Origin of the sequence: Kitasatospora sp. NPDC004669 (genome assembly GCF_040609455.1) — a bacterium.
Classification (GTDB): Bacteria; Actinomycetota; Actinomycetes; order Streptomycetales; family Streptomycetaceae; genus Kitasatospora.
The window spans coordinates 109,829-150,574 of record NZ_JBEXKB010000017.1 but is presented as its reverse complement, the minus strand read 5'-3'; the positions used below and the strand labels follow the sequence as shown (position 1 = coordinate 150,574).

General features: G+C 72.5%; 34 protein-coding genes, 2 tRNA genes and 2 pseudogenes (1 of these 38 running past the window's edge). 21 read left to right on the top strand and 17 right to left on the bottom strand.

Annotated elements, in window-relative coordinates:
* Window positions 1–204: 204 nt before the first annotated feature.
* On the top strand, window positions 205–1,188 hold the full coding sequence (locus ABZW30_RS17370; RefSeq protein WP_355671943.1) for a LysR family transcriptional regulator: 984 nt from the start codon (window positions 205–207) through the stop codon (window positions 1,186–1,188).
* 6 nt (window positions 1,189–1,194) lie between these two features.
* On the opposite strand, the gene ABZW30_RS17365 is transcribed toward ABZW30_RS17370, so the two are convergent.
* Together ABZW30_RS17365 and ABZW30_RS17360 are read right to left on the bottom strand one after the other, a co-directional pair.
* Entirely contained in the window at window positions 1,195–2,397 is a 1,203-nt protein-coding gene (locus tag ABZW30_RS17365; protein WP_355671942.1) for a low temperature requirement protein A, read from the bottom strand.
* A gap of 495 nt (window positions 2,398–2,892) precedes the next feature.
* Window positions 2,893–4,596, bottom strand: a complete 1,704-nt coding sequence (locus ABZW30_RS17360) for an ABC transporter family substrate-binding protein (protein WP_355671941.1) — start codon at window positions 4,594–4,596, stop codon at window positions 2,893–2,895.
* Between the two features lie 348 nt (window positions 4,597–4,944).
* Between ABZW30_RS17360 and ABZW30_RS17355 the strand changes: the two genes are divergently transcribed.
* The 4 genes from ABZW30_RS17355 (at window position 4,945) to ABZW30_RS17340 (ending at window position 9,246) form a co-directional block, all read left to right on the top strand.
* Window positions 4,945–5,925 (top strand): ABC transporter permease, encoded by a 981-nt coding sequence (locus tag ABZW30_RS17355; protein ID WP_355671940.1) that lies wholly within the window; start codon window positions 4,945–4,947, stop codon window positions 5,923–5,925.
* 16 nt (window positions 5,926–5,941) lie between these two features.
* Window positions 5,942–7,000: an ABC transporter permease gene (locus ABZW30_RS17350; protein WP_355671939.1), complete on the top strand. Its 1,059-nt coding sequence runs from the start codon at window positions 5,942–5,944 to the stop codon at window positions 6,998–7,000.
* The gene (locus ABZW30_RS17345; protein WP_355671938.1) at window positions 6,997–9,099 is read left to right on the top strand and encodes an ABC transporter ATP-binding protein; all 2,103 of its coding nucleotides are present in this window, start codon (window positions 6,997–6,999) and stop codon (window positions 9,097–9,099) included. Before ABZW30_RS17350 ends, ABZW30_RS17345 begins: the two co-directional genes overlap by 4 nt.
* Window positions 9,100–9,172: 73 nt before the next feature.
* Window positions 9,173–9,246: transfer RNA gene (locus tag ABZW30_RS17340), tRNA-Lys, on the top strand.
* A gap of 185 nt (window positions 9,247–9,431) precedes the next feature.
* Here the strand turns inward: ABZW30_RS17340 and ABZW30_RS17335 are convergent.
* Window positions 9,432–10,319 (bottom strand): alpha/beta hydrolase, encoded by an 888-nt coding sequence (locus ABZW30_RS17335; RefSeq protein ID WP_355671937.1) that lies wholly within the window; start codon window positions 10,317–10,319, stop codon window positions 9,432–9,434.
* A 135-nt stretch (window positions 10,320–10,454) separates the two neighbouring features.
* Here ABZW30_RS17335 and ABZW30_RS17330 point away from each other — a divergent pair.
* The 3 genes from ABZW30_RS17330 (at window position 10,455) to ABZW30_RS17320 (ending at window position 14,473) form a co-directional block, all read left to right on the top strand.
* Window positions 10,455–10,528, top strand: a tRNA-Lys gene (locus ABZW30_RS17330).
* 221 nt (window positions 10,529–10,749) lie between these two features.
* Window positions 10,750–13,197 (top strand): transglycosylase domain-containing protein, encoded by a 2,448-nt coding sequence (locus ABZW30_RS17325; protein ID WP_355671936.1) that lies wholly within the window; start codon window positions 10,750–10,752, stop codon window positions 13,195–13,197.
* A 106-nt stretch (window positions 13,198–13,303) separates the two neighbouring features.
* Complete coding sequence (locus tag ABZW30_RS17320; protein WP_355671935.1) at window positions 13,304–14,473, top strand: EamA family transporter; 1,170 nt, start codon at window positions 13,304–13,306, stop codon at window positions 14,471–14,473.
* On the opposite strand, the gene lepB is transcribed toward ABZW30_RS17320, so the two are convergent.
* Both lepB and ABZW30_RS17310 read right to left on the bottom strand, forming a co-directional pair.
* A complete protein-coding gene (lepB, locus tag ABZW30_RS17315; protein ID WP_355671934.1) occupies window positions 14,436–15,284 on the bottom strand; it encodes a signal peptidase I in 849 nt (282 codons plus the stop codon). The two genes, ABZW30_RS17320 and lepB, sit on opposite strands and share 38 nt — an antisense overlap.
* Window positions 15,285–15,492: 208 nt before the next feature.
* A complete protein-coding gene (locus ABZW30_RS17310) occupies window positions 15,493–15,828 on the bottom strand; it encodes a chorismate mutase (RefSeq protein WP_355671933.1) in 336 nt (111 codons plus the stop codon).
* Window positions 15,829–16,105: 277 nt separating this feature from the next.
* Here ABZW30_RS17310 and ABZW30_RS17305 point away from each other — a divergent pair, with 277 nt between their 5' ends.
* Window positions 16,106–16,531 carry an OsmC family protein gene (locus tag ABZW30_RS17305; RefSeq protein WP_355671932.1) on the top strand — a complete coding sequence of 142 codons (426 nt, stop codon included), beginning with the start codon at window positions 16,106–16,108 and terminating at the stop codon, window positions 16,529–16,531.
* Window positions 16,532–17,166: 635 nt separating this feature from the next.
* A complete protein-coding gene (locus ABZW30_RS17300) occupies window positions 17,167–19,068 on the top strand; it encodes an EAL domain-containing protein (protein WP_355671931.1) in 1,902 nt (633 codons plus the stop codon).
* A 92-nt stretch (window positions 19,069–19,160) separates the two neighbouring features.
* Here ABZW30_RS17300 and ABZW30_RS17295 read toward each other — a convergent pair whose 3' ends face one another.
* Window positions 19,161–20,252: an LLM class flavin-dependent oxidoreductase gene (locus tag ABZW30_RS17295; protein ID WP_355671930.1), complete on the bottom strand. Its 1,092-nt coding sequence runs from the start codon at window positions 20,250–20,252 to the stop codon at window positions 19,161–19,163.
* 729 nt (window positions 20,253–20,981) lie between these two features.
* Between ABZW30_RS17295 and ABZW30_RS17290 the strand changes: the two genes are divergently transcribed.
* Entirely contained in the window at window positions 20,982–21,569 is a 588-nt protein-coding gene (locus tag ABZW30_RS17290) for a VTT domain-containing protein (RefSeq protein ID WP_355671952.1), read from the top strand.
* Between the two features lie 377 nt (window positions 21,570–21,946).
* A complete protein-coding gene (locus ABZW30_RS17285; protein ID WP_355671929.1) occupies window positions 21,947–23,227 on the top strand; it encodes a hypothetical protein in 1,281 nt (426 codons plus the stop codon).
* 164 nt (window positions 23,228–23,391) lie between these two features.
* Here the strand turns inward: ABZW30_RS17285 and ABZW30_RS17280 are convergent.
* A pseudogene (locus ABZW30_RS17280) lies at window positions 23,392–23,544 on the bottom strand (amino acid ABC transporter substrate-binding protein); the annotation flags it as partial.
* Window positions 23,545–23,950: 406 nt separating this feature from the next.
* Between ABZW30_RS17280 and ABZW30_RS17275 the strand changes: the two are divergent.
* On the top strand, window positions 23,951–26,146 hold the full coding sequence (locus ABZW30_RS17275; RefSeq protein ID WP_355671928.1) for a cellulose synthase catalytic subunit: 2,196 nt from the start codon (window positions 23,951–23,953) through the stop codon (window positions 26,144–26,146).
* Between the two features lie 108 nt (window positions 26,147–26,254).
* A complete protein-coding gene (locus tag ABZW30_RS17270) occupies window positions 26,255–28,114 on the top strand; it encodes a galactose oxidase-like domain-containing protein (protein WP_355671951.1) in 1,860 nt (619 codons plus the stop codon).
* Between the two features lie 87 nt (window positions 28,115–28,201).
* On the opposite strand, the gene ABZW30_RS17265 is transcribed toward ABZW30_RS17270, so the two are convergent.
* The 4 genes from ABZW30_RS17265 to ABZW30_RS17250 form a co-directional block, all read right to left on the bottom strand.
* Entirely contained in the window at window positions 28,202–29,245 is a 1,044-nt protein-coding gene (locus ABZW30_RS17265; protein ID WP_355671927.1) for a glycoside hydrolase family 6 protein, read from the bottom strand.
* 226 nt (window positions 29,246–29,471) lie between these two features.
* Window positions 29,472–30,149, bottom strand: a complete 678-nt coding sequence (locus tag ABZW30_RS17260; RefSeq protein WP_355671950.1) for a uracil-DNA glycosylase — start codon at window positions 30,147–30,149, stop codon at window positions 29,472–29,474.
* Window positions 30,150–30,278: 129 nt separating this feature from the next.
* A complete protein-coding gene (locus ABZW30_RS17255; protein ID WP_355671926.1) occupies window positions 30,279–31,427 on the bottom strand; it encodes a low temperature requirement protein A in 1,149 nt (382 codons plus the stop codon).
* An 81-nt stretch (window positions 31,428–31,508) separates the two neighbouring features.
* Window positions 31,509–32,288: an HAD-IIA family hydrolase gene (locus tag ABZW30_RS17250; protein WP_355671925.1), complete on the bottom strand. Its 780-nt coding sequence runs from the start codon at window positions 32,286–32,288 to the stop codon at window positions 31,509–31,511.
* A gap of 162 nt (window positions 32,289–32,450) precedes the next feature.
* Here ABZW30_RS17250 and ABZW30_RS17245 point away from each other — a divergent pair, with 162 nt between their 5' ends.
* Window positions 32,451–33,542 (top strand): Gfo/Idh/MocA family oxidoreductase, encoded by a 1,092-nt coding sequence (locus ABZW30_RS17245; protein ID WP_355671924.1) that lies wholly within the window; start codon window positions 32,451–32,453, stop codon window positions 33,540–33,542.
* Window positions 33,543–33,670: 128 nt separating this feature from the next.
* On the opposite strand, the gene ABZW30_RS17240 is transcribed toward ABZW30_RS17245, so the two are convergent.
* Both ABZW30_RS17240 and ABZW30_RS17235 read right to left on the bottom strand, forming a co-directional pair.
* Window positions 33,671–34,093, bottom strand: coding sequence for a type II toxin-antitoxin system VapC family toxin (locus ABZW30_RS17240; RefSeq protein ID WP_355671923.1), 423 nt, complete (start codon window positions 34,091–34,093; stop codon window positions 33,671–33,673).
* Window positions 34,086–34,370, bottom strand: a complete 285-nt coding sequence (locus ABZW30_RS17235; protein WP_063349249.1) for a type II toxin-antitoxin system prevent-host-death family antitoxin — start codon at window positions 34,368–34,370, stop codon at window positions 34,086–34,088. Before ABZW30_RS17235 ends, ABZW30_RS17240 begins: the two co-directional genes overlap by 8 nt.
* Window positions 34,371–34,496: 126 nt before the next feature.
* Between ABZW30_RS17235 and ABZW30_RS17230 the strand changes: the two genes are divergently transcribed.
* On the top strand, window positions 34,497–34,790 hold the full coding sequence (locus tag ABZW30_RS17230) for a DUF6412 domain-containing protein (protein WP_355671922.1): 294 nt from the start codon (window positions 34,497–34,499) through the stop codon (window positions 34,788–34,790).
* A gap of 94 nt (window positions 34,791–34,884) precedes the next feature.
* Window positions 34,885–35,577, top strand: coding sequence for a YidC/Oxa1 family membrane protein insertase (locus tag ABZW30_RS17225; protein WP_355671921.1), 693 nt, complete (start codon window positions 34,885–34,887; stop codon window positions 35,575–35,577).
* A 108-nt stretch (window positions 35,578–35,685) separates the two neighbouring features.
* Here the strand turns inward: ABZW30_RS17225 and ABZW30_RS17220 are convergent, their stop codons facing one another.
* Together ABZW30_RS17220 and ABZW30_RS17215 are read right to left on the bottom strand one after the other, a co-directional pair.
* The gene (locus ABZW30_RS17220) at window positions 35,686–36,375 is read right to left on the bottom strand and encodes an HAD family hydrolase (RefSeq protein ID WP_355671920.1); all 690 of its coding nucleotides are present in this window, start codon (window positions 36,373–36,375) and stop codon (window positions 35,686–35,688) included.
* 43 nt (window positions 36,376–36,418) lie between these two features.
* Window positions 36,419–36,985, bottom strand: a complete 567-nt coding sequence (locus ABZW30_RS17215; RefSeq protein WP_355671919.1) for an NUDIX domain-containing protein — start codon at window positions 36,983–36,985, stop codon at window positions 36,419–36,421.
* Between the two features lie 306 nt (window positions 36,986–37,291).
* On the opposite strand from ABZW30_RS17215, the gene ABZW30_RS17210 reads away from it, so the two are divergent.
* Together ABZW30_RS17210 and ABZW30_RS17205 are read left to right on the top strand one after the other, a co-directional pair.
* Window positions 37,292–38,059, top strand: coding sequence for a CDP-alcohol phosphatidyltransferase family protein (locus ABZW30_RS17210; RefSeq protein ID WP_355671918.1), 768 nt, complete (start codon window positions 37,292–37,294; stop codon window positions 38,057–38,059).
* Between the two features lie 181 nt (window positions 38,060–38,240).
* The gene (locus ABZW30_RS17205; protein WP_355671917.1) at window positions 38,241–38,768 is read left to right on the top strand and encodes a hypothetical protein; all 528 of its coding nucleotides are present in this window, start codon (window positions 38,241–38,243) and stop codon (window positions 38,766–38,768) included.
* Here the strand turns inward: ABZW30_RS17205 and ABZW30_RS17200 are convergent.
* Entirely contained in the window at window positions 38,765–39,112 is a 348-nt protein-coding gene (locus ABZW30_RS17200; protein ID WP_355671916.1) for a helix-turn-helix domain-containing protein, read from the bottom strand. The two genes, ABZW30_RS17205 and ABZW30_RS17200, sit on opposite strands and share 4 nt — an antisense overlap.
* Before the next feature lie 109 nt (window positions 39,113–39,221).
* Here ABZW30_RS17200 and ABZW30_RS17195 point away from each other — a divergent pair.
* A pseudogene (locus ABZW30_RS17195) lies at window positions 39,222–39,431 on the top strand (alcohol dehydrogenase catalytic domain-containing protein); the annotation flags it as partial.
* Between the two features lie 103 nt (window positions 39,432–39,534).
* Window positions 39,535–40,209 carry a zinc-binding dehydrogenase gene (locus ABZW30_RS17190; RefSeq protein ID WP_355671915.1) on the top strand — a complete coding sequence of 225 codons (675 nt, stop codon included), beginning with the start codon at window positions 39,535–39,537 and terminating at the stop codon, window positions 40,207–40,209.
* A gap of 60 nt (window positions 40,210–40,269) precedes the next feature.
* Here the strand turns inward: ABZW30_RS17190 and ABZW30_RS17185 are convergent, their stop codons facing one another.
* A protein-coding gene (locus ABZW30_RS17185) for an MBL fold metallo-hydrolase (RefSeq protein ID WP_355671914.1) crosses the window boundary here: on the bottom strand, window positions 40,270–40,746 show its 3' portion. It continues 273 nt past the right edge of the window; 477 of the gene's 750 nt are visible here — the last part of the coding sequence; the start codon falls outside the window, past its right edge — the gene reads right to left on this strand; its stop codon occupies window positions 40,270–40,272.

Here is a 40,746-nt window from a genome sequence, read left to right as displayed (position 1 = left end):
GCATGGCCTGTAGGTCCATGGACTGACCATCACCCCAACGGCCATGGTCAGTCAGCTACTTGGCCGAATAGGTCGAGAATCATGACCGAGCCCTGGATAGCCCGGCCGCATACCGGCGGGGGTCGGTCATGCGTTCGCCCGGCGCGCCTTTGATTCCATGTCATGTCCTTGGCGAGTCGGTGCGGCGACGTCTATGCTCCCGTCGTGGAGCTCGACGTGAGACACCTCCGGGTGCTGTGCGCGATTGCCGACACCGGCAGCCTCCGCAAGGCCGCGCTCCAACTCGGCATGACCCAGCCCTCCCTCACCACCCAGCTGCACCGCATCGAACGAGCCATCGGCGGAACCCTGTTCACCCGCGAACAGACCGGCAGCCGGCCCACCCCGCTCGGCCACTCGGTGCTGTCCCGGGCCCGGCCGGTGATCAGCGAGATGGCCGCGCTGGTGGCCGCCGCCCGCCAGGAGGCCCGGGACGCCGCCGGGCCCGGCCGGCAGCGGCGGCTGCGCATCGGCAGCGTCGGCAGCCGGGCGGTCGCGGCCTGGCTGCGCCGGGTGCACGAGCGGCTGCCGGACACCGACACCACCATCCACGTCGACTCCGCCAGCGCGCTGCTGCGGATGGTCGCCGCCGACCAGCTGGACGTGGCCTTCGTCCACGAGAGCGAGGGCTTCCCGCTGCGGGTGCCGCCGGACGCCGAGCACCGGGTGCTGATGGCCCGGGAGCCGCAGTTCGTCGCGCTCGCCGCCGGCCACCCGGCCGCCGCCCGTCCGGTCGTCCACCTGGCCGACCTCGCCGAGGACACCTGGATGGTGGACCCGACCGCCGACCACGAGTACGCGGCGATGCGCCGGGTGTTCAGCGAAGCCGGGGTGAATCCCCGGGTGGTGCAGGTACGGGACAACGCCACCGCCGCCGAGCTGGTCGCCTCCGGCGAGGCCGTCCGCCCCTGCCAGCCGACCTCACTGCCCGGGCCCGGCACCGTGGTCCGCCCGGTGCACGGGGATCCGCTGGCCGTCCGGCTGCTGTTCACCTGGCGCCGGCGCGCGCTCAGCCCGCCCGCCCTGGACGCGCTGTACGGCGAACTGCGCGCCGCCTACCTGGATCTGGCCAAGGTCAACCCGGCCTACCTGGCCTGGTTGGCGCGACACGAACCGGTGCTGCTGGGGCGGACCCAGGGCGTCTCCTGAGCGGGTTCAGGCCCGGCTCTCCCGGCTGTGGATCAGCACGCCCACCGTGACCATCAACGCGCAGACCAGCCCCGCCGCCAGCACCCCGGAGCCGCCGAACGCCGTGCAGGCCGACACCAGCACGGCCCCGGCCGGTGCCGGCGCCTGCGCGACCGGGCCGCGCTTGGTGTGCCGGGAGTGCAGGTACCAGACCGTGACCAGGTAGACCGCGGTCGGGACGGTGACCGTCGCGGTGGCGGCCGTGTCGGAGATCTCCGCCTTGTGCACGGCCGACTCCACCGCGACCTCCAGCCCGGCACCGATCGCCGCCGCCGCACCGAACACCAGGTAGTGCCCGTAACCCCAGGCGAAGGACTGCCGGTTGGAGCGCAGGTGCTCGTGGACGGGCCGGGCGAAGTAGATCCACCAGGCGGAGAAGCAGATCAGCAGGCCGCCGATCGCCACCGGCACCAGTCGGCTCAGCTCCTCGTACTCGTCCACCGCGGACTGCACCGCCACCGTCGCCGCGGCGACCGTCTCGCCGAGCACGATCAGGGTGAACAGCCCGTACCGCTCGGTGATGTGGTGCGGGTGCCAGGCGGTCCGCATCCGCAGTTCGGCGACCACCGGCACGGCCAGCTCGCACAGTACGCCGAGCGGGATGACCACCGGCCTGGCGGCGTCCGGCAGTAGCAGCATCACCACCCAGCCGACCTGACAGAGCGTGATCCCCAGCGCGTACCGCAGCGCGACCCGCCGCGCCGGGCCCTGCTCACCGGCCGCCGCGCGCAGCCACTGGGTGACCATCGCCAGCCGCATCACCACGTACCCGGCGATCGCCAGCGCCAGGTCCTGGGTGGCGAACAGCCGCGGCACCCCGGCGGCCAGGATCAGCACCCCGGCGATCTGCACCAGTGTGGTGATCCGGTACGGCACGTCGTCGCAGTCGTACGCGGAGGCGAACCAGGTGAAGTTCATCCAGGCCCACCAAACGGCGAAAAAAGCGATCGCGTAGCCGCGCAGGCCCTCCCCGTAGTGCCCGGCCGCCAGGGAGTGGGCGAGCTCGCGCCCGGCCTGACCGACCGCGACCACGAAGCAGAGGTCGAAGAAGAGTTCCAGCGGGGTGGCGACCCGGTGCGGCTCGTCGCGGTCGCGCGGAACCATCCGGCGCACCGGCGGCGGGTCGACATGGTGCGGGCGGGGTGCCGCGCCGGCGGGATCACTGGCCATCCGTGCTGCTCCGGGGATCGGGACGGAGTCTGGAGCGGACCGGAGGGCCCGCCGTCCCGCGCATCCTGGCAGCGGCCCGGGCCCGGTGCACGCACCGGCGCGGCGCGCACGCGGGTGCGCGCGCCGGTTCGGCGACCCCGTTCAAACCCGGGCACGATGCCCTGTATACCCCTTTTCTCCTTGCTGTCAGTCGCAGTTGACGACTCGGTGCGCGAACCGGGTGACAGCGCGCCGGGTTTCCGGGCGCGCCCCGCGCGCTGCGCCTCCACCGGTCGCGACGCCCCGCTAGATTCGTCCCCGGTTGGAAGCGATCGCGGGCCCTGCGGGGCCCCACGACACGGGCGGTCTGCGGGCAACGCGGAAGGTCAAGGCGGGTGGCAGGACAGCGGGGGCGGCACAGCCGACCCGCCCGTGTCCGCACCACCGGCCTCGTGATCACCGCGCTGCTCGCCAGCGCCCGCCGCGCGGTCGCCCTCGCCGCCCCGGCGGCCCCGGTCACTTCTCCCAGCCGACCTTGCTGTAGTCCTCCCAGCCGAGGCCGAAGGCGCCGTAGTTGGCGAGTCCCTTGCGCGCCGCCACCACGACCGGCCGCTGGTAGAGCTCGACGGTGTGGCCGAGCTCCCAGATCTTCGTGTCCGCCTGGTTGTAGAGCTTCGCGGCCTCCACCGGGTCGACCGTTCCGGCCGCCTTCTTCAGCAGGTCGTCGATCTCCTGGCTGCCCAGGCGCGACGGGTTCTGGAAGGAGTTGTCGCCCACGGGCAGGCGGAAGTTGGCCAGGCTCTTGGAGTTCGGGAAGGAGTCGGTGTTGCGCCAGACCGCGAGGTCGAACTTGCCCGGGGTCACGTACTTGGCGAAGAAGTCGTTGGCGGGCACCTTGTCCAGGTCGACCTTGACCCCGGCCGCCTGCCACATCGCCGCCGCCGCGGTGGCGAGGTCGAGCTGCGCCTGCGGAGTGCCGTCGCTGAGCACCCAGTGGAGCTCCAGCGACTGGCCGTCCTTGGTGCGCGGCCCGCTGCCGGACTCCTTCCAACCCGCCTCGTCCAGCAACTTCTTGGCGGCGGCAAGGTCGAACTTGGCCCAGTCCCCCGAGTTGTCCTGGTAGCCGGACTGGTTGGGCATGATGATGTGGTTGCCGAGCGGCTTGAACTCCACCGGCACCCCGTTGTTGGCGATCTTGATCAGCGCCGAGCGGTCGAGCGCCTTGCCGAGCGCCTGGCGGACCTTCTGATCCGCCAGCGCACCGTTGCCGCCGAAGGAGATGTGCACCTCGTCCCACGGGCTGGCGGCCCGGATCACGGTGTCCTTGGCGTTCTTGAGCTGCCCGTACGCGGTGGCGGTGCCGGCCGAGGCGAGGTCGATCTCGTTGTTGAGGTAGGCCTGGATGCTCGCCGACTTGTCCATCACCCGGAAGGTGATCTTGTCCAACTTGGCCTTGGTCCCCCACCAGGCGGGGTCCGGGACCAGGCTGAGGGTCTGGGCGGTCTTGTCCGCCACGCCGACCTTGAGCGGACCTGCGGTGATCGGGATCTTCTCCACCCAGCCCTTGTTGAAGTCGTCCGGCGTGGATATGCCCGCGGCCGGGATCAGCGGGCGGAACAGGTTCTGCCAGTCCGCGTACGGCTGCGCGAAGGTGACCTTCACCTCGGTCGGGTCGGCGCCCTGTTCGACCGCGGAGATCAGCTCGTAGCCGGACGGGTCGTTGATGTTGTACGCCGGGTCCTTGCCGTTGCTGGTCTGCCAGTCCGCCTTGAAGTCCAGGTAGCCGAGCGGCTTGCCGTCCGACCACTTGGCCTTGGGGTTCAGCCTGTACGTGATCACCTGCGGCGAGGTCGAGGTGACCTTGGCCTCCACCAGGTAGTCCGGGTTCGGCTGGAAGGTGCCGGAGGCGTCGGTCCCGAACAGCGACGGCTCCACGGCGCGGATCAGGTTCACCGTGTCGGTGTAGGTGCCGCCGTCCACCTGGAGCGGGTTCCACTGGGTGATCCACTGGTCCAACTGGAAGCGCACCTCGCCCCCGTCCTTGACCTGGTCCGAGGACTTGGCGTTGATGTCCTGGGAGTCCTGCCTCGGCGGCTCGCTCTTGGCCACGTTATCGGCCGAGCCGCTCCCGCCCGAGGTGCACGCGGTGACCGCGAGCGCCACGGCGGCGGCGAGGACGGTCACCCGGCCGAAGCGGCGGGTCGCGCTGGAAGCGTCCATGAGGGTCCCCCTGATGAGGTCTGCTGACGAGGTCTGCGAAGCGGGAGTTGGGGCGCAGTAGGCATGACTGGGCTTGAGCGTGGGCACTCAATCCGGCACCGAGCCAGAGGAACGTAACAGCGGACCGGATCCGCCACCAGGGGGAGGAACGCACACCTGATCCAAAAGTCACCGGGGGCAACGCAGTCGCAACACCCCCGCCGTCCCCGGATGTTTCACTCTGACCTGGGACTTCGCCAACTGCCGTGCCGCCCTTGCCGACTGACGCCCTGACCGGGCCCCGACCGAAGGCCACCACCCGATGCCCACCAGACGCGTCGGCCCCGCCCCCACCCCGGGCAGCCGTTGATGCTCCGCTACCTGGCGAAGCGACTGAGCTACTACGCGGCGCTGCTGATCGCCGCCGTCTTCCTGGCGTACGCGATCTCCGCGAGCGCCCTGCAGCCGCGCACCTACTTCGACGCCAAAGTCCCCCGCCCGTCCGCCGAATCGGTCGAGCGCCAGCTCACCGCGCTCAACCTGAACGACCACACCCCGGTGGTCGAGCGATTCGGGCACTGGGCCGGCGGCCTGCTCCACGGCGACCTCGGCCGGACCATCCACGACACCCCGGTCACCGACGACTTCAGCCGCCGGGTCTGGGTGTCGCTGCGGCTGCTGCTGCTCGGCAGCCTGCTCGGCGCGGTCCTCGGCGTCGCCGCCGGGGCGTGGAGCGCCGTGCGTCAGTACCGGATCTCCGACCGGCTGCTCACCGTGCTCTCCTTCGTGCTGCTCTCCACCCCGGTCTTCCTGGTCGCGCTGTTCCTCAAGAACGGCGCGATCGCCGCCAAGGACGCGGCCGGCCACGAGGTCATCCCGTTCACCGGCTACGAGACCCCCGGGCTGGCCGGCGGCCTCGGCGCCCACCTCGCCGACTGGGCGCTGCACCTGCTGCTGCCCACGGTCTCGCTCGCCCTCGGCGGCCTCGCCACCTACAGCCGCTACCAGCGCGGCACCATGCTCGACGTGCTCGGCTCCGACTACCTGCGCACCGCCGAGGCCAAGGGCCTCACCCGCCGCCGGGCCCTGCTCAAGCACGGGCTGCGCACCGCCGTGATCCCGATGTCGACGATGTTCGCCTACAGCTTCCTGGGCATCTTCACCGGCGCGATCTTCACCGAGACGATCTTCGGCTGGCACGGCATGGGCGAGTGGCTGATCCAGTCGATCAACGAACAGGACGTCAACTCGGTGGTGGCGATCAACCTGTTCACCGCCATCGTCGTGCTCGCCTCCGGCTTCCTGGCCGACACCCTGCACGCCGCCCTCGACCCGCGCGTGCGGTCATGACCGGAGGTGACGTGAAATGACCGTCGTCGCTGCTGATTCCGCCGACTCCGCGGAGTCCCCCGAGCCCGCCGAGCCCACCGGCTCCGGCCCCTCCGCTCCGCCTGCCGGGCGGCCCCGGGCCACCGGACGCGGCCGGCTCGTCCTCACCCGGGTGCTCGCCGCCCGCGGCGCCGTGGTCGGAACCGTCCTGATCCTGCTGCTGTTCGCGCTCGCCTTCGGCGGGCCCTACCTGACGCCCTGGGACTACGCCGCCCCGGACTTCACCGCGCTGCACCAACCACCCTCCGGTGAGCACTGGTTCGGCACCAACGGGGTCGGCCAGGACGTGTTCGCGCAGACCGTCCGGGGGCTGCAGAAGTCGCTGATCATCGGCCTGCTGGTGGCGCTCTTCTCCACCGTGCTGGCCTCGCTGGTCGGCGCCTGCGCGGGCTACTTCGGCGGCTGGACCGACCGGGCGCTGATGTTCCTGGTGGACCTGCTGCTGGTCTTCCCCAGCTTCCTGATCATCACCATCGTCTCGCCCCGGCTGCGCAGCAGCGGCTGGATCGCCTTCGTGCTGCTGCTCGCCCTGTTCAACTGGATGATCACCGCCCGGGTGGTCCGCTCGATGACCCTCTCCCTGCGCGAGCGCGAATTCGTCCGCGCCGCACGGTTCATGGGCGTCCGGCCACTGCGGATCATCAGCCGGCACATCCTGCCGAACGTCGCCTCCTTCCTCATCATCGACGCCACCATCGCGGTCGGCGGCGCGGTGATGAGCGAGACCGCGCTCTCCTACTTCGGCTTCGGCGTCCGGCCGCCGGACGTCTCGCTCGGCACCCTGCTCGCCGCCGGGACCACCGAGGCGCCGGTGTTCCCCTGGATGTTCTACTTCGCGGCCGGGCTGCTGGTGCTGTTCGTGCTCGCCGTCAACCTGGTCGGGGACGGGCTGCGCGACGCCCTCGACCCCACCTCCGGGGCGGCGGGCCGCCGCTCAGGTCGCTCAGGTCGCTCCGGCCGTTCACGTCGTTCACGTCGTTCAAGCCGTTTCGGCCGCTCCGGTCAGCCCGATCGTTCGCAGAGGAAGAGCTCGTGACCACTGTTGTCGAGACCCCGCTGCTCGCCGTCCGGGACCTGCGGGTGGACTTCGCCGGGCCGCACGGCCCGGTGCCCGCCGTACGCGGGGTGGACCTCACCCTGCGGCGCGGCGAGACGCTCGGCATCGTCGGCGAGTCCGGCTCCGGAAAGTCCGTCACCGCGCTGTCCGTGCTGGGACTGCTGCCGGGTACGGCGCGGGTCAGCGGCTCGGTGCGCCTCGACGGCCGGGAGCTGGTCGGGCTGCCCGGGAAGGAGCTCGCCGCGATCCGCGGCCGACGGGTCGCCATGGTGTTCCAGGACCCGCTGTCCGCCTTCACCCCGGTCTACCGGATCGGCGACCAGATCGCCGAGGCGGTCCGCGTCCACCAGAAGGTCGACAAGGCCACTGCCCGCCGCCGGGCCGCCGAACTCCTCGACCTGGTCGGCATTCCGGCGCCCGACCGGGCCCTGGACAGCTTCCCGCACGAGTTCTCCGGCGGCATGCGCCAGCGCGCGATGATCGCCATGGCGGTCGCCAACCAGCCCGACATCCTGCTCGCCGACGAGCCCACCACCGCGCTGGACGTCACCATCCAGGCCCAGGTGCTGGACGTGCTGCGCACCGCGCAGCGGGAGACCGGCGCGTCGCTGGTCCTGGTCAGCCACGACCTCGGGGTGATCGCCGGGACGGCCGACCGGATCGCGGTGATGTACGCGGGCCGGGTGGTCGAAACCGCCGGGGTGGACGCGCTGTTCGCCGCACCTCGACACCCGTACACGCTCGGCCTGATCGGCGCGCTGCCCCGGCTGGACGGGCGCGGCGGCGCGCTGGTGCCGATCCCGGGCACCCCGGCGCCGATGGCCGAACTGCCGCCCGGCTGCCCGTTCGCCGCGCGCTGCCCGCTGGCCGAGGAGCGCTGCTCGACGGCGGAGCCTCCGCTGGAAGGAACTCCGGACAGGGGCCTGGACGGGGGCCTGGGCGGGGACGGCGGGCATGCGGCCGCCTGTGTGCGGTCGGCGGAACTGGCCGAGCGGCGGCCCGCGCCCGACGAGGTCTACCCGGTGCCCGAGCTGCCGGCCACGACCGTCGCCGGGGACCGCTCCTCGCGGACGCCGGTGCTGTCGGTGAGCGGGCTCGGCAAGACGTTCCCGCTCCTCAAGGGCACGGTGTTCAAGCGCAAGGTCGGCGAGGTCTACGCGGTGGACGGCGTCGACCTGGACCTGCGGGAGGGCGAGACCCTCGGCCTGGTCGGGGAGTCCGGCTCCGGCAAGTCCACCACCCTGTTCGAACTGCTGAAGCTCGGCGCCCCCGAGACCGGCCGGATCGAACTGCTCGGCCGCGACACCGCCCGGCTCACCCGGTCCGAGGCCCACCGGCTCCGGGCCGAGCTGCAGATCGTCTTCCAGGACCCGATGGCCAGCCTCGACCCCCGGATGCCGATCGGCGACATCGTCGCCGAGCCGCTGCGCGCCCAGCACACCCCGCGCGAGGAGATCGCCCGCCGGGTGCCCGAACTGCTGCGCCAGGTCGGCCTCGACCCGGACCACGCGGTCCGCTACCCGCACGAGTTCTCCGGCGGGCAGCGCCAGCGCGTCTCGATCGCCCGGGCGCTCGCCGTCCGACCGAAGCTGCTGGTGCTGGACGAACCGGTCTCCGCCCTGGACGTCTCCATCCAGGCCGGGGTGCTCAACCTGCTGCAGTCGCTCAAGGCCGAGCTGGGACTCTCCTACCTGTTCGTCTCGCACGACCTCTCGGTGATCCGGCACCTCGCCGACCGGGTCAGCGTGATGTACCTCGGACGGACGGTCGAGCAGGGCGAGGTCTCCGCCGTCTTCGACCGACCCCGCCACCCGTACACCCGGGCGCTGCTCTCGGCCGTCCCGCTGCCCGACCCCGCCGCCGAGCGCGCCCGCGACCGCATCCTGCTCGCCGGGGACCCGCCCTCCCCCACCGAGCGCCGCACCGGCTGCCCCTTCCGCACCCGCTGCCCGCTCTACGCCCGGCTCCCGGAGACGGCCCGGGCCCGGTGCGAGCGGGACCGGCCGACACTGGACGGCGACCGGGCGGGCGCGGACCACCGGGCGGCCTGCCACTTCCCGGAGGACCCCCAGCGCTGATCACGGTGAGTGTTCGGCCCAATACGATTCGTCGGATCGGGTCGGCGGCGTGTACTGTCTTCCACGTCAGCAAGCGCCGCTAGCTCAGTTGGTTAGAGCAGCTGACTCTTAATCAGCGGGTCCGGGGTTCGAGTCCCTGGCGGCGCACATGGCAAGGTCTCAGGCCGTCCACTCCGGTGGGCGGCCTGAGGCGTTTCCGGGATGGGTGGACCTTCGCCGCCGCGACTTCCTCCGACACCCGCCTGCCGGCCGGGGAACCGCTGCCGCTCTGCGCCGATGCGGAGGGCGGCGATGAGCGGTCGACGGCTACCGCCCGGGCCCGCTCCGGGGCCTCAGCTCGTTTCGAGGACGGCGGAGGCCACCGCGTCCGGGCGGTCGAACATCACCAGGTGACCGGCCGGGGCGGTGGTGCGGTAGTCGGCCCCGAGCAGGGCCGCGAGCTCCCGCTGCTCGGCCAGCCGGTTCCCGGTGCGACGGCTGCGACAGCCGTCGTCGGCGGCCAGCACGGTGATCGGCAGATCCTCGGGCAACGGCCGGGAGCGCCGCAGTTCGTCCAGCTCGGCGGCCATGTCGAGGTAGCGCCCGCTCTCCCGGAGCAGCGCGCGCAGGGCTCGGCCGGTGCGGTAGCAGTGCCGGGCCAGCGGCGCCGGGGCGAGGTCCTCGCGGCGGACGGTGGACAGCCGGGCGGTCGCCCGGCGGGCGGCCGGGCCGAACAGGTACGGCACCGCGACAGCCCGTGCGGCGCCCGCCACCGCCCGGGCCGCCAGGTCGCGCGCGACGGGGGCCGGGTGCGGCCGGGCCGCCTGCTTGACGCTGCCGTCGACCAGCACCAGCCCGGCGGCCCGCTCGGGGTGCAGCCGGGCGAAGGCCTCCACGTGGAAGCCCGCGAGCGAGTGGCCGACCAGGGTGCAGGGGCCGACCAGCCCGAGGCCGTCCAGTACCGCCAGGATCCGCCCCGCCTCGCCGGCCGTCGTCGGGGCGGGCCGCCCGGTGGCGGGCTCGGCGGCGCTCAGCCCGTATCCGGGCCGGTCGAAGCGGACCACGGTGCGATAGGGGGCGAGGAACGGGACGACGAGGTCCCAGTCGAACCAGCTGCTGCCGAGGCCGCCGGTGAGCAGGCAGACCGGACCGCTGCCCTCGGCGCGGACGTGCAGCGGGACGCCGTCGACGCGCAGGAAGCGGTGTCCCGGCTGGAGGCGTCCTGGCTGGGGGCTGGGCACCGTTCCACCTTAACCGGCAGCGAACTCCACCCCAACCAGGAGGAAACGGACACCCTGGCGGCCCGGTGGGGCGGGGCGGAACCGGGGTGGTTCGAGGCACCTCTCGGAACCGTGTATTGTTTTCCAGGTCAGCAGGCGCCGCTAGCTCAGTTGGTTAGAGCAGCTGACTCTTAATCAGCGGGTCCGGGGTTCGAGTCCCTGGCGGCGCACAGACACCGGGGAGCCTCTCGCAGCAGCGAGGGGCTCCCCGATTTTTTGGCCCCCGACGTCCGTTTTGCGTGTGATGTCGGTCTCGATTGCCGTTCCGGCGGAGCCATTCGGCCCGCGCGGCTCGTCCTGGGCAGTAAACCGGAATCGGGACAAAGGTCCCCAACCGCCGATGTCCCCGTCTGTGCAGGCTGGCCCGGTCCGCCCGCAGGAAGGCCGCGCTTTGTCTGAGAACACCCTGGGCGGCCGACGCACGCCGTCGATCAACCTCCGGCCGGCCAAGCGGTTCAAGCGCTCCGCCGGTACGCCCGGCGGCACGGCGGGCGGCAAGAAGCCGCGTCGGCCCAAGCGCACCGGCTGGCGCCGGCTGATACCCACCTGGCGGATGACCCTGCTCGGTCTCGCCTCGGCCCTGCTGCTCGGCGTCGGCCTGTTCGTGCTGGGGGTCGCGCTGGTGAAGGTCCCCAACGCGCACGCCGCCGCGACCGCGCAGAGCAACACCTGGCTCTACTCGGACGGCTCGGTGATCACCCGCACCGGCCAGACCAACCGGCAGAACGTCGGCCTGGACAAGGTCTCCCCCGCCGCCCAGCACGCCGCGCTGGCCGCCGAGGACCGCAACTTCTACAACGAGGGCGCGGTCAACGTGCAGGGCCTGGTCCGGGCCGCCCTCAACACCGCCACCGGCGAGGGCACCCAGGGCGGCTCCACCATCACCCAGCAGTACGTGAAGAACACGTACCTGAGCCAGAAGCAGTCGATCACCCGCAAGGTGAAGGAACTCTTCATAGCGATCAAGGTGGACGCCACCGAGAGCAAGGAGGACGTGCTCTCCGGCTACCTGAACACCTCCTACTACGGCCGCGGCGCGTACGGCATCCAGGCCGCCGCCCAGGCGTACTTCGGCATCGACGCCTCCGCGCTCAACCCGGCCCAGGGCGCCTACCTGGCCACCCTGCTGAACGCACCGAGCGCCTACGACGTGGCCACCGCGACCGCGGCGGGCAAGCAGAACGCCGTCAACCGCTGGAACTACGTCATGGACGGCATGGTCAAGGAGGGCTGGCTCTCCGCCGACGAGCGGGCCAAGACCACCTTCCCCGACGTCAAGGACCCGCAGCCCAACCCGGGCCTGTCCGGCCAGTCCGGCTACCTGGTGGACTCGGCCACCCAGTACCTCACCTCGAACGGGGTCATCAGCGAGACCGAGCTGGCCAAGGGCGGCTACACCATCAAGCTGAGCATCGACCCGAACCGCCAGCAGGCGATGCAGAACGCGGTCCAGGCGCAGCTGCACGACACCCTGAACCCGGACAAGCGGAAGAAGGACGCGGCCGCCCAGGCGGGCGCCGTCTCGGTGGACCCGAAGACCGGCGCGGTCGTCGCCCTGTACGGCGGCGTCGACTACGTGAAGCACTACGTGGACAACGCGACCCGGCGCGACTACCAGGCCGGCTCGACCTTCAAGGCGATCGCCCTGGCCGCCGCCTTCGAGAACAACGCCAAGACCCAGGACGGCCGCACCGTCACCCCGCGCACGATCTACGACGGCACCAGCGGCCGCAAGGTCCGCGGCGGCACGGGCACCCCGTACGCGCCGCCAAACGAGGGCGACAAGAGCTACGGCCAGATCAGCCTGCAGCAGGCCACCGACTGGTCGGTCAACTCGGCCTTCGCCCAGCTCGCGCAGGACACCGGGCTGCAGAAGGTCAAGGACACCGGCGTCGCGCTGGGCCTGCCCGGCAACACCCCGGGCCTGGACCCGGTGCCGTCCATCCCGCTGGGCGCGGCCACCCCGAGCGTGCTCGACATGGCCGGCGTGTACGCCACGCTGGACAACGGCGGCAAGCAGATCACCCCGTGGCTGGTGCAGTCGGTGGACCGCGGCGGCGAGGACGTGCCCCTGCCCGCGCACAAGACCACCCAGGCGATCAGCGCGGACACCGCCGACCGGGTCACCTCGATGCTCCAGGGCGTGGTGAGCGACCCGGGCGGCACCGGCTGGCGCGCGAAGGCGCTGGGCCGGCCGACGGCGGGCAAGACCGGCACCACCGACGACCAGAAGTCCGTCTGGTTCGTCGGCTACACCCCCGAGCTGGTCACCTCGGTGGCGCTGTTCGGCCAGGACCCGGGCTCCGGCGCCCAGGTCAGCCTGAGCGGTGTCGGCGGGATCGACGGTGCGGCGGGCGGCCAGTACCCGGCGCAGATCTGGACCAGCTACATGAAGGCGGCGCTCAAGGGCCAGCCGGTGAGCGACTTCGCGACCCCGGCGGACGGCGACGACTCCGCGGACGCGACCGATCTGCCCACCGCGCCGAGCACGCCGGCCACCGCCCCGTCGACCGGCGCCGCCACACCGAGCGCCGGTACCGGCACCCCGCCGAGCGGCAACTCCGGCGGGAACCCGTCGGGCGGCAACGGCTCCGGTTCCGGCTCGGGCTCGGGCTCGGGCTCGGGCTCGGACTCGGGTAGCGGCGGGGCGGCCACCGGGCCGACCGCTCCCCCGACCACGCAGCCGACGACGCAGCCCACCACCCGGCCGACCGTTCGGCCGACCACCGGGCCGACGCCGACCACCGGGCCGACCACGGCACCGACGACGCAGCCGACCACCCAGCCGACCGGCGGAACGAACGCGCTCTCCGGCGCCGGCGCCGGCGCCGGGGGCTGACGGCCCCGTCCTCGCTGTGAGCGCGCGCTTGCTCACAGCGAGGACCAGGACCGAATAACGAAATGACGCCTTACCGAAGCATCGGTATGACTGTCACAATGCGTCGGTGCACAGCTCAACGGCCTCGCCCACCCACCCTTCGGGCAGAACCTTCGGCCTCAGCCTCGCGCTGGTCTCCGCATTCGCCTTCGGCGGCTCCGGCACCGCGGCCAAGCCGCTGATCGAGGCCGGACTCTCACCGCTGCACGTGGTGTGGCTCCGGGTCACCGGCGCCGCCGTGGCCCTCCTGCCGGTCGCCTACCGGCACCGGGACGCCGTCCTGCGCCGCCCCGGCCTGCTGCTCGGCTTCGGCCTGCTCGCCGTGGCCGGCGTCCAGGCCTGCTACTTCGCGGCGATCTCCCGTATCCCGGTCGGCGTCGCACTGCTCATCGAGTACCTCGGGCCGCCGCTGCTGATCGGCTACGTCAAGTTCGTGCAGCGCAAGCCGATCACCCGGGGCGCGGCCATCGGCGCCGGCATCGCGGTGGCCGGGCTGGCCTGCGTGGTCGAAGTCTGGAACGGCCTGAGCTTCGACGCCCTGGGCGTGCTGTTCGCCCTCGGCGCGGCCTGCTGCCAGGTCGGCTACTTCGTGCTCGCCGACGCCGGCCGCCGGGGCGAGCGCCCGGTCGCCCCACTGGCCGTCAGCGCGTACGGACTGCTCATCGGCGCCGTTCTGCTCACCGCCCTCACCCGGCCCTGGCAGACCGACTGGAGCCCGCTCGGCGGGTCCGTGGTGATGAACGGGCACACCCTGCCCGCGCTGATCCCGGCCGCCTGGATGGTGCTGATCGCGACCGTGCTCGCCTACCTGACCGGCGTGGTCTCGGTCGGGTACCTCTCACCGCCGATCGCGGGCGTGGTGGCCAACCTGGAGGCGGTGGTCGCCACCGTGCTGGCCTGGGTCCTGCTCGGCGAGCACCTGGGGCTGCCGCAGGTCGCGGGCGGTCTGCTGGTCCTGGCGGGCGCCTTCGCCGCGCAGATCAGCAAGCCGGCGGAGGGGGAAGCGGGGTCGGCGTCGGGGTCGGCGTCATCGTCGGGGGCGGGTTCGACGCCGGTGGGCGTGGCGACCGAGGCGGTCGCCGGCGGCGGTGCCGCTGTCCTGGATACCGCGCCCTCCGGTTCCACTGCTTCCGCTGTCTCCCGGGCCTTCGGACCGGTGTCGGGGGCACGGGAGCGGAGGGCCGCCGCCGAGCGCGGGGTCAGTGGCCGGTCCAGCCCAACCAGTCGAGGTGATTGAGCGGCCACACCACACCCGACACCGGGCCCACCACGTTGTCCACCGGCACGGCGCCGCCGCCCGGGCCCTGCCGGTGATAACGGGAGTCCGCAGAGTCGCTGCGGTGGTCGCCCTCGACCCAGATGTAGCCCGCGGGCACCTTCACCGGACCGAAGTCCAGGCCCGCACAGGAGTCGTCACCGGGGTGCAGGTACGGCTCGTCGACCTTCTTCCCGTCGACGGTCAGCGTGGTGCCCGTGCACTGCACGGTCTGGCCGCCGGTCGCTATGACCCGCTTGACCAGGTAGTTGTCGTCCTTCGGCGGCACCAGCCCGACGAAGCTGAGCACCGAGCTCACGGTGTTGGTGAACGGGTTGGAGTCGACGGGCTGCGGCGGCAGCCAGTTCCCCGGGTCCTTGAACACCACCGGCTGCCCCTGCTCCGGCTTCCAGCCGGTCAGCGGCGCGAGCTTGTTCACACCGACCCGGTCGCCGACCCGCAGGGTGTTCTCCATCGAACCGGACGGGATGGTGAAGACCTGGAACAGGCAGGTCTTGATCAGCAGCGCGACCACCAGTCCGACGCCGATCATCGCCGGCAGCTCGATCCACCACGGCCGGGGGCGACGCGCCGAGCGGCGGGCCTTGCGACCGCGCGAACCGCCGGCCCGGCGGCGGGCCTCGGCGCGGCCGCCGGGGGCGCCAGGGGCGCCAGGGGCGCCGAGTACGTCGGGGGTACCGGGTGCGCCGCTGGTGTGCTGGATGTCCTCGACGTCCTGCACGGCGGGATCGCTGGGGGCGCCGCTGGGCGTTTCGGGCAGGTTCACCGCCATCGTCGCTGCTCCACCTCTCCGGCTGGGGAAACCTGCACGCTACGCCAACCGGGGGGCCTCACGAAATCCGGCGTTTAGCCGCCCCCGACATCGCCGGAGATCGCCGGACATCACCGGAGGGGGTACGCCTGCTCGGGGCCGTGCTCGGCGCTGCCCTCGGGGCCGTCCGTGCTCAGGGTGATGCCCGGGGCGGTGTTCAGGGTCGCCTTCAGGCGCGGGCGATGGCCTCGTGGTGGCGGATGACCTCGGCGATGATGAAGTTCAGGAACTTCTCCGCGAAGACCGGGTCGAGCTTGGCCCCGGCGGCCAGCTCCCGCAGCCGCTTGATCTGGTCCCGCTCCCGGGCCGGGTCGGCCGGCGGCAGCTTGTGCTCGGCCTTGAGGCGGCCGACCCGCTGGGTCGCCTTGAAGCGCTCGGCCAGCATGTGGACCACCGCGGCGTCGATGTTGTCGATGCTCTCGCGCAGGCTGGTCAACTCCGCCCGCACCGCTTCGTCGATCCCCTCGGGCAGGCCGGCGTCGGAGGTCGTGGGCTGGTCCGTCATCGGGTCGGCTCCCGGTGTCTGGGGTGGGCGCCCGACCGTACGCCGGCCGGGCTCGGGCCCCGGCAAATCTAACAGGGCACTAGCTCGGGACCCGCACCGTTCGGCGGAACCGTCCGGCATCCGGACAGCCCGACGGAACATCCGGCCGACCAGTGGGCCACGCCACCGGCCGACGGGTCGTCCGGTTCCCGGCTCCGGGACGGGGCGGCCCGTAGGCTGGTGCGTGCATGACCGGAAGTGACGACTCAGCAGTCCCTCAGTAGTGGAGGAACCGATCGTGGCAACCACCCGCACCGCCCGTACCGCCTGGGAGGGCAATCTCCTCAACGGCAAGGGGCTGGTGACCTTCGCCTCCTCCGGGATCGGCGAGTACCCCGTCTCCTGGCCGGCCCGCGCCGAGGAGCCCAACGGCAAGACCAGCCCCGAGGAACTCATCGCGGCCGCCCACTCCGCGTGCTTCTCGATGGCCCTCTCGAACGGCCTGACCAAGGCCGGCAACCCACCCGCCAAGCTCGACACCCAGGCCGACGTCACCTTCCAGCCCGGCAAGGGCATCACCGGCATCCACCTGACCGTCACCGGCGACGTGCCCGGCCTGGACGAGGCCGGCTTCGCGAAGGCGGCCGAGGACGCCAAGGCCAACTGCCCCGTCAGCCAGGCACTGACCGGCACCACCATCACCCTCACGGCCAAGCTGGCCTGACCCCGCCCCCGGTTCGTCCGGAGCGCACCCGCCCCGCCCCCCGGCGCGCAACCAGCGCGCGGGGGCGCGGCTTCGGCGCACGCGTTCCCGACGCACCTCATGTGATGTGTACCAAGGGCGTCCGCACGTTCCGCCATGCATGATCGCAAAGGGGGCGAATCACCCTCGCGGCGGTCACCGCGCGTTGTCGTCGCGGCCTATGATCGGCCGAAGCGCCCTGTTCTTCACGCGGATCCCCGCGCGACAGCGCCCCACGGCGGTCGCCCCGCAGCGGACCGACTCCGAGGACCGTGACAGAGCGCGGAGCCGGCCGCCGGAGTCCCGACCGGCCAGGCGGATCATCGTCAAGCGTCAGCAGCGGACGGGAGCATGCCGTGCCGGGCCAGAACGAGGGGGCCGACGCACACCAACCAGGCGTGCGACACGAGGAATCGTCACACCACCGCCACCTGACCGCGCCGGTCCTCGATCAGGCCGTCTCCGTCCCTTCGGCCTCCTCCGTCGCGTCGGCTGTGTCTGCGGCCCCTGCCGGTTCTGCCGCTACAGCCGTATCCGCCGCTTCGGCTGCTTCCGGTACGGCTTACGGGCCCCTGAAGGACCCCGAGGTCCTGTTCTGCCCCACCTGCTCCGCACCGTTGACCGACAGCACCCACCTCGGTGCCGCCGGCACCCCCGGCCGGGAAGGCGGTGGCGGCGACCGGCTGCTGGCCGCGCTGCGGGCCAGCGAGTCCCGGTTCCGGGCGGCCTTCTGCGACGCCGTCATCGGCATGGCCCTGATCGACCCCGAGGACCGGATCATCGAGGTCAACCCGGCCTTCGCAGCGCTGATCGGACGGGGCGTCGGCGAACTGGTCCGCACCCACCTGCACGAGATCATCGATCCGGAGGGCATGCCGCACCGGCTCTTCACCGAGCTCGTCCACGGTGAGCGGGAACGGTTCCGCGTGGAGAAACAGCTCAAGCACCGTGAGGGACGCACGGTCTGGAGCAAAGTGACCGTCTCCCTGATCCGGGACGGCGCCGGGCAGCCGCTCTACACCCTCGCGCTGGTGGAGGACATCACCGAGCAGCGCCGGCTCGGCGACCGGCTGGAGTACCAGGCGCTGCACGACCCGCTGACCCGGCTGCCCAACCGGACCTTCTTCTTCGAACGGCTCGACGCGGCCTGCCTCGCGGGCACCGACCTCGCGGGCACCGACCTCGCGGGCACCGAAGAGCCCGGGAGCGCCGCGGGCCCCGACCGTCCCGTGGCGGCAGCGGCGGACGGGCGCCGGGTGGGCGTCTGCTACCTCGACCTCGACGGCTTCGCGGCGATCAACGAGACCCTCGGTCACCACATCGGCGACCAGTTGCTGGTCGCCGTCGCGGCCCGGCTGCGGCGCGGACTCTCCGGGCACGACGCCCACCTGGTCGCCCGGATGGGCGGCGACGAGTTCGCCGTCCTGGTCACCGACAGCATCGGCAGCGAGCAGCTGACCGCGCTGGCCGGGCGGATCCTGGAGGTGCTGGAACGTCCCTTCGACGTCGCCGGGCACCGGCTGGTGATCACCGCCAGCGTGGGCGTCGTCGAACGGTCGGTGCACGAGACCACCCCGACCGACCTGGTCAAGGACGCCGACGCCACCCTCTACTGGTCCAAGGCCGACGGCCGTGCCCGCTGGACCCTCTACGACCCGGACCGCGGCGCCCACCAGCTCACCCGCCAGCTGCTCGCCACCGCGCTGCGGCCGGCCCTGGAGCGCGGCGAGTTCACCGTCGAGTACCAGCCGCTGGTCGGCCTGGCCGACGGCGCGGTGCACGGCGCCGAGGCCCTGGTCCGCTGGCGCCACCCCCGCTACGGGACGATCTCCCCGGACCGCTTCATCCCGCTGGCCGAGGAGTCCGGCGCGATCGTGCCGCTCGGCACCTGGGTGCTGGAGGAGTCCTGCCGCCAGGCCAAGCAGTGGCTCACCGAGTTCCCCGACACCGACACCTTCGTGAGCGTCAATCTGGCGGCCCGCCAGATCTGGGACTCCGACGTGGTGGCCGACGTCGCCCGGGCCCTCGAACGCACCGGCCTGCCGGCCCGACTGCTGCAGCTGGAGATCACCGAGAGCGCCCTGCTCGGCCCCGGCGGGCGCCCGTTGCAGGCCCTGCAGGCGCTGGCCGACATGGGGGTGCGGATCGCCATCGACGACTTCGGCACGGGCTACTCCAACCTGGCCTACCTCTCCCGGCTGCCGGTGCACGTCCTGAAGCTCGACGGCACCTTCATCGAGGGCTTCCGCGACCCGGCCCCGACCGACCGCCCGCCCGTGCCGGAGTTCCGATCGCGCCGCAGCGACGCCGACGAGCAGATCGTCGGCGCGATGGTGCAGCTGGCCCACACCCTCGGCCTGACCGTCACCGCCGAGGGCATCGAGAGCGCCGCCCAGGCGGAACGGCTCCGGCTGACCGGCTGCGACACCGCCCAGGGCTGGTACTTCGCCCGGCCGGGCGAAGCCGAGCTGGTCGCGACGATACTCCGGGAGGGCCGCCCGACCCCGCACGGCCGGTAGGGCGGGGTCGGGGCGGTCTCCGTCTGCCGGTCTCCGCCTGTCGGTCTCCGTCTGTCGCCTTCTGTCAGGCGGTTTCTGTCAGGCGGTTGTCCTCAGGCCGTCGCCGTCAGGCCGTACGCCTCGGCGATCAGGCCGTAGGAGCGGAACCGGGCCTCGTGGCCGTGGATGTGCGAGGTGACCATCAGCTCGTTCACCCCGGTCCGCTTGCGCAGTGCCTCCAGGCCGTCCGCCACCTGGCCCGCGTCGCCGAGCACCACGTTGTCGAGCCAGCTGTCGATGAAGTCCGCCTCGACCGGGCTGTACGGGTACTCCTCGGCCTCCTCCGGGGTCGGGATCGGGCCGGGGGTGCCGCGCCGGAGCCGGAGCATGCCGAGGGCCGCGGAGCGGGCGAGGCGGCGGGCGGTGGGCTCGTCGGCGGCGGCGACCGCGCTCACGCCGATCAGTGCGTACGGCTCGCTGAGCACGTCGGAGGGGCGGAAGGACGTCTGGTACAGGTCCAGGGCCGGGATGGTGTTGGCGCTGCTGAAGTGGTGGGCGAAGGCGAACGGGAGGCCGAGCCGGCCCGCCAGCTGGGCGCTGAAGCCGGAGGAGCCGAGCAGCCAGATCGGCGGGCGGTCCGCGCCCTTGGGAACGGCGGTCAGCCGCGCGTACGGGTGACCGGAGGGGAAGTCGCCGTCGAGGAAGTGGGTCAGCTCGGACAGCTGCTGCGGGAAGTCGTCCGCACCCTCGGTGAGGCCGCGGCGCAGCGCCCGGGCGGTGGCCGGGTCGGTGCCGGGGGCGCGGCCGAGCCCGAGGTCGATCCGGCCGGGGTGCAGGGCCTCCAGCAGGCCGAACTGCTCGGCGATGGTGAGCGGGGCGTGGTTGGGGAGCATGACCCCGCCCGAGCCGAGCCGCAGCGTGGTGGTGTTGGCGCCGAGGTGGGCGAGCAGGACGGCCGGGTTCGAGCTGGCCACCCCGGGCATGCCGTGGTGCTCGGCCACCCAGAAGCGGTGGTACCCCCACTGCTCGGCCCGGCGGGCCAGCTCGGTGGTGGCGACCAGGGCCTCGGCGGGCGTGTAGCCGACGCCGACGGTGGCCAGGTCGAGGATCGAGAGCGGAGCGGGTGCCGTGACGCGGGCGACGCCTCGGATCGCCCCGCCGATCGGCGGCTCGGTCCCGTGCTCCTGCTGGTCCTCGGTGGTCATGCCGTCCGCCCTCCTGGCTGTCCTTGATCCGGCTGTTCTCCGAGCCGGCCGTCCTGGGCGGCCGCACGGGTCTCGGACGCCCGGCGGTCGCTACTGCCGACCGGGGTCAACCACGGTCGCGGGCTCGCTGTTCCCGGTGGGCACGCCTGATCCGGGTGCGGTTCGGCTGTTCCATCCGGAGCGGCCGACCGACCGTTCGGCTGACGGAGTGCCAGCGGGCGGACACGGATGGCGACTTCATGCCAGGGGCGGAAGTCGCCAGCCCCGGGGCTCGCGATCGGCGGCCGGCATCCGGCAGGCTGGTGATCAGGAGCGGATCATCGAGCGGGTCCGCCTTCGTCAGCAAGATCGTCGGGCTGGACCAGCGCCGAACGATCCCTGCGAGCCCTCGGCGCGGCACCCCGCCCCGGGGGCTCGTGCCATTTCCGGCCGCTTTCCCCCGGCCCTCTCCCGCCGGGCCCGCCTCCCCGGACCGCTCACCCCCGCCGCTCGCCCCCGCCGCTCGCCGTCGCCACTCACCCCCACCGCTCGTCGCCGCCGGGGCCCGCCGCAGCGCGCGGCCGTTGTGGGCGGCCATTGTGCGCGATCGAACCCTGTGAGGCGCGGTCGCCTGCAGTGATCCTCCGCATACCGGGGTGCTTCATGGCATGAAAAGTCGAGGCGCTAGCGTTGACCCAGCAGCCACCTGCTCCCCCGGGCGGCGTGGAGGGAGTAAGGGCCTTGAACTTCGTGGCGGCGATCGGATCCTCGTGGATCTGCGCCCTGGCGCTGTTCGCCGTACTCGGCGACGCCCTGCTCCCCTTCATTCCGAGCGGGACGCTGGTCATCCTGGCGGTACTCAGGACGGAGCAGATCAGCGGCGCCCCGGTGCTGCTCGGCCTGGGCGTGGCGGTGGCCTCCTTCCTGGGCGACGTCCTGCTGCTCCACCTCGCCCGGCGCGGCGCCCCGATGCTGCAGCGCCGGCTCGCCCGGCGCCCGAAGCTGGCGGCCAGCGTGAGCCGGGTCCAGAAGTCCCTGATCGAGCGCCCGCACGGCGGGGCGGCCGCGATGGTGGTGATCGCCCGGTTCGTTCCGGCCGGGCGGACCGTCCTGGACCTGGCCATCGGCCACTCCCCCGCCCATCCGCACCGCTTCCTGCACTGGTCGGCGCTGGCGGCGCTGGTCTGGGCCGCGTACATCGTGACGCTGGGCTGGCTGAACAGCCACTGGTTCAACACGGCCTGGCTGAGTCTGGCGGTCTCCTGTGCTGCGGCCACTGCCATCAGCACCGCGATCGCGCGAATAGTGCGCCGCAACCGGCGGCTGGCCGCGCTCTGACCGGCCCTGCCCCGACCGGAGCCTTCGGGCTGCGGCCGACGCTTTCCAGCCGCAGGGTCTCGCCAGGAGCACAATTTTCCCTAACAGGCGATGAACCGTGCCGAGCGCCGACGAACTCCGCACGGGCCGGACAGGGCGGCGGTAGCGTACTTCCCTGACGTCGCGCCGTGCGAACCGTCACAGGACCGCAACAGACGACCGATCCCTGCAGCCCGACCGGGCATGCCTGGCGTGTTGACTGTCGTCGGGAGCCCAGCGCCCTTCGTGGCCACTGCGGCGACATGACATGCTAACGGCGAAATATTCATCAATTGCCTGATTTGACCGGTGCGGCCCCGTGCCGCCCTCACCACCGGAATCGGCACCCAGGGGAGACCATGACCAGCATCTCGCGCAGGACGGTGCTCAGTGCTACCGCCGCGACCGCAGCCCTCGGCGCGGTCGCGGCCTGTTCCAGCAGCGGATCCGGTTCTGGGCAGGACTCCGCCTCCTCCTCCCCTGGCGGCGGCACGGGCGACGCCAAGAGCGGCACCACCGACCCGACCCAGGCAGTGGTCCCCAAGGGCACCCCGATCGGTGACGGGTCCAACGCGGACACCGGCCCGCAGCCGAACCAGCCCAAGCCCGAGAAGCTCAAGCCGGGCGAGCGGCCACCGCAGTTCGTGGTGTTCTCCTGGGACGGCGCGGGCGGCACCGACGACGGCCAGTTCCCCCGCTTCCTGAAGCTAGCGGAGCAGTACAAGACCACGATGACCTTCTTCCTCTCCGGGATATACGCCCTGCCCAAGGGCAAGTCCCAGCTGTACCACCCGCCGAAGCACGCGGTCGGCGCCTCCGACATCCCGTACCTGTCGGACGGCGCGGTGAAGAGCACCCTCAAGCTCGTCAGCCAGGCCTGGCTGGCCGGGCACGAGATCGGCACCCACTTCAACGGACACTTCTGCTCCAGCCGGCCGGACAAGAACGGGGTCAACATGTGGACCCCGGACGACTGGCAGAGCGAGATAGACCAGGCGATCGGTTTCGTCACCCAATGGCGGACCAACACCGGCTTCACCGACGTCGACCCGCTCCCCTTCGACTACAAGAAGGAGCTCATCGGCGGCCGCACCCCCTGCCTGGAGGGCCAGAAGGCGCTGCTGCCGACCATCGCCAAGCTGGGCTGGAAGTACGACGCCAGCTCCGCGGGCGGTCTGCAGATATGGCCGCAGAAGGTGCAGGACGGAAAGGTCTGGGACTTCCCGCTGCAGTCCATCCCCTTCCCCGGGCACACCTTCCAGGTCCTGTCGATGGACTACAACATCCTGGCCAACCAGTCCGCCGGCAGCACCAAGGGCGACCCCGGCAAGTACGACGAGTGGCGCACCCAGGCGACCAACTCCTACCTGGCCGGCTTCGAGCGCGCGTACAACAGCAACCGCGCGCCGTTCTTCATCGGCAACCACTTCGAGCAGTGGAACGGCGGCATATACATGGACGCCGTCGAGGGGGCCCTCAAGGCCATCGCGGGCAAGCCCGAGGTCCGGCTGGTCTCCTTCAAGCAGCTGGTCGAGTGGCTGGAGGTGCAGGACCAGTCCACTCTGCGCAAGCTGCGCACCCTCAACGTCGGCCAGGCTCCGGCCGGCGGCTGGGACGGCTTCCTGGGCGCGGCGGGCTGACGCGCCGGGGCGCGGAACAACCGGCTCCGGGCTGAGTCCGGTACGGCCGGCGGGGTGTTCGCACCCCGCCGGCCGTCGTCGTTCGGGCCGGGTCCGCTACCCGGCGGCGGGGACGTCCGCGAGCAGGGTGACCCGCCCGGCGAGCCGGCGGGCGACCGGACCTGGAACATCGGCTGGAGCAGGGCGTGGCCCTCGCGGCGGACCGCGGTCCGCCCCTTCACCCCGTCGAAGCTCCAGCCCTCCAGCGCCTTGACCAGGGCCGAAGTGTCGTCGGCGGAGCCGTGGTTGGCCTCGACGGCGTGCACCCTACCAGCGGTGGCATCGCCCGGCCGCCGCAGTGCCGAATTCGCTGCATTAGCACCAACGCCAGCCACAGTGGCCGGGAACCGTAGTATCTTCACGCTTGCGCGGTGATCATTTCTCGGAGTGGTTGCGATCACCCGTACGCTCCGGGAGAGTTGAGCGAGCCAAGGATCCCGTGCACCCGGAGGGGAAGCTGGAAGTGCACCGGGATCCCGCATTCGAAGCCGCCGCGCAGACCAGGCGCAGACTCACAACTGAACCGGTCGCACACAGTCCATGAGCTGGACTCCATGCGTTGGACGGCCCGGAAACTGTCGGATTGCCCGCAGTTCACCGGGCCGCGTTGTGCCCGGGCGGCTTCGGGGCGAGGCGCAGGCACCGCCGAGCAAAGCAAGACGCAATACTCCGGGGGGAGCAACTATGACCATGCCGTTCTCGCGACGAAAGGGCGACGGAACGGCCCGCCACGGGCACGGTCGGGACGGGGACAGTCTGGGCGACCGCGACCGGAACGGGCCCAGCCAGGACGTCGAGCAGTTCGACGAGGCGGCCCTGCGCACCGTGCCGGCGCCCGAAGCCCCGTACGACTACGGCCACTTCAGCCGCCTCGCCGGCCCGGCGGTCGATCTGGACGAGGACCGGGAGCTCGGCCGCGGCGCCTACCGCCCGAACCCGGGCAGCGACCCGACGTCCGCGGGAACCGCCGCTCCCTACCGCGTCCAGTACCGCAGCCTGCTGCGCCACGAGCCGCACCGGATCCGGGCCGCGCTGCTACTGATGGCCGCCCCGCTGGTGGAGGCGATCCTGCTGGTCTGGCTGCTGCTGCCGGAGCACTGGCCGCAGCGCCCGGACGAGACCGACACCCTGGTGCTGCTCGGGGACAAGGTGATGATCGGGATCATCGCTGTGGTCGAGGTGTTCCGGCTGGTCAACGTCATGTCCAACACCCACGCGACCCTGGTCGCCCGGGATCCGATACCCGTGACACCGGAGTCGGGCACCCGGGTCGCCTTCCTCACCACCTGCGTGCCGGGCAAGGAGCCGCCGGAGATGGTCCGGGCCACGCTGGTCGCGGCCCGTTCGGTGCGGCACGAAGGCCCGTACGACGTCTGGCTGTTGGACGAGGGAAACGATCCTGCAATGCGCGTCCTCTGCGCCGAGCTGGGCGTGCACCACTTCAGCCGCTCCGGCCGGCCGCACTGGAACCAGCCGAAGGGCCGGTTCCGCGCCAAAACCAAGCACGGCAACTACAACGCCTGGCTCCAGGCGCACGGCGACGACTACGACTTCTGGGTGTCCGTCGACACCGACCACGTTCCGCTGCCCGACTTCTGCGAGCGGATGCTCGGCTACTTCCGCGATCCCGACGTGGCGTTCGTCGTCGGCCCCCAGGTGTACGGGAACTACCGGAGCTCGGGTTCCGCCGTCACCAAATTCAGCGAGAGCCAGCAGTACCTCTTCCACGCCCTCATCCAGCGAGCCGGAAACCGTTACGGCGCGCCGATGTTCGTCGGCACCAACAACGCCGTCAGAATCCGGGCGCTCCAGTCGATCGGCGGGTTGTACGACTCCATCACCGAGGATATGGCGACCGGTCTGGAGTTCCACCGGAGCCGAAACCCGGAGACCGGGGAACGCTGGAAGTCCGTGTACACCCCGGACGTGCTCGCGGTGGGCGAAGGCCCGTCCTCCTGGACCGACTTCTTCTCCCAGCAACTGCGCTGGAGCCGCGGCACCTACGAGACCCTGCTCACCCGGTACTGGCGGGTCATGTGGCGGCTGTCGCCCGGCCGACTGCTCAACTATTCGCTGATGGTGGGCTTCTACCCGATGGCGGCACTCACCTGGCTGCTCGGCGGGGTGTCCAGCGTGCTCTACCTGGGCTTCGGCGCCTCCGGCGTCCACGTCTCCTCGGAGATCTGGATGATGCTCTACAGCGACGCCGCCGCGCTCCAACTCCTGCTCTACACCTGGAACCGCAAGCACAACGTGAGCCCGCACGAGTCGGCCGGCTCCTCCGGGGTCGCGGGCATGGTGATGTCGGCGCTCTGCGGCCCGATCTACGCGGCCTCGCTGCTGCAGGCGCTGGTGCGCCGCCGCAGCCGCTTCGTGGTGACGCCCAAGGGCCGTGAGGCCAGCGCCGACCGGCTCGGCACCTTCCGGTTCCACCTGTTCTGGACGCTGGTGTTCGGCTCTGCCGTCACCGCCTCCTACTACACCGGCTACGACCACGTCGCGATGCGGACCTGGGCCTGCATCGCCCTGGCGCTGACCCTGCTGCCGCTCCTGATCCTGGTCGGCGACGACGTCCGCCGCCGCCGGACCCGGCCCACCGCGACCCTCACCGTGACCGGCGGCCCGGCCGCGTCCCCCAAGGTCGTCCTGGAGAAGCGCAACCCGCGCCACGCCCGCGGCCCCCTCACGGCACCGGCGACGGCCTCGGCAGCAGCACCGGCTCAGGCCGAGACGCTCGACAGCCCGACCCTCACGCTCCGCCTGGCCGCGCCCGACACCCCGACGGTCTCGCTCCGCCTCGTCCCGCCGGACGACCGCGCACCCGACCGCGCACCCGACCGCGCGCCCGACCACGCCGAGAGCGGCACCTCCATCCACTGAGCCAGCCCCCACCGCCTTCCGAGGGGACCAACCATCGTGAAGATCCACAAGACCGGCCGCACCAAGCGCTTCGCCCTCGGCAGCACCGTCGCGCTGACCGTCGCGGGGATGAACGCCCCGGCCGTCCTCGGCTTCGCCAGCGACCGGTACCACGACTACGTGATCAACCGGCCCGAGTACAAGGCGCAGTACGGCCACTGGCAGACCCTCTCGCTGCCCGCCGAGTTCCGAGTCAACGCCGTCCACGCCACCCTGCTGCGCACCGGCAAGGTGCTGATCGTGGCCGGTTCCGGCAACGACGAGAAGCAGTTCAACGCCGGTAGCTTCAAGAGCCTGCTCTGGGACCCGGCCAAGAACACCTACAAGCTGATACCCACCCCCGCCGACATGTTCTGCGGCGGCCACACCTCCCTCCCGGACGGCCGGGTGCTGGTGGCCGGCGGCACCCAGCGGTACGAGAAGCTGGACGGCACGGTGAAGAGGGCGGCCGGGGTGATGCGGGTGCGCAACGAGAGCCCGGAGCGCGACCGCGCGTTCCCCAAGGGCACCGTCTTCGTCGCCCCGAACGGCCGCGAGTACGCCACCACCGTCCCGGTGACCGTCCCCGCCGCGACCAAGACCGGCTCCGGAAAGCAGACCACGGTCACCGCCGCCGAGCAGCACGTGTTCGTCGAGGCGGTCGGCGAGGGCCCGGACTACGTGACCAACTCCGCGGCCCAGTACCGGATCAAGGGCCTGACCGGCACCGACGCGCACAACCTGTACGGGCAGAGCGAGAAGATGACCCTGGACAAGCAGGAGTACCAGGGCATCCGCTCCGCCTTCGAGTTCAACCCGGACACCGAGCTCTACGAGCAGGTCACCGACATGGCGCACGCCCGCTGGTACCCGACGCTGACCGGGCTGGGCGACGGTCGGGTGGTCACCGTCTCCGGGCTGGACGACACCGGGCAGATCCTCAACGGCAACGACAACGAGGTCTACGACCCCAAGAACAAGACCTGGGCCAAGGCCCCCGACCGGTACTTCCCGACCTACCCGTCGATCTTCCTGACGGCCTCCGGCAAGCTCTTCTACTCCGGCTCCAACGCCGGTTACGGGCCCGCCGAGAAGGGCCGCGAGCCCGGCGTCTGGGACCTGTCGAACAACGGCTTCCAGCCCGTCCCCGGCCTGCGCGACCCGGGCCTGGCCGAGACCTCCTCCTCGGTGCTGCTGCCGCCCGCGCAGGCGCAGAAGGTCATGGTGCTGGGCGGCGGCGGGGTCGGCGAGTCACCGCTGTCCACGGCCCGCACCGACATCGCCGACCTCTCCGCCGCCCAGCCGTCCTTCACCCCGGGCCCGGACCTGCCGGCCGGCGGCACCCGTTACCTCAACAGCGTGGTCCTGCCGGACGACACCGTGTTCACCACCGGCGGCTCCAGCGGCTACCGCGGCCGGCGCGACAGCGACCTGCTCAAGGCGCAGGTGTACCACCCGGATTCCAACAGCTTCACGACCGCCGCCGAGCCGACCGTCGGCCGCGACTACCACTCCGAGGCGCTGCTGCTGCCGGACGGCCGGGTCGCCGTGCTGGGCTCCAACCCGCTGTTCGCGGACAAGGCCGAGACCCAGCCGGGCGGTTTCGAGCAGCGGATCGAGATCTACACCCCGCCGTACCTGTACCACGGTGACCGCCCGGAGGTGACGGCCGCGCCGGAGGCGGCGAAGCTCGGCGGCGTCCTCAAGGTCGGCACCTCCCGACCGGAGGGGGTGACCACCGCCAAGCTGATCCGGCCGAGTTCGGTGACCCATGTGACCGACGTCGAGCAGCGCTCGGTGGCCCTGGACATCGCCGGGCGCACCGCCGACGGGGTCTCGCTCACCCTCCCGACCAACCCCAACCTGCTGCCGCCCGGCTGGTACATGCTGTTCCTGACGGACGCCGCCGGCACGCCGTCGGTCGCCCGCTGGGTCCAGGTCACGGCGTAGCAGGTCACCACCGGGCAGGTCACGGCGCAGCAGGTCACGGCGTAGCAGGCCACCCTGCGGCCGGGACCGGGTCGGCGACCGAGCGGGTCAGCGCGTCGCCTGGGCCAGCCCCAGCGCGTACGGCAGCCAGAACTCGCCCGCCCGGGGCTCGCCGCGGCCGCACTCGCCGTCGGACTCCCCCGGGTTCTTGATCCACAGGTAGGCGTCCACGTTCGGCCGCCCGGTCTCGGTGGTCGGCGGCTCGCCGAGCGCCCGGCCGGGCGGGTTGCACCAGGAGTCGGCGCCCAGCGCGCCGTTGCCGCTGCGGCTGGTGTCGATGACGAAGTGCTTCCCGCCCAGGGCGGTGGAGAGCCGGTTGCCGTACGCGACGTTCCGGTCGGTGGGGTAGAAGTTGGCGACGTTCACCGCGAAGCCGTCCGCCGCCGCGATGCCGGACTTGCGCAGGGCGGTGGCCATCTCGTCCGGGTCCTGTGACCAGCCCGGGTTGCCCGCGTCCAGGTAGACCCGGACGTTCGGACGCTTCTTCAACTCCTGGACGGCGAAGGCCAGCAGGCCGTACCGCTCGGCGGCCAAGTCGCCCTTGATCCCACAGTTGTCCAGGGTGTGCGCGACGGCGTCCGGCTCCAGGACGACCCAGGCCTTGCGATCGCCGAGGGCCTGCGCGACGCCGGTGATCCAGCTCCGGTAGGTGGCCGCGTCGGGGGCGCCGCCGGCCGAGTACTGGCCGCAGTCACGGTGCGGGATGTCGTAGGCGACGAAGACGGCCGTCCGGCTCGCCTCGGCGGCCCGGCGGCTCACCTGTTCGGCGATCTGCTGGGCGTCCTGCTCGCCGAGCCACTGGGAGGAGGGCTGGCCGGCGATCCGCAGCAGGGTGCCGGCCTCCGCCGTGCGGCCCTGATCGCGCAACGTGGCGACCTGCCGGGCGGCGTTGGTCTGGTCGGAGACGTAGAAGGCCTGGCCGGGGAGCTGCTCCAGGCCGCCGGGTTCAACCGTCGCGCTGGAGACCGCGACGCTGGGGGCGGTCTTCGCCGCGCCGGTGTCGGGGCCGCTGCAGCCGGAGACCGCGAGCACTGTCAGACCCGCGACCAGCGCGGCCCACCGAATCGTTCCTACCCGTCCCACCCCGCGCACGTACCGCCCCTTCGAGCCGGCCCCGCCCCCGGACCGGTCCGGCGACCGGTCGGCACCAGCTAAGCACACCCGGCCCCGGCAGGCGGTCAACAGCGGTGAACGACAAGTGGCCGTGGGCGGACGGGAATCCGATCCCGTCCGCCCACGGCCACCGAGCCTCAGCCCCGCACCGGCCCGAGCTCAGTCCGACCCCGGCCCGACCCCGGCCCTGCCGCCGACCCTGCGGTCAGCCCTGCTTCAGGTCCGGCACCTGCCAGTCGATCGGCTCGACGCCGAAGCCGTCCAGCGCCGTGTTGATCTGCGAGAACGGACGGCTGCCGAAGAACATCTTGGCGGACAGCGGCGACGGGTGCGCGCCCTGCACCACCACGTGCTTCTCGGTGTCGATCAGCGGCAGCTTCTTCTTGGCGTAGTTGCCCCACAGCACGAAGACCACCGGCTCCTCGCGCGCGCTCACCGCCTTGATCACCGCGTCGGTGAACTTCTCCCAGCCCTTCGCCTTGTGCGAGTTGGCCTCGTGAGCGCGGACCGTGAGCACCGCGTTGAGCAGCAGCACGCCCTGCTCGGCCCAGTGCATCAGGTAGCCGTTGTCCGGGGCGGGGATGCCCAGGTCGGCGTCCAGCTCCTTGAAGATGTTGCGCAGCGAGGGCGGCGTCTTGGTGCCCGGCAGCACCGAGAAGCTCATGCCGTGGGCCTGGCCGTTGTCGTGGTACGGGTCCTGGCCGAGGACGAGCACCCGGACCTTGTCGTACGGAGTGGCCTCCAGAGCGGCGAACTCCTGGCCACTCGGCGGGAACACCTCGTGCTCCGCGCGCTGGGCCGCCACGAAGGCCGCCAGCTCCGCGAAGTACGGCTTCTCCGTCTCGGCGCCGAGCACCTCGCGCCAGGACTCGGGCAGCTCCAGCCCGCCGCCCGCGCCGGCCTCGACCACGCCCGCCTCGACCGTGTCCGTCACGACATCTACCTCCCACACCGCGGCTGCTGCGCCGCCTGCCCTCTTACACCCCGAACGCTACACAGCCCCACCGACAGCTCACTCCACAGGAGCCGCCTCGGCCGCCCCGGCGACGGCGGCCGCCCGCACCACCCGGGCGTGCTCCACCGCGTTGAGCAGCACCAGCAGCCCCGCCAGCGTCACCAGCACCGCCAGTGCCGGCAGCCGCACCATCGCGGGCAGCAGTCCCAACACCACCACCGCGGCGGCGATCCGGGTGGTCGAGACCTGGCGGAACATCATCCAGCGGGTGTAGCCGAAGGTCAGCAGGTACAGCCCGCACCCGCCGTACAGCAGTGCCACCGACCCGGCGCCGAGCGTCTGCCACGGGTCCGCGACCGTCTCCTCGAAGCCGACCGCCACCCCGATCACCCCGGCGGCCAGCGCCAGGTGCCCGTACTGGAAGACCCGCCGGACCACGTCCCGCCGGGAGTCGGCGACCTCCACGGCGTGCCGCATCGCGTCCGCCGCGAACACGAAGTACTGCCACCACAGGCCCGCCGAGATGGTGAACGCGGCGGCCACGGCGGTGAGTTCGGCCGCGTCCAGCCGGGCACCGGCCGCCGAGGCGCCGATCCCGACGATCGACTCACCGAGCGCCACCAGCAGGAACAGCGCGAACCGCTCCGGCATGTGCGACGGGTGGTACGCCACCGTCGAGAGCCGTCGCCGGAACACCAGCGGCGCGGCCAGGTCGCAGAGCGCGGCGGCCGCCCACAGCGCCAGCCGCGGCCCGTCCGACAGCAGCCCGCCCGCGAGCAGCAGCGGCCCGCTGACCAGCACGCCCGCGCCGTACGGTCCGCGCCAGACGCCCGGGATGCGGACCAGCAGGAGCAGCAGCACCACCCGGGCCAGCCAGTACGCGGCGCCGAGCAGCAGGCCGCGCCGACCGTACGCGGCCGGGATGGCGAGCGCCATGAACAGCCCGGCCAGGCCGACCAGCAGGATGCCGAGGCGGTCGCGCGGGTTGTCCACGTCCCGGATGTTGGCCTGCACGGTGGTGCCGACCCAGCACCAGTACACCGGCACGAACACCACCAGTGCCCGGACCAGGCCGGTGAGGTCGTGCTGGTGGTGCAGCAGCCCGGAGACCTGGGTGATCGCGAAGACGAAGACCAGGTCGAAGTAGAGCTCCGCCCAGGTGACCCGCTTCTCGCCCGGGCCCTCGGCTTCCCCCGTCGAACTCATCGCACATTGCTCCCCACCGGTACGGAACGAGCCCCGCCCCGGCGCTCGGCCGGGACGGGGCTCGCGACAGCACCGCAGAGGCTAGACCAGCTCGACCAGGTCCGCGATCGACTTGACCACCCGGGTCGGCCGGTACGGGAAGCGCTCCACGTCGGCGGCGGAGGTCAGGCCGGTGAGCACCAGGATGGTCTCCATGCCGGCCTCCATGCCCGCGACGATGTCGGTGTCCATCCGGTCGCCGATCATCACGGCGGTCTCCGAGTGGGCGCCGGCGGTGTTCAGCGCCTCGCGCATCATCAACGGGTTGGGCTTGCCGACGAAGTACGGATCGACGCCGGTCGCCTTGGTGATCAGGGCCGCGACCGAGCCGGTGGCCGGCAGCACGCCCTCGGGGGAGGGGCCGGTCTCGTCCGGGTTGGTGCAGATGAACCGGGCGCCCTGGTTGATCAGGCGGATCGCCTTGGTGAGCGCCTCGAAGGAGTAGGTCCGGGTCTCGCCGAGGACCACGTAGTCGGGGTTGTTGTCGGTCAGGACGTAACCGGCCTGGTAGAGCGCGGTGGTGAGCCCGGCCTCGCCGATCACGTACGCGGTGCCGTTCGGGCGCTGGCTCTTGAGGAACTTCGCGGTGGCCAGGGCGGAGGTCCAGATGCACTCCTCGGGCACCTCCAGGCCCATGCCGGCCAGGCGGGCGCTGAGGTCGCGCGGGGTGTAGATCGAGTTGTTGGTGAGCACCAGGAAGGGCTTGCCGGACTCCCGCAGCCTGCGCAGGAACTCCTCCGCCCCGGGGATCGGCGTGCCCTCGTGGATGAGGACACCGTCCATGTCGGTCAGCCAGGACTCGATGGGCTTGCGGTCTGCCACGTGCGTGTCTCCCGAAGTGTTGCAGCGTCTTGCGTGGGGCCCTGACGCGGCACAGCCTAATCCGCGCAGGTGGCCGGGGACAGGACGTCCCGCTGGACGGGATGCGTCGATCGTCCGGCGGATACCGGGAGCAACCGGGCGGCTCGTGATTGAGTAGGCCGCATGAACCCGCAGACGACCTCCCACCGACCGCCGGATCGAACGCTGCGGGTCGGCCTGATCGGCTACGGCCTGGCCGGCTCCGCCTTCCACGCCCCGCTCATCGCCACCACGCCGGGGCTGCGGCTGGACGCCGTGGTCACGGCCAATCCCGAACGCCGCGAGCAGCTGCGGCGCGAGCACCCCGACGCCCGCGCCGTCGACACCCCCGAGCAGTTGCTGGCCGACCCGGACGCGCTGGACCTGGTCGTCATCGCCTCCCCCAACCGCACCCACGCCCCGCTGGCCCGCGCCGCGCTGCAGGCCGGCCTGGCCACCGTGGTGGACAAGCCGCTGGCCGCCACCGCCGCCCAGGCGCTGGAGCTGTGCCGGCTCGCCGAGGCCCGGGGCACCCTGCTCTCGGTCTTCCAGAACCGGCGCTGGGACGGCGACTTCCTGACCGCGAGCCGGTTGGTGCGCGGCGGCGCGCTCGGCCGGGTGCACCGCTTCGAGTCCCGCTTCGAGCGCTTCCGCCCCAAGCCCAAGCCCGGCTGGCGCGAGCTGGCCGACCCGGCCGAGGTCGGCGGCACCCTGTACGACCTGGGCAGCCACCTGGTCGACCAGGCGCTGACGCTGTTCGGGCCGGTCGAGACGGTGTACGCGGAGATCGACGTGCGCCGCGACGGCGCGGTGGTGGACGACGACGCCTTCCTCGCCCTCACCCACGTCTCCGGCACCCGCTCGCACCTGTGGACCAGCGCCGTCACCCCGCTGATCGGCCCCCGGCTGCGGGTGCTCGGCGACACCGCCGGGTACGTCAAGAACGGCATGGACCCCCAGGAGGCCGACCTTCGGGCGGGCCTGCGCCCGGGCGGCACCCACCCGTGGGGCGCCGACCGGCCCGAGCAGTACGGCACCCTGGGCACCGACGAGTCCCCGATCTCCCTGCCGACCGACCCGGGCGACTACCCCGCCTTCTACGCCGGCGTCGCCGCCGCCCTGGCCACCCCCGGCACCCCGCCTCCGGTCGACCCGCGCGACGCGGTGGCCACCCTCACCGTCCTGGAGGCCGCCCGGGCTTCCGCGGCGACGGGGACGGCGGTCCGGCTGGGCTGACGGCCGGTCCCCCGAACGCTTCACCTCGCCTCGGCGCCGCCGCCTGCTGCGCTCCCGGAGCCGGCCGGAGGCCCTGCGGTACGGGGCGGTTTCGGTGGCGGAGGTCGAGTGCGACCGACCGGCCGCGCTCACAGCCCGATGATCTCCACCGCCGAGCCCAGCCCCCGGAAGTCCGCCACGTTGCGGGTGTACAGCGGCAGCCCGTGGGCGGAGGCGACGGCGGCGATCATCAGGTCGATCCGGCGCGGCCGCGGCTGCCGTCCGGCGGCGATGGTGAGGGTGACCAGGGTCCCGTAGCGGGCGGCGGCGGCCGCATCGAAGGGCAGCGGGTCGAAGTCGGCCATCGCCGCGCCCAGCACCTCCAGCCGGGCCGCGCGACTGATCGGGTCCCGCGCCATCGAGACGCCCTGCTGCAGCTCGGCGAAGGTGATCGCGGTCAGCTCCGGCACGGCCGGCAGATCGGCGGGGCTCAGCAGAGCCAGGTCGATGTAGACGCAGGTGTCCAGCACCCCGGCCGGCCGTCGCCGGGATGCCCTCCGGCGCTCAGCCACGCCGCCGCTCGAACGGGTCGTCGCCCTCGTCCCCCACCAGCTCCTCGGGCCCGAAGTACTCCTCGGCCTCCTTGCGCATCTGCTGGTAGTCCACCCGCGGCAGCTTCACGTGCCGCGCCACCAGCTCCTCCGCCGTGAGCCGCCGCCGCCCGGACACCGGCCGCAGCTCCGCGACCTCGACCCCGTTCCTGGTGATGTGGAAGGTCTCCCCCGCCTCCACCGCGTCCATCACCGCGGCGGAGTTGTTCCGGAACTCCCGCTGGGTAATCGTCTTCATGGGATCCAAGGTAGCCCCGTGTAGCACCGCCGGCTACACCTCGCACGGCACTGCGGGAACCCGGCGGGTCGTAGGATCGTCCTGCTGAACGTCAGGAGCCCGGAACACATCGAGAGGGGGCCCGCCGTGGGTGTCGTCGCGATGCTGCTGGGCCTGCTCCGGGTGTTGACCGGACAGCTGGTGACCGACGGCGGCGCGCTGGCGTCGGTCGCCGCCGTGGCGGCCATGGTCCTGGTGGCCGGGGCGGTCGCGGGGGCCTTCGCCGGGGCGCGACCGCTGGGGGCACGAGCCCCGGCGGCGGTGCGCAGCGGGGTGCTGCGACGCCGGGCGTTCCGTACCGCGTTCCTTCCGCAGCGTGATCCGGACGCCCGGGGCAGGCGACGCCCCAGGGCGCCGGGGGCGGCCCTGGCGGCCGCGTAGATCCGCAGTTCCTCCGTACGGCTCCCCGTACGTTTTTCGCGGCCGTCCTCCGCCGATCACTCATGTCCTGAGACCCCGGAGGGCTCGCTTCACCATGTCCGTTCTGTCTGTTCTCGACCCGGCCGTCACCGTCGCCCACGCCGTGGTCTCCGCCATCGCCCACGTCCTGCCGACCGCGCTGGCGATCGTCCTGTTCGTCCTCGCCGTGCGGCTCTGCCTGCACCCGCTGGCACGGGCGGCGGCGCGTGGGGAGAAGGCCCGTTCGAAGCTCGCGCCGAAGGTCGCCGAGCTGAACAAGAAGCACAAGAACAACCCCGAGAAGGCGCGCGAGGCGCTCGCGGAGCTGTACCGGAAGGAGCAGGTCTCGCCGTTCGCGGGCTGCCTGCCGATGCTGATCCAGATCCCGTTCTTCTCGGTGATGTACCGGCTCTTCACCACCCCGAACGACCTGCTGGACCACACCCTGTTCGGGGTGCCGCTGGGTCTGCACGTCGGGAACGCGCACGGCGCCGGGCAGTTCGCCGTGTTCGGGCTGCTGTACGCCGGGCTGGCGGCGGTCGGGTACGTCAACTACCGCCGGGCCCGGCGTGCGGCGGCCGCGCAGACCACCCCGCAGCCGGGGGCGTCGTTGCTGCCGTACCTGTCCTTCATCTCGGTGCTGTTCGCGATGCTGGTGCCGGTGGCCGCCGCGCTCTACCTGCTGACCACGAGCGTGTGGTCGGCCTCCGAGCGGGCCTGGCTGTACCGGGGCGGGGCGCCGGTCCCGGCGACCGCGCTCGCCGTCTAGCTCGGCGGTCCGACTCGGCGGTCCGACTCGGCGGTCCGACTCGGCGGTCCGACTCGGCGGTCCGACTCGGCGGTCCGGCTCGGCGGTCCGACTCAGAAGTGACGCAGCTCAGAAGTGGCGCAGCAGCTCCGGGAAGGCCGTGAGCTGCAGCGTCGCCTCGTCCGGGCCGAGCTCCTCGTGCTCCAGCACCCAGGTGTGCTCGTGCGGGATGAACACGGTGCGCAGCCCGGCCCGGCGGGCGGGGGCGATGTCGGACTTGGGCGAGTTGCCGATCATCCAGGTCCGCTCGGGGTCGAGGCCGAGCTCGGCGCTGAGCCGCCGGTAGGTGTCCACCGACTTCTCGGCCACGATGTGGATGCCGCGGAAGTGGTGGTCGATGGTGGAGGCCGTCACCTTGGCCTGCTGCTCGTCCTGGTCGCCCTTGGTGAGCAGCAGCAGGTGGTGCCGCCCGGCGAGGGCGGTCAGGGTGTCGGCGACGCCCGGGATCAGCTCGATCGCGCCGCGGTCGGTGAGCGGGGTGAGCAGCTCGTCGATCCGGGCCAGCTCGGCGGCGGTGGGGGTGCGGTCCCCGGCCAGCTGTCCCAGGCAGTCGGCGAGGCTCTGCCGGAAGACGGCGGCGCCGTAGCCGAGGGCGGCGGCGTTGGCGGCCTCGATCCGGTCGAGCAGGGCCCGGGTGGCCTCCCGCTCGTCCGGGGCGCAGACCCAGTCCAGGAAGCCGTCGATGACCCGCTCGAAGAGGACGTTGTTCTCCCAGAGAGTGTCGTCGGCGTCGAAGATGAGGGTCTGGTCGGTGTGCATCGGATTCCTTCGGACAGGCGGGAAGGGGTTCAGGAGAAGGGGTTCAGGCGAGCAGGCGGGCGGCCCGGTCGAGGGTCTCGCGGAAGTTCTCCTCGGTGGTCCGCTGCTTGGCCTCCTCGATGCTCAGCCACTCCAGCGGGGAGGCCGGGTTCTCCGGGCGGGCGTCGTCCGGGGTATCGGTGGCGAGCAGGAAGCGCAGGTCGGCGTGCTCGTGGGCGGGCTCGACGGGCGAGGCCGGGACGGGCACCACGGCGAGGTGGACGAGGGCGGCGTCCGGCCAGGGGGTGAGGTCGGTCAGGCCGGTCTCCTCCAGGCCCTCGCGCAGCGCGATGTCCAGCGGCAGGCTCTCCCCCGGGTCGCCGTGGCCGCCGACCTGCAGCCAGGCCTGCTGGCGGACGTGCCAGCGCAGCAGGACGCGGCGGGTCGGCGGGTGGACGATCAGCGCGGAGGCGGTGAAGTGCAGTGGGGTGCCGCGGTCCCACGCGTCCGGGGCGCCGACCCGGGTGCGGACCCGGGCGAGGTCGGCGGTCTCCGCCGGGCCCTGCGGCCGGTGGTCGTCCAGGAGTCGGGCCAGGTCGGGGCTGTGCGGGGCGGTGCCCGTGGTCACCATGATTTCTGCGCTCCTCGTTCCGCCCCGGGGCCGCGTCGGACCGCGTCAACCGCCTTGCGGGAGCGGGCGATCGAGCCCGGGGGCTCCGGTTCCGGTGAACCCGCGCAGCCTAGCCCGGGGGGCTCCGGTCGGCCCACCGTTTTTCCGCCGCTCACCGGCTCGTCACCGCCTCCTCCACTGCCCTTTCCACCTCCTCCGCACCGTCCTGCCCGTTCTCCTGTTCACCGTCGAACGGGCTGGTCAAAGCAGTGCTCCGGAGGCCGTAGCCTGTGGTGACCGTTACGGGACAGGTGGAGGGATGTCGTCATGGTGGCTGCTCCGGCGCTCGCCGAGTTGCGCGAGGTGTGCCAGCCGCAGGCCAAGCTGCAGAGCCGCAACGGCGAGCACTGGGCGGGCCGGATGTACATGCGGGCGATCTCGCTGCGCACCACCCGGCAGCTGGTGCGGACCTCGGTCTCGCCGAACACCCTGACCTGGGTGATGGTGGTGTGCGGGGTCGGCGGCGGTGCGGCCCTGCTGATCCCGGGCCTGACCGGCGCGGCGCTGGCGGCGGTGCTGTTCCAGCTGTTCCTGCTGTTCGACTGCGTGGACGGCGAAGTGGCGCGCTGGAAGCGCCAGTTCAGCATGGCCGGGGTGTACGTGGACCGGCTCGGCGCCTATCTGGCGGACGCCGCGCTGATGATCGGCGCGGGCGTGCGGGCGGCGCGCGGCGGCTCGGAGCTGTGGGTGTCGGCGGGCCTGGCAGCCGCGCTGGGCGTGGTGCTGCTGAAGGCCTCGACGGACCTGGTGGACGTGGCCCGCGCCCGCAGCGGGCAGCCGCCGGCGGACGAGGAGTCGACCCAGCCGCGCTCCCAGGGCATCGCGACGGCCCGTAGGCTCGCCTCGATCTTCAAGATCCACCGGGTGACCAACGGCATCGAGGCCTCCCTGGTGCTGCTGGCAGCGGCCGCGGTGGACGCCGGGCTCGGCAACCTGGACGCGACCCGGGCGGCGCTCGCCGGGATCACGGTGATCACCTGGGGCATGGTGGTGGCGCACCTGGCGTCGATCCTGTCCTCCTCTCGGCTGCGCTGACCCGACCCGACGACCCGACGGCCCGACGGCCCGACGGCCCAACGGCCCAACGGCCCAACGGCTCGACGCCACCGCTCGACCGACGGGCTGAGCCGGATCTCCCCCGCCGGGGGGAGGGGTCCGGCCGAAGCCCGTCGGCGGACGGACGCGGCAGGTGCGGCCCGGGCGGCAGGGTGGACGCATGACAACGCCTCAGCCCGCCGCCGCCGCCCCCGCCCCGCCCCGCTGGGCCGTCCGCGCCGCGCGGATCGCCGCGGTCACCGCCCTGCCGGCCGGGCTGTGGCGGCTCGGGCTGGTCCTGGGCTGGCACGGCGGCTACACCGACGCGGGCTACCACGCGGTGGGCTTCACCGGCTGGGACGCGGTCTGGCCGGTCACCCTGAGCCTGCTCACCGAGGGGCTGGCCCTGCTCACCCTCGGCCTGGTCCGGCCCTGGGGCACGGTGCCGCCGCGGTGGATCCCGTTCCTCGGCGGGCGCCCGGTCAACCCGCGCGCCGTCGTCATCGCGGCCTCGCTCGGCGCGACCGGGCTGATCGCGCTCTGGACGCCGTTCGCCGCGTGGTGGGCGGTGCCGCACCCGAACATGACCCCGCTCGGGCACCTGGCGGTCGGCTTCCTCTACCTGCCGGCGGTCGCCTGGGGCCCGTTGTTGGCGGCGGTCACCGTTTCGTACCACCGCCGGCACCGCGCGGCCGCTGCCGAGTCCTAGGCCGTGTCGGCCGCCTCGTTGCGGGCGAGTGCGGCGAGGACCGTGTCGAGAAGGCCGGGGAAGCGCCGCTCCAGGTCGACCGTGCGCAGCGCGGAGAACCGGCGGTTGGCCTCCTCGCGCTGGGTGATCACACCCGACTCGCGCAGCACCTTGAAGTGGTGGCTGAGGGTGGACGGCGCGACGTCCACCGGGAAGGTGCCGCAGGCTCGCTCCGGTTCGGTGCGCAGAACGCGGACGATGGTCATCCGGGTGGGGTCGGCGAGCGCGTGCAGGACGTCGTACAGGTCGATCTCCTCGGTCGCGGGGTGCGCGAGCGCCGGTCGGCGGCGGGTGCTGCGGGGCATGGACAACCTCCCTGATCTGCGATGTTCGACAACTATCGAAAAGGCGTGGTAGCAATGGCCCACGGCAATTTCGCCGTTCGTCGAACATCGTAGTGGAGGGGGCGCGAACATGCGCGCACTGGTGATGACCGCAGCCGGCGGAGCCGAGAACTCCGAGGTCCGGCAGATCGAGGCACCGCGCCCCGGCCCCGGTCAGGTGGCGATCGACGTCGCCTGGGCCGGACTGAACTTCGTGGACGTGATGGCCCGCCGGGGCGACGGCGGCTACACCGCCGAGTGGCCGTACCTGCCGGGCAAGGAGGTGGCCGGCACGGTCCGCGAGCTCGGCGAGGGCGTCACCGGCCTGGCCGTCGGCGACCGGGTGGTGGCCGCGCCGGTCGGCGGCGGGCTGGCCGAGGTCGTCGTCGCCGAGCTCGCGGACCGTGCCGGTACCGGACGGGCTGGAGCTCAGTGCGGCCGCCGCCGCACCGCTGGGCCTCGCCACCGCCGTCCTGCTGCTGACCGACGCGGGTCGCCTGAGGGCCACGGACAACGTCCTGGTCCACTCGGCCGGCGGCGGCGTCGGCAGCGCGATCGCCCAGCTGGTCCCGCTGCTCGGCGGCCTGGGCACGCTGATCGGCACGGTCGGACGCCCGGAGAAGGCCGCAGCCGCCGTCGAGTCGGGCTACGACCACGCCTTCGCCCGCGACGAGAAGCTCGCCGACGCCGTCCGCGCCGCGACCGACGGCCGGGGCGTCGACCTGGTGCTCGACCCGCTGGGCACCACCGCCCTGGAGCTCGACCTCGACGTCACCGCGCCCGGCGGCCGGATCGTCCTGTTCGGCAACGCGGGCGGCGGCGCCGTCAGCGACCTGCCCCCGCTCGGGCGCCTGATGGCCGGCAACCTCTCCGTCACCGGCTTCAGCCACCGCGCCTTCGCCGCCACCGCCCCCGAGCACCTCGCCCGGGCCATCCGCACCACCCTCGACCTGCAGGCGAACCGCGGGCTGAACATCCCGCTCACCGAACTGCCGGGCCTGGAGGCCGTCCCCGCCGCGCACGACGCCATGCAGGAGGGGCGGGGCACGGGCAAGTACGTGGTGCGCGTGGCGGGTTGAGCGCGGCCGGCTGAACAGGACGGGTTCGTCGGCACGGGCCGGGCCGCCGGGTTCGGGCGGTCAGACCGTGAAGACCGCCCCTGGATCGGCGTGCTCGACGGGCCCCGCGAAGTGGGCCGCGGCGCGGGCGACCGCCCGCCCGGGGGGCACGGCCCGGCCGACGTGGGTGACGACCAGGCGGCGCGCGGCGGCCGCGGTGGCGGTCGCGCCGGCCTGTTCGGGGGTGTGGTGCGCCGGGTCGTCGCCCTCCGCCTCGCACAGCAACAGGTCGCAGCCGGCGGCCAGTTCGGTGAGCGCGGCGCACGGCGCGGTGTCGCCGGAGTAGACCAGCGAGCGGCCGCCGGCCTCCACCCGCAGGGCGAAGGCCGGCATGCCGTGGTCCACCGCCCGGCTGGTCAGCGTCATCCGGCCGACCGTCACCCGGTGCCCGTCGGACAACTCGGTGACGGCGAAGGCGGATTCGACCGGGCTGCGCCGCGCCGAGTTGGTCAGGAAGTCCGCCAGCCGGTCCGCGATGCCGGGCGGGCCGTAGAGCGG

Bases quoted from the DNA above. Each gene is read 5' to 3' on its own strand.
- ABZW30_RS17365 (WP_355671942.1), bottom strand. From the start codon at position 2,397: ATGGCCAGTGATCCCGCCGGCGCGGCACCCCGCCCGCACCATGTCGAC.
- ABZW30_RS17360 (WP_355671941.1), bottom strand. From the start codon at position 4,596: ATGGACGCTTCCAGCGCGACCCGCCGCTTCGGCCGGGTGACCGTCCTC.
- ABZW30_RS17355 (WP_355671940.1), top strand. From the start codon at position 4,945: ATGCTCCGCTACCTGGCGAAGCGACTGAGCTACTACGCGGCGCTGCTG.
- ABZW30_RS17350 (WP_355671939.1), top strand. From the start codon at position 5,942: ATGACCGTCGTCGCTGCTGATTCCGCCGACTCCGCGGAGTCCCCCGAG.
- lepB (WP_355671934.1), bottom strand. From the start codon at position 15,284: ATGGCGGTGAACCTGCCCGAAACGCCCAGCGGCGCCCCCAGCGATCCC.
- ABZW30_RS17310 (WP_355671933.1), bottom strand. From the start codon at position 15,828: ATGACGGACCAGCCCACGACCTCCGACGCCGGCCTGCCCGAGGGGATC.
- ABZW30_RS17295 (WP_355671930.1), bottom strand. From the start codon at position 20,252: ATGACCACCGAGGACCAGCAGGAGCACGGGACCGAGCCGCCGATCGGC.
- ABZW30_RS17285 (WP_355671929.1), top strand. From the start codon at position 21,947: ATGACCAGCATCTCGCGCAGGACGGTGCTCAGTGCTACCGCCGCGACC.
- ABZW30_RS17275 (WP_355671928.1), top strand. From the start codon at position 23,951: ATGACCATGCCGTTCTCGCGACGAAAGGGCGACGGAACGGCCCGCCAC.
- ABZW30_RS17270 (WP_355671951.1), top strand. From the start codon at position 26,255: ATGAACGCCCCGGCCGTCCTCGGCTTCGCCAGCGACCGGTACCACGAC.
- ABZW30_RS17255 (WP_355671926.1), bottom strand. From the start codon at position 31,427: ATGAGTTCGACGGGGGAAGCCGAGGGCCCGGGCGAGAAGCGGGTCACC.
- ABZW30_RS17245 (WP_355671924.1), top strand. From the start codon at position 32,451: ATGAACCCGCAGACGACCTCCCACCGACCGCCGGATCGAACGCTGCGG.
- ABZW30_RS17235 (WP_063349249.1), bottom strand. From the start codon at position 34,370: ATGAAGACGATTACCCAGCGGGAGTTCCGGAACAACTCCGCCGCGGTG.
- ABZW30_RS17225 (WP_355671921.1), top strand. From the start codon at position 34,885: ATGTCCGTTCTGTCTGTTCTCGACCCGGCCGTCACCGTCGCCCACGCC.
- ABZW30_RS17220 (WP_355671920.1), bottom strand. From the start codon at position 36,375: ATGCACACCGACCAGACCCTCATCTTCGACGCCGACGACACTCTCTGG.
- ABZW30_RS17215 (WP_355671919.1), bottom strand. From the start codon at position 36,985: ATGGTGACCACGGGCACCGCCCCGCACAGCCCCGACCTGGCCCGACTC.
- ABZW30_RS17210 (WP_355671918.1), top strand. From the start codon at position 37,292: ATGGTGGCTGCTCCGGCGCTCGCCGAGTTGCGCGAGGTGTGCCAGCCG.
- ABZW30_RS17205 (WP_355671917.1), top strand. From the start codon at position 38,241: ATGACAACGCCTCAGCCCGCCGCCGCCGCCCCCGCCCCGCCCCGCTGG.
- ABZW30_RS17200 (WP_355671916.1), bottom strand. From the start codon at position 39,112: ATGCCCCGCAGCACCCGCCGCCGACCGGCGCTCGCGCACCCCGCGACC.